Annotated in this window: 61 protein-coding genes; 28 read left to right on the top strand and 33 right to left on the bottom strand. The window is 33.6% G+C overall.

What is annotated here, in order from left to right:
• The coding region (locus tag BD31_RS09255) for a hypothetical protein (protein ID WP_158641244.1) at nt 1-638 on the top strand (638 nt) is incomplete at its 5' end.
• 26 nt (nt 639-664) lie between these two features.
• Here the strand turns inward: BD31_RS09255 and BD31_RS09250 are convergent.
• The gene (locus tag BD31_RS09250) at nt 665-1009 is read right to left on the bottom strand and encodes a hypothetical protein (RefSeq protein WP_008301623.1); all 345 of its coding nucleotides are present in this window, start codon (nt 1007-1009) and stop codon (nt 665-667) included.
• A gap of 164 nt (nt 1010-1173) precedes the next feature.
• Between BD31_RS09250 and BD31_RS10145 the strand changes: the two genes are divergently transcribed.
• The 7 genes from BD31_RS10145 (at nt 1174) to BD31_RS09220 (ending at nt 7848) form a co-directional block, all read left to right on the top strand.
• Complete coding sequence (locus BD31_RS10145) at nt 1174-1341, top strand: hypothetical protein (RefSeq protein WP_008301634.1); 168 nt, start codon at nt 1174-1176, stop codon at nt 1339-1341.
• Nucleotides 1342-1411: 70 nt separating this feature from the next.
• On the top strand, nt 1412-2515 hold the full coding sequence (dndB, locus tag BD31_RS09245; protein WP_048097632.1) for a DNA sulfur modification protein DndB: 1104 nt from the start codon (nt 1412-1414) through the stop codon (nt 2513-2515).
• Complete coding sequence (gene dndC / locus BD31_RS09240) at nt 2512-3471, top strand: DNA phosphorothioation system sulfurtransferase DndC (RefSeq protein WP_008301604.1); 960 nt, start codon at nt 2512-2514, stop codon at nt 3469-3471. Before dndB ends, dndC begins: the two co-directional genes overlap by 4 nt.
• A gap of 107 nt (nt 3472-3578) precedes the next feature.
• A complete protein-coding gene (locus BD31_RS09235; protein WP_008301620.1) occupies nt 3579-4118 on the top strand; it encodes a DNA modification system-associated small protein in 540 nt (179 codons plus the stop codon).
• 2 nt (nt 4119-4120) lie between these two features.
• Entirely contained in the window at nt 4121-6334 is a 2214-nt protein-coding gene (gene dndD, locus BD31_RS09230; RefSeq protein ID WP_008301612.1) for a DNA sulfur modification protein DndD, read from the top strand.
• Nucleotides 6321-6692, top strand: coding sequence for a DNA sulfur modification protein DndE (dndE, locus tag BD31_RS09225; RefSeq protein WP_052319565.1), 372 nt, complete (start codon nt 6321-6323; stop codon nt 6690-6692). The genes dndD and dndE overlap by 14 nt, the downstream gene beginning before the upstream one ends.
• A gap of 1 nt (nt 6693) precedes the next feature.
• Entirely contained in the window at nt 6694-7848 is a 1155-nt protein-coding gene (locus tag BD31_RS09220) for a cysteine desulfurase family protein (RefSeq protein WP_100222208.1), read from the top strand.
• Nucleotides 7849-8166: 318 nt separating this feature from the next.
• Here the strand turns inward: BD31_RS09220 and BD31_RS09720 are convergent, their stop codons facing one another.
• Nucleotides 8167-8766 carry an HNH endonuclease gene (locus BD31_RS09720; protein ID WP_158641243.1) on the bottom strand — a complete coding sequence of 200 codons (600 nt, stop codon included), beginning with the start codon at nt 8764-8766 and terminating at the stop codon, nt 8167-8169.
• Between the two features lie 506 nt (nt 8767-9272).
• Here BD31_RS09720 and BD31_RS09205 point away from each other — a divergent pair.
• The 4 genes from BD31_RS09205 to BD31_RS09190 are packed head-to-tail and all read left to right on the top strand — an operon-like array spanning nt 9273 to nt 12110.
• A complete protein-coding gene (locus tag BD31_RS09205; protein WP_158641242.1) occupies nt 9273-9467 on the top strand; it encodes a hypothetical protein in 195 nt (64 codons plus the stop codon).
• A 2-nt stretch (nt 9468-9469) separates the two neighbouring features.
• Nucleotides 9470-9679, top strand: a complete 210-nt coding sequence (locus BD31_RS09200) for an AAA family ATPase (protein WP_008301615.1) — start codon at nt 9470-9472, stop codon at nt 9677-9679.
• Nucleotides 9625-11688 (top strand): DNA sulfur modification protein DndD, encoded by a 2064-nt coding sequence (locus BD31_RS09715; protein WP_008301598.1) that lies wholly within the window; start codon nt 9625-9627, stop codon nt 11686-11688. The genes BD31_RS09200 and BD31_RS09715 overlap by 55 nt, the downstream gene beginning before the upstream one ends.
• Nucleotides 11685-12110 carry a hypothetical protein gene (locus tag BD31_RS09190; protein ID WP_008301624.1) on the top strand — a complete coding sequence of 142 codons (426 nt, stop codon included), beginning with the start codon at nt 11685-11687 and terminating at the stop codon, nt 12108-12110. Before BD31_RS09715 ends, BD31_RS09190 begins: the two co-directional genes overlap by 4 nt.
• Here BD31_RS09190 and BD31_RS09185 read toward each other — a convergent pair.
• The 4 genes from BD31_RS09185 to BD31_RS09170 are packed head-to-tail and all read right to left on the bottom strand — an operon-like array spanning nt 12107 to nt 17500.
• A complete protein-coding gene (locus tag BD31_RS09185; RefSeq protein WP_008301625.1) occupies nt 12107-14293 on the bottom strand; it encodes a DEAD/DEAH box helicase family protein in 2187 nt (728 codons plus the stop codon). The genes BD31_RS09190 and BD31_RS09185 overlap by 4 nt on opposite strands.
• Nucleotides 14294-14311: 18 nt before the next feature.
• Nucleotides 14312-15733 (bottom strand): single stranded DNA-binding domain-containing protein, encoded by a 1422-nt coding sequence (locus BD31_RS09180; protein ID WP_008301635.1) that lies wholly within the window; start codon nt 15731-15733, stop codon nt 14312-14314.
• Between the two features lies 1 nt (nt 15734).
• The gene (locus tag BD31_RS09175; RefSeq protein ID WP_048097636.1) at nt 15735-16013 is read right to left on the bottom strand and encodes a hypothetical protein; all 279 of its coding nucleotides are present in this window, start codon (nt 16011-16013) and stop codon (nt 15735-15737) included.
• Nucleotides 16014-16015: 2 nt separating this feature from the next.
• On the bottom strand, nt 16016-17500 hold the full coding sequence (locus BD31_RS09170) for an MBL fold metallo-hydrolase (protein WP_008301631.1): 1485 nt from the start codon (nt 17498-17500) through the stop codon (nt 16016-16018).
• Nucleotides 17501-17565: 65 nt separating this feature from the next.
• Here BD31_RS09170 and BD31_RS09165 point away from each other — a divergent pair, with 65 nt between their 5' ends.
• Complete coding sequence (locus tag BD31_RS09165) at nt 17566-18303, top strand: PD-(D/E)XK nuclease family protein (RefSeq protein ID WP_008301554.1); 738 nt, start codon at nt 17566-17568, stop codon at nt 18301-18303.
• A 16-nt stretch (nt 18304-18319) separates the two neighbouring features.
• Here the strand turns inward: BD31_RS09165 and BD31_RS09160 are convergent, their stop codons facing one another.
• The 8 genes from BD31_RS09160 to BD31_RS09125 all read right to left on the bottom strand — a co-directional run bounded on the left by BD31_RS09160 (nt 18320) and on the right by BD31_RS09125 (nt 21181).
• Nucleotides 18320-19063 (bottom strand): DUF5615 family PIN-like protein, encoded by a 744-nt coding sequence (locus tag BD31_RS09160; RefSeq protein WP_008301562.1) that lies wholly within the window; start codon nt 19061-19063, stop codon nt 18320-18322.
• Nucleotides 19064-19073: 10 nt separating this feature from the next.
• Nucleotides 19074-19394 carry a hypothetical protein gene (locus BD31_RS09155; protein WP_008301580.1) on the bottom strand — a complete coding sequence of 107 codons (321 nt, stop codon included), beginning with the start codon at nt 19392-19394 and terminating at the stop codon, nt 19074-19076.
• A 5-nt stretch (nt 19395-19399) separates the two neighbouring features.
• Entirely contained in the window at nt 19400-19708 is a 309-nt protein-coding gene (locus BD31_RS09150; protein ID WP_008301559.1) for a DUF7220 family protein, read from the bottom strand.
• 3 nt (nt 19709-19711) lie between these two features.
• Nucleotides 19712-20080 (bottom strand): hypothetical protein, encoded by a 369-nt coding sequence (locus BD31_RS09145; protein WP_008301550.1) that lies wholly within the window; start codon nt 20078-20080, stop codon nt 19712-19714.
• On the bottom strand, nt 20080-20271 hold the full coding sequence (locus BD31_RS09140; RefSeq protein ID WP_008301616.1) for a hypothetical protein: 192 nt from the start codon (nt 20269-20271) through the stop codon (nt 20080-20082). The genes BD31_RS09145 and BD31_RS09140 overlap by 1 nt, the downstream gene beginning before the upstream one ends.
• A complete protein-coding gene (locus BD31_RS09135) occupies nt 20268-20579 on the bottom strand; it encodes a hypothetical protein (protein ID WP_238536117.1) in 312 nt (103 codons plus the stop codon). Before BD31_RS09135 ends, BD31_RS09140 begins: the two co-directional genes overlap by 4 nt.
• 108 nt (nt 20580-20687) lie before the next feature.
• On the bottom strand, nt 20688-21017 hold the full coding sequence (locus BD31_RS09130) for a hypothetical protein (protein WP_008301595.1): 330 nt from the start codon (nt 21015-21017) through the stop codon (nt 20688-20690).
• Nucleotides 21008-21181, bottom strand: coding sequence for a hypothetical protein (locus BD31_RS09125; RefSeq protein WP_008301627.1), 174 nt, complete (start codon nt 21179-21181; stop codon nt 21008-21010). The genes BD31_RS09130 and BD31_RS09125 overlap by 10 nt, the downstream gene beginning before the upstream one ends.
• Nucleotides 21182-21373: 192 nt before the next feature.
• On the opposite strand from BD31_RS09125, the gene BD31_RS09120 reads away from it, so the two are divergent.
• The 6 genes from BD31_RS09120 (at nt 21374) to BD31_RS09105 (ending at nt 24639) form a co-directional block, all read left to right on the top strand.
• The gene (locus BD31_RS09120; protein ID WP_100222207.1) at nt 21374-22117 is read left to right on the top strand and encodes an HFX_2341 family transcriptional regulator domain-containing protein; all 744 of its coding nucleotides are present in this window, start codon (nt 21374-21376) and stop codon (nt 22115-22117) included.
• Between the two features lie 234 nt (nt 22118-22351).
• Nucleotides 22352-22549, top strand: coding sequence for a hypothetical protein (locus BD31_RS09115; protein WP_008301592.1), 198 nt, complete (start codon nt 22352-22354; stop codon nt 22547-22549).
• 154 nt (nt 22550-22703) lie between these two features.
• Complete coding sequence (locus tag BD31_RS09710) at nt 22704-23249, top strand: SRA domain-containing endonuclease (RefSeq protein WP_008301584.1); 546 nt, start codon at nt 22704-22706, stop codon at nt 23247-23249.
• A 404-nt stretch (nt 23250-23653) separates the two neighbouring features.
• Nucleotides 23654-23797, top strand: coding sequence for a hypothetical protein (locus BD31_RS10140; protein WP_008301610.1), 144 nt, complete (start codon nt 23654-23656; stop codon nt 23795-23797).
• Nucleotides 23798-23844: 47 nt separating this feature from the next.
• The gene (locus BD31_RS10135) at nt 23845-23991 is read left to right on the top strand and encodes a hypothetical protein (protein WP_008301589.1); all 147 of its coding nucleotides are present in this window, start codon (nt 23845-23847) and stop codon (nt 23989-23991) included.
• A gap of 225 nt (nt 23992-24216) precedes the next feature.
• Complete coding sequence (locus tag BD31_RS09105) at nt 24217-24639, top strand: universal stress protein (RefSeq protein WP_008301568.1); 423 nt, start codon at nt 24217-24219, stop codon at nt 24637-24639.
• 80 nt (nt 24640-24719) lie between these two features.
• On the opposite strand, the gene BD31_RS09100 is transcribed toward BD31_RS09105, so the two are convergent.
• Nucleotides 24720-26009: a plastocyanin/azurin family copper-binding protein gene (locus BD31_RS09100; protein WP_193353397.1), complete on the bottom strand. Its 1290-nt coding sequence runs from the start codon at nt 26007-26009 to the stop codon at nt 24720-24722.
• Between the two features lies 1 nt (nt 26010).
• Complete coding sequence (locus tag BD31_RS09095) at nt 26011-26499, bottom strand: HEAT repeat domain-containing protein (protein ID WP_008301560.1); 489 nt, start codon at nt 26497-26499, stop codon at nt 26011-26013.
• A 99-nt stretch (nt 26500-26598) separates the two neighbouring features.
• On the opposite strand from BD31_RS09095, the gene BD31_RS09090 reads away from it, so the two are divergent.
• On the top strand, nt 26599-27261 hold the full coding sequence (locus tag BD31_RS09090) for a peroxiredoxin family protein (RefSeq protein WP_008301609.1): 663 nt from the start codon (nt 26599-26601) through the stop codon (nt 27259-27261).
• 1 nt (nt 27262) lies between these two features.
• Here the strand turns inward: BD31_RS09090 and BD31_RS09085 are convergent, their stop codons facing one another.
• From BD31_RS09085 to BD31_RS09910, 6 genes are all read right to left on the bottom strand, one after another.
• Nucleotides 27263-27481 (bottom strand): hypothetical protein, encoded by a 219-nt coding sequence (locus BD31_RS09085; RefSeq protein ID WP_048097629.1) that lies wholly within the window; start codon nt 27479-27481, stop codon nt 27263-27265.
• 93 nt (nt 27482-27574) lie between these two features.
• Nucleotides 27575-28078 carry a hypothetical protein gene (locus BD31_RS09080; protein ID WP_238536116.1) on the bottom strand — a complete coding sequence of 168 codons (504 nt, stop codon included), beginning with the start codon at nt 28076-28078 and terminating at the stop codon, nt 27575-27577.
• 40 nt (nt 28079-28118) lie between these two features.
• On the bottom strand, nt 28119-28574 hold the full coding sequence (locus tag BD31_RS09075) for a 50S ribosomal protein L15e (RefSeq protein ID WP_008301618.1): 456 nt from the start codon (nt 28572-28574) through the stop codon (nt 28119-28121).
• 177 nt (nt 28575-28751) lie between these two features.
• Nucleotides 28752-29780, bottom strand: a complete 1029-nt coding sequence (locus BD31_RS09070; RefSeq protein WP_008301594.1) for a hypothetical protein — start codon at nt 29778-29780, stop codon at nt 28752-28754.
• Between the two features lie 21 nt (nt 29781-29801).
• Nucleotides 29802-29948 carry a hypothetical protein gene (locus BD31_RS10430; RefSeq protein ID WP_008301576.1) on the bottom strand — a complete coding sequence of 49 codons (147 nt, stop codon included), beginning with the start codon at nt 29946-29948 and terminating at the stop codon, nt 29802-29804.
• Nucleotides 29949-30022: 74 nt separating this feature from the next.
• Complete coding sequence (locus BD31_RS09910; protein ID WP_081583240.1) at nt 30023-30232, bottom strand: hypothetical protein; 210 nt, start codon at nt 30230-30232, stop codon at nt 30023-30025.
• A 262-nt stretch (nt 30233-30494) separates the two neighbouring features.
• Between BD31_RS09910 and BD31_RS09065 the strand changes: the two genes are divergently transcribed.
• Complete coding sequence (locus tag BD31_RS09065) at nt 30495-31142, top strand: hypothetical protein (RefSeq protein WP_008301633.1); 648 nt, start codon at nt 30495-30497, stop codon at nt 31140-31142.
• Entirely contained in the window at nt 31139-31654 is a 516-nt protein-coding gene (locus BD31_RS09060) for a hypothetical protein (protein WP_008301596.1), read from the top strand. Before BD31_RS09065 ends, BD31_RS09060 begins: the two co-directional genes overlap by 4 nt.
• Here BD31_RS09060 and BD31_RS09055 read toward each other — a convergent pair.
• The 4 genes from BD31_RS09055 to BD31_RS09045 all read right to left on the bottom strand — a co-directional run bounded on the left by BD31_RS09055 (nt 31651) and on the right by BD31_RS09045 (nt 35005).
• Nucleotides 31651-32493 carry a ribonuclease E domain-containing protein gene (locus tag BD31_RS09055; RefSeq protein WP_008301563.1) on the bottom strand — a complete coding sequence of 281 codons (843 nt, stop codon included), beginning with the start codon at nt 32491-32493 and terminating at the stop codon, nt 31651-31653. The genes BD31_RS09060 and BD31_RS09055 overlap by 4 nt on opposite strands.
• A gap of 113 nt (nt 32494-32606) precedes the next feature.
• Entirely contained in the window at nt 32607-33239 is a 633-nt protein-coding gene (locus BD31_RS09050) for an NAD(P)-dependent oxidoreductase (RefSeq protein ID WP_008301587.1), read from the bottom strand.
• 20 nt (nt 33240-33259) lie between these two features.
• The gene (locus tag BD31_RS10850) at nt 33260-33538 is read right to left on the bottom strand and encodes a Rossmann-fold NAD(P)-binding domain-containing protein (RefSeq protein ID WP_008301549.1); all 279 of its coding nucleotides are present in this window, start codon (nt 33536-33538) and stop codon (nt 33260-33262) included.
• A 72-nt stretch (nt 33539-33610) separates the two neighbouring features.
• On the bottom strand, nt 33611-35005 hold the full coding sequence (locus tag BD31_RS09045; protein WP_008301593.1) for a multicopper oxidase domain-containing protein: 1395 nt from the start codon (nt 35003-35005) through the stop codon (nt 33611-33613).
• A 128-nt stretch (nt 35006-35133) separates the two neighbouring features.
• Here BD31_RS09045 and BD31_RS09040 point away from each other — a divergent pair, with 128 nt between their 5' ends.
• From BD31_RS09040 to BD31_RS09030, 3 genes are all read left to right on the top strand, one after another.
• A complete protein-coding gene (locus BD31_RS09040; protein WP_008301632.1) occupies nt 35134-36495 on the top strand; it encodes an aspartate ammonia-lyase in 1362 nt (453 codons plus the stop codon).
• 3 nt (nt 36496-36498) lie between these two features.
• Nucleotides 36499-37767, top strand: coding sequence for a tRNA (N(6)-L-threonylcarbamoyladenosine(37)-C(2))-methylthiotransferase (locus BD31_RS09035; protein WP_008301546.1), 1269 nt, complete (start codon nt 36499-36501; stop codon nt 37765-37767).
• A gap of 73 nt (nt 37768-37840) precedes the next feature.
• Nucleotides 37841-38791 (top strand): FtsZ/tubulin family protein, encoded by a 951-nt coding sequence (locus BD31_RS09030; RefSeq protein WP_008301599.1) that lies wholly within the window; start codon nt 37841-37843, stop codon nt 38789-38791.
• 35 nt (nt 38792-38826) lie between these two features.
• Here BD31_RS09030 and BD31_RS11910 read toward each other — a convergent pair whose 3' ends face one another.
• The 3 genes from BD31_RS11910 to BD31_RS09015 are packed head-to-tail and all read right to left on the bottom strand — an operon-like array spanning nt 38827 to nt 40072.
• Nucleotides 38827-39327, bottom strand: a complete 501-nt coding sequence (locus BD31_RS11910; RefSeq protein WP_008301556.1) for a 50S ribosomal protein L31e — start codon at nt 39325-39327, stop codon at nt 38827-38829.
• Nucleotides 39328-39486, bottom strand: a complete 159-nt coding sequence (locus tag BD31_RS09020; RefSeq protein ID WP_008301622.1) for a hypothetical protein — start codon at nt 39484-39486, stop codon at nt 39328-39330.
• 37 nt (nt 39487-39523) lie between these two features.
• Nucleotides 39524-40072 carry an NUDIX hydrolase gene (locus BD31_RS09015; RefSeq protein ID WP_008301567.1) on the bottom strand — a complete coding sequence of 183 codons (549 nt, stop codon included), beginning with the start codon at nt 40070-40072 and terminating at the stop codon, nt 39524-39526.
• Between the two features lie 74 nt (nt 40073-40146).
• Here BD31_RS09015 and BD31_RS09010 point away from each other — a divergent pair, with 74 nt between their 5' ends.
• Nucleotides 40147-40884 carry a 5,10-methenyltetrahydrofolate synthetase gene (locus BD31_RS09010; RefSeq protein ID WP_008301606.1) on the top strand — a complete coding sequence of 246 codons (738 nt, stop codon included), beginning with the start codon at nt 40147-40149 and terminating at the stop codon, nt 40882-40884.
• Between the two features lie 43 nt (nt 40885-40927).
• Complete coding sequence (locus BD31_RS10130) at nt 40928-41065, top strand: hypothetical protein (protein WP_008301552.1); 138 nt, start codon at nt 40928-40930, stop codon at nt 41063-41065.
• A 30-nt stretch (nt 41066-41095) separates the two neighbouring features.
• Here BD31_RS10130 and BD31_RS09005 read toward each other — a convergent pair whose 3' ends face one another.
• Both BD31_RS09005 and BD31_RS09000 read right to left on the bottom strand, forming a co-directional pair.
• Nucleotides 41096-43594, bottom strand: coding sequence for a methionine synthase (locus tag BD31_RS09005; protein WP_008301613.1), 2499 nt, complete (start codon nt 43592-43594; stop codon nt 41096-41098).
• 31 nt (nt 43595-43625) lie between these two features.
• A complete protein-coding gene (locus tag BD31_RS09000) occupies nt 43626-44588 on the bottom strand; it encodes a homocysteine S-methyltransferase family protein (protein ID WP_008301561.1) in 963 nt (320 codons plus the stop codon).
• Between the two features lie 112 nt (nt 44589-44700).
• Here BD31_RS09000 and BD31_RS08995 point away from each other — a divergent pair, with 112 nt between their 5' ends.
• Nucleotides 44701-45825, top strand: coding sequence for an MFS transporter (locus BD31_RS08995; RefSeq protein ID WP_008301582.1), 1125 nt, complete (start codon nt 44701-44703; stop codon nt 45823-45825).
• Nucleotides 45826-45834: 9 nt separating this feature from the next.
• On the opposite strand, the gene BD31_RS08990 is transcribed toward BD31_RS08995, so the two are convergent.
• Both BD31_RS08990 and BD31_RS08985 read right to left on the bottom strand, forming a co-directional pair.
• Complete coding sequence (locus BD31_RS08990; RefSeq protein WP_008301591.1) at nt 45835-46593, bottom strand: ABC transporter permease; 759 nt, start codon at nt 46591-46593, stop codon at nt 45835-45837.
• 8 nt (nt 46594-46601) lie between these two features.
• Nucleotides 46602-47053, bottom strand: a 452-nt coding sequence (locus BD31_RS08985; protein WP_008301570.1) for an ABC transporter ATP-binding protein, incomplete at its 5' end; no start/stop codon positions are given.

The raw sequence follows: 47053 nt of genomic DNA, 5'->3' as shown, positions 1-47053 counted from the left end.
ATGGTTATGCATGGTATTATGAAAAACCTTACGAATCAGTGATGCTTAAAGAAACCCAAATCTTTGATGAGAAAGATTCAATCAACCAAGACATTTTCAACAATATACCAATCAAAGAAATTGTTTTATCATGGATTCTTGATCAAATTCTCTCTAAAACAATTAGTTATATGAAAAAACCTCAAAATATAACTAATCTGAAAAGCCATATCAAAAATTATGATTATGAGGCAGACAGTGTAATAAAATTAATGAATTCAAATTATGCCAAAGCAAATTGTTTAGCAACAATGCATTATTTTCTAAAAAAGAACATAAAACATGATGAAATTATAGATGGGATTATTAAAATGATGTTAAAAACAAATTATCAAAGATTCCCAGATGAATATGAGCACATTAGGCCAATTTTTCTTTGTATTATGCAATATTTTGATACACATTTTCGAGATAAATATTTTGATAATGAAAATCTCGCAAATATTGATGCAAAAGAGATCAAAACAAAATTTGAAAATAAAATGACATATTCTGAAATTTTAAACAAAATTATTTCAAATGATAAAACTTTAGATGGTAAAATCACAGATACAATAAATGAATATTTTGAAAATATCATAACTGAATCACAAAAATAGCACATAATTTTTCAAGATATTTTCCATTAATAAAAAATTTGATTAATTTCGGCAAAGGTAAGATAAGAGGTTACAACATCTAAAGTTTGAAGATGTTCTACAAAATCATCACTACAGTACCATTTTAATTCAGGATCATGACTAAATTTGTAATTCCAAATACATTCTTGTCTGAAATGATTCAAGATTCCAAGAATTTCCCTAATATCACGTTTCGTTAAATCACAATTGTAATAGAATTCACTTTCGTAAATTTCAAATCCATCTAAAAAATGGGAAATTAATAGATGGCTTCTTTGGCCTTTCTGAATAATTCTATCTCTTTTCTGGATCCATTTACCAAATTTTTCATACCATTTTGGATAAATCAATAATTAAAATTAATAAAGTATGAATTTAAACATATGAAAAATAAATATCATTTTTAGAGATTTGAACCAAAAAGAAATGACTCTTCAAGAGAACTGATTTTCTTTAAATTTTCCTAAATTCATGAATTCAATAACTCTATAAACAATAATCCTATACCCCAATTATGGCAAAAGACGAAATTGGCGGCAGACCCGTTACTATTACAAAAGAAGATGGTAAAATTAAGGTAGTATTTCATCCTGCTGCAAGTGGTGCAAAACATCCAGATGCAAGAATGTTTCAAATCACCTTGGGAAAAGCAGATTTAGAAAAGCTCAAAAAAGCATTCTGATCGCAATACACTTCCATTTGGTGATTGTAGACTTCCAAAGCCTTTTATCAAACTTCCAAGTTAATTAGGCATGTCCCAAGCCCGGATTGATGAGCAATCAGTGGGCAGTGATGTATATGGATTTGATGCAATCAGAGGGATTCAGGCTGGACGTGAATTTTATGTTGCAATGTGTCCGCTCAAAATTATCCCAAAAATATTCGTCTTCAATGATTTTGATATTCCCCCAGAATTAAGGGCTCAGAGAACACTTCGAGAGACTAGAATTCCTGCCATCAAAAATTACATTTTGAATAATCCTAATGATTACACCTTTTCTTCATTGACTGCATCAGTTGATGGAAAAATGAAATTTACTCCAGCTGCCTCTCTTGATAAGGATGGCAAACTAGGACGTCTTTACATCAACATGGATTCCAGATTTTTAATTAATGACGGGCAACACAGAAGAAAAGCAATTGAAGAAGCATTAAAAGAAAAACCAGAACTAGGACATGAAATGATTTCAGTTGTTTTTTTTAGAGATGACGGACTGAAACGAAGTCAGCAAATGTTTTCGGATTTAAATAAAAATGCTGTAAAACCAACAAAGTCACTTAATATCTTATATGATCATCGAAATGACTTTTCAAAATTTATTGTAAATTTGGTAAATACCATAGACATTTTCAAAGGAAGGGTAGAGTTGGAGAAAACAACGATCTCTAATCGCTCAACTAAAACATTTACTCTTAATGGAATTTCTGATGCATCCATGAAATTACTTGGCTCATCAAAAGGAAACAAAATATCAAAAAAAGAAGAAGAGTTTCTCCAAGAATTTTGGGAGATAGTATCTAAAAATATGCCCGAATGGCAATTGCTTTTAGAAAATGACGTTGCTCCTGCAGTACTAAGAAAAGATTTTGTCAGTACAAATACTAATCTGCTTAATGCATTAGGTATTGCAGGAAAAATAATCATCGATGAATTTCCAAAGACATGGAAAGACAAATTAAAGAATCTCAAAAAAATTGACTGGTCAAGAAACAATCCTGAATGGGATGGACGATTACTACGTAATGGCCAAATGACAAAACTTGCAATAGGAATTGATCTTGCAGCCAATGTCATTATACAAAAGTGTGGTGGAACCCTTTCTGAATCACGGCAAAAAATAGAGGCAAAACTATGAGTGAGCCTGTTTTAAAAAAAAGATCACTTCACGAGGTAATCGAAGAAATCAAAACTGTGTATCTTGACGATAATCGGCCTTGGATTATTGGATTTAGTGGTGGTAAGGATTCCACATGTATGGTACAGTTGGTATGGACTGCACTATCTATGCTACCTGCAGATAAATTGCAGAAAAAAATCTATGTCATATCTTCCAACACTCTAGTTGAAGCCCCTCAAATTGCAGAAAGAATAATCAGAAATCTTGAAAAAATGGAGAAATATGCAAAAAAAGCCAATCTTCCACTTGAAACTAATCTGCTACGACCTCCAATTTCAGATACATTTTGGGTCAGGCTTTTGGGTTTAGGATATCCTGCTCCCACTAATTGGTTTAGGTGGTGTACAGACATGCTAAAAATTTCAAATGCTGATAGATTCATTCAAGAAACTGTTTCAAAACACGGTGAGGCAATAGTCCTTTTGGGAATGAGAAAAAATGAAAGCAAAGCTAGGAGTCAAGTAATGGAATTATACAAGATTGAAAACAGCAAACTTTCCCGTCATTCCAAATTTGATCTAACCTATGTCTACACTCCAATTGAGGACTTTTCTGCAGAAGATGTATGGAATTACTTGCTTGAAAACAAGAACCCGTGGGGTGAGGAAAATCGTGACTTGCTTGCAATGTATCAAGATGCAAATGCCAGTGAATGTCCTTTGGTAATTGATACTAGTACTGCATCATGTGGTGGCGGTAGATTTGGTTGTTGGACTTGTACTGTAGTTGATAATCAAAGTTATCTTTCAAATCTGATTGACAATGATGAAAAAAATGAATGGATGGAAGTACTAGCTGAACTCCGTGAAGAACTAAAAAATACGCAGCCTGAATTTAGATATTTTTGCAAAAAATGTGAAAATGAGTTCATCTATGACAAAGAAAAAAACATTATGCATGTACTTGTGATCTGATTTTCAAAACCCTAGAAGATGCTGAAAAAAATGACAATGTTGACAAAATAGATAATTGGAATGATTTTCGAGAGCGAAGAAGAAGAGACGGAACTGTAACTCTAAAAATGCATTCTCTGGAAGGATACACACCAGGACCATATAGGATGGAATTTAGAAAAGAGTATTTAGAAAAATTACTCAAAGGCCAACTAAAAGTCCAAAAATTGAAAAATGATCCTGACATGGAACTAATTTCAGAAGAAGAAATCCATAAAATTCAGCAAATTTGGAGACAGGAACAAGGTGATTGGAAAAATTCGGCATATGAAATTTATCAAAGAATTACTGGAAAGAATCTTCAACTTAGGAAAAATGAAATGGGACATTTTGAACAAACTGAACAAGAAATTCTTGAGAAAACTTGTTCATCACACAATGTTCCTTTTAGACTAGTCAGTAATCTTCTTAGTTTGGAGCTTGAAGCTCAGGGTGCAAATAGACATTCTAAAATTCACAGTAAAATAAAATCAGAATTATCAAAAGAATGGAGAAACGTTGATGATGATGATGAATTTAAGAAAATTCTTGATGATTTGAATGAAAAGAAAGAACTGCAATCCAAGATTAAAATAACTTCTAGCGGCTCAATTGAAAATTCTGAGTAAAAATGATTATCAATAAAATCACCATTACTGATTTTGGAGTATATGGAGGAAAAAATGAATTTGATTTTAAAACCACTCCTGAAAAAACAGTGATCCTCTGTGGCGGTAAAAATGGTGCAGGAAAAACCACACTCTTTGAATCTATAATGCTGTGTTTTTACGGTAAGGATTTTGATGATTCTGGTCGTGAGAAGGAGTATAATGATAAAATTTTACGATCATTTCATAGAAATTTGTCTGAGCATACTGTCTGCGAAGAATCTTCAATTTCAATTGAATTTGACATCTCTTTTGATGGCAAAATTCAGGAATACCAAATCACTAGAACTTGGCAAAACAATGAGGGTAAAATCGATGAATTTCTATCTGTAAAAAAATCTGATGCTAAATCAAATAATTTTCAAGAATTAGACGTATCTATTCCGAATGCAAAAAGTTGGAAAGACCAACACAGATTTGAAGAAATGGATTCAATTGACAAATCCGACTGGCAACAATTCATCAACCAATTAATCCCACGAGGAATTGCAAAACTATTCTTTTTTGACGGTGAGAAAATTCAAAGTATTGCAGATGATAATAATGAAAACAAGTACATTCAATCTTCATTTGACACTTTACTTGGTTTAGATATTGTTCATCAATTGCAAAAAGATCTTGGACATTTTCTTTCTACAATTTCCAAAACTCAAATAAAATCTTCACCGACTCCAAAACAAAAAGGCAGGAATAGTACTTTGGAACAACTTTTGAATAACGCTCCAAATGAACTTGATGCCTATCTGAAATTTTACACTCGTGATCAACTATTAAGTGAATTATCTATCGAGGATTTAGAACCACTGTTATCAACACATGAAAAATTAGAAAAAGATATTCAAGAAAAAGACACTATTTGCAAAAAACTAAAGATGACACTGACAAATGTTCAAAATGAACTACTATTAACAAAAGAAAAATTCCAAAAAATTGGTGGAGGGTACTATAAAAAACATGAAGACATGGAACAAACTAAAGAAAATATCTCCTCAAAGATTGCAGTCACTGAAAAAGAAATCAGAGATTTGTGCTCTACAGAGTTACCATTTTGTTTAATTTCAAAACAAATGCAAGAAATTAAAAATCAACTAGAATCTGATCAAAAAATTATTCATTTAAATTATGAGCAAGAAATTATTGAAAAACAATGCAATAAAATCTCGTCTGTTTTAAATTCTGAATCCTTTTTGCCTGAAATCTCACAAGATTTTAAAAAATCCATAGATGCAGAATTGGTTAAAATTCTAAAAAATGAATTAAAAAACAATGATTCCATTCAATCCACATTCTTTAATCTCTCTCAATTGCAAATGGAGCAAATCCTAACATTAATTGAAAATGCAAAAACATCGACCATTGATAGAATACATGAATTGACCAATTCCTACAATGTTCAAAAAAATGCCTTGGAAAAAATTGATTTGGTGCGTAAAATCAGGCCTGATGTAGATGAAATCAAGTCCATTATGGATGAAATGGAAAATACCACGACAAAAAAAGGAAAACTTGAAACAGAACTTGATGAGTTGGAACTGAAATTATCTCAAAGAAAAACTCAACTAGGCATATTGAATGCAAGAATTCGATCTTGTCTGAATCTGAAAAAGGATCATGATAAATCTACATCCAGTGAAAAAATTGCCTATTCTGTATTGGAGGTGTTAGATGACTATTCACAATTACTACGTAAGGAAAAAATTACAACCTTGGAGGAAAATGTTTTGAAGGGTCTTGGAATATTATTGCACAAAAAAGACTTTGTTCATAAGGTGACCATTGATAAGTATACTTTTGAAGTTACTTTGTACAATGCAAAAGGTGATGAGATTACCAAGAACATGTTATCTAAAGGTGAACTTCAAATTTATGCAACAGCTCTAGTTTGGGGATTGGCAAAAACTTCTGGAAGAACACTTCCATTTATGATAGACACACCTCTTGCAAGACTAGATGTTGAACATCGAGAAAAACTAGTAGAGTCGTTTTTCCCAAGAACCTCACAGCAAACAATTATTCTTTCCACAAACTCTGAAATTGATTTTGAATATTATAAAAAATTAGAACCATTTATTTCAAAATCATATGTAATAGAATATGATGATTCTAAAGGTAAAACTAGAATTCGTGATGGTTATTTTGGTAAAAATGAAGGGGAGATGGCAGTTGAAGTTCTCTAGTGTAAAGACCAGTGCAAAGAGTCAAAATCTTTTAGGTCGATTAAAAGCTAAAACTGGATTGACTCCCAATCTAATGGCAAGATTTGCTATTTGTCTATCTATTAAAGAAAAATCCATTCCGCATTCTGAAGAATATGATAAAGATGGTTCTGTACTAGAGCCGGCTATTTTGTTTGGTGAATATGAACAACTCTATTTGGGGTTGATGAGAAATAGACTAAAACATGATGGACTTGCAGAAACGGAATTAAATGAGATGACTCGTTGTCATTTGAATCGTGGAGTGATTGCGCTTTCAGCAAGAATAGATGATTTAGGGGATTTTTATGATTTAGTTGTAGAGGAGCGAAATGTCTGAGATGAAATTTCCAATTTATCTCGATTCGCATGCTACCACGCCTGTAGACCCACGTGTATTTGATGAAATGAAGCCATATTTCACAGAAAAATTTGGAAATGCATCCAGTCTTGATCACTCCTATGGGTATGATGCATCAATTGCAGTTCAACAATCTCGTGAAACAATTGCAAAAGCCATTGGCGCAAATATGGATGAGATTATTTTTACTTCAGGTGCTACAGAGTCGGATAATCTTGCGTTGGTTGGCGTAATGGAGAGAAACAAAAACAAGGGAAATCATTTGATTACGTGTGTAACAGAACACAAAGCAATTTTAGATACTGCTCGACATCTTGAAAGTATCGGTTACAACGTAACTTATCTACCTGTAGATGAATTTGGTCAGGTTAATCCTGAGGAATTAAAATCTGTAATTACTAATGATACGGTTTTGATTTCAATAATGTTTGCAAACAATGAGATTGGAACTATTGCAAATATATCAGAAATAGGGCGAATTGCACATGAGAATGATGTGTTGTTTCACACAGATGCTGCACAAGCTCTGGGACACATTCCAATTGATGTTAAAAAATTGAATATTGATTTGATGTCTATATCTTCTCATAAAATCTATGGGCCTAAAGGAATAGGCGCACTGTATATTCGCAGTATCTTACCACGTGTAAAAATTAATTCAATTGTTTATGGTGGCGGACAAGAAAGAAACATTCGTTCAGGAACTTTGAATGTTCCAGGAATTGTAGGATTCGCAAAGGCAGTTGAAATTGCATACAAAGAAATGGATTCAGAGAATATCAAATTTAAAAAATGGACTGATATGATGTTTGAAAAATTATCTGCTGTAGGTGCAAAATTAAATGGTCATCCAATAAACAAGTTGGCTCATAATTTGAATATTCGATTTGATGGGGTTCAAAGCAAATCCATAATTAACACAGTATCTAAAAAATTGGCAATCTCTGCAGGTTCTGCATGTACTACTCAAATGGTAGAACCATCTCATGTTCTTTTAGCCTTGGGATTGACTGAAGATCAGGCTCATAATGCTATTAGAATTGGATGTGGCAGGTTCAACACTGATGAAGAGATTCAGATTGCAACTGATGAGATTTTAAATGCTCTAAAATCATTGGCAAAGATTAGAATTTGATAAAAGTTAAATGATCTTCATAATTTATGCTAATAGATGTCTGTTCGAGAAAGCACAAAAACTGAATTACTTGACCTGAAGAATTAAACACCAAAATCTCTACTCCAGGTTATATTCCAAATCCATTTGATCGACCTATTGTATTTGATGTGATGAGAATTTTGAAATTACGAGATCCTATAATTAGAAATATCATGATGAATACACGAATGGGATTATTGAATCAAGGGAACACAGATCCTGTAAAAAAAGTTTCGCTCTCTATTTCTACCAATCCTGATATCTAAATTTTTTGTAGATTTTTTAACAATGTTCCGATTAAAGGATTTTTTTTAAAACAACATATCCCTGCATCATTGCATTCTCAAAATGATCATGAATGACTTTTTCAAAATTCATACCTAGTAATGTTAATGACTTTTCCAACATTGAGATTTTATCACGATAGTTTTTGTTTCTCTCAATTAATTTAACAATATATTTTTCAGGTGGTAATGAGCCAGACTTTACACAATTGCATTTCTGACATGCCAGTGTAAAATTCCAAATGCTATCTTCAGCAATGTAATCAAATGGAATAACATGATCTACGTGAATTTCTTTTTGGAGTAAATGTTTTTCACAGTAAAAGCAGTTTTTAAAATATGGTTCTAATGCTTTTCTGTATTTCCCCAATGCAGTTCTAGGAATTAACTCGCCCTCTGTTTTTTGAATTAGTCTTGGAACTCCAAGATTTAGTTTTTCAAGAAATTTTGCCCATTCTAAATTAACAGCTTTTTTCAATACGATATTATATTTTTTAAAAAACTGCATTGCTTTTGGATTGATATCGATCCCTGCATTCAAATCTATGTATTTTTTATTGCTATGCTTTTCTCTTGTTATTTTATAATCAAAGAAAATTTTCTTTTCTTTCACACCCATTCCTGTTTTGAGTCTTTGAAATCTCCATGTTACATTATGAAACCCAAATTTGACTATTTTTTCAATACATTGTTGAACTTTTTTAGATTCTTCTTTGCATATTTTGTCAAATGTTTGAGGATAATATGGTTTGTCAAACTCTTTTTGAATTATCTTAATAATTTCAGGTTTTTTTTCAACTTGTGGTGCTTGTTTTAGTTTTGATTTACATTCTTGTAGTCAATAATATTTAAAAAAATATTCTGCAACGGTTGAAAACTCCACATGGGTTTTTGCGTGTTCATTACAATAATCAAGCAAAAATCGCATAAATGCGAATTTGTATGTATTATCTTTGCTAGAAAGATCTAAAATATTCATAAGTGTTCTTTGGAATTCATTATCTTGTATTTCTGGAAAATCCACAATTTTTTTTCTAGTCTAAATATTAAAGATTTTCAGATCTCTTATATTATGAAAATCACCCTAAGTCTTTTTTATTAGATAATCTGTTGTCTCCTGTGGAAGATAATTCTCAAATAAATTCTAAAATCCTCGAAAAACTTGAAAAATTCTCGAAAGATAAAACTGAATACAAATTCTGTGAATCTTTACTTTTAAAGGAACTACTATGGAATGATATTGAAGATCCTCCTTTCAAGCGTGAATTTCCATTATCTCTGAATCGATTTTTCCCTTTTGATGAGGAGTCTTAAAATTGTCAGAAAAAATAAAAATTATTTCAATAAAACTTGAAAATTATAGACAGTATATGGGAGTACAAACTGTTGATTTTCCAAGTAGAGATGATGGATTTGCAGCAATTATCGGAGAAAACGGAGCTGGAAAATCAAACTTGCTTAATTCGATTAATTGGTGTTTTTACAAAAAAGAGCCCCATACAAAAAAAATGAAGGATATAGTATAATTAATCAAAAATATCTAGATTCATTAGATCCTGAATCTATTGCAAGCATGTCGGTTCAAATAGATCTTCAAAAAGGTGAAACAGCGTATAGAATATCCAGAGTTCTCAAAGTAATAAAAAATGAGTATCATTATGATCTAATTGATTCAAGTACAAAAATACTGAGAATGACTGATGCACAAGGTTATGTTTTGCCATGGGGTTGTGAAGTAATAGAAAGTCAATCTACATTTGAAATTTTAAAAAGACTAAAACATGAACAAAGTTTTCATGCTGATAAAAAAACATCTCCCGAAAGTATCATGAATGAGATACTCCCTGAAAGTTTATCTTCATATTTTATTCTTGATGGGGAATTTCTTGAAAAGTTCTGGACAGGAATTAAAAAAGTACAGATAGGAATTGAAAGAATATCTCAACTGCATTTATTAAAAACCACTTTAGATCACTTGGATTTATTAAAAAAATCAGTTCCTCAAATAGGAAAAAAAGACATAGACAATCTCACATTAAAAATTAAGGTAAATGATTTTTATGAATTATCCAAAGATTCTCAAGGTAATGAATACTTTAGCAGTGAACTAAGATTTGCCTATGATCCTGAAACAGATGATAATGAGTACTATCATGCAACTGGAAAGCCTAGAATTGCCGAATTAAATCAAGATATTGAAAAAATGAATCACGGATTATTAGATATTGCTGAACAATTTGGTGCGTCAAGTGTTGAGGCTGTAAAAAATCTAAATAAACAGTTTGAAGAGGTACAACACGCCTACAACACTTCTTTTCAGGCGGAACAGCAAGCTGAAAAAGAATATTTTTCAAGTTTTATAGAGAATTTACCCACATTCTTTTTAAAACCAGCTATAGAGTATTCTGTAAATATTGTAGATGAATTACGCAAAAAAGGAGATTTGCCATATGAAGCAAAAAAAATCTTTACAAATGATTTGTTAGAACTTGGAAAATGCATATGTCACACAAATCTTCAATCTCATATTAAAGATGGCAAGGAAACAAACGAAGCTCGTCTAAATGTAATGAATGTTCGTGATAGTATGGCAGAAGATCAAGGATTAGATGGAAGTGTGAACATGAAATTTTATTTTGAAGAGAAATTACTAGGTGATTTCAACAAATTTACTTTAGAATCATTTGACAAACCTAGAATAAATTTATCTAAAGCCAAGACAGAGTCTCTGAAATACAATAACAAAATAAAACAAATTAAAATTGATTTACAAAATTTGGGCCAAGTTGATATTGATCAACTAGTAAAAGATCATGATCATTTGTTAAATAAAATTAAAGAAACCACATCTGAAATAAAAGATATTGAATTCAAACTAAAACAAAATGAATTACAAAATAAAGAATATCGATTAGACCGTAAAAAACTGATGAGTAGGGATAATAAAGCTAAAAAAATATATCATGAACAAGCAATTTGGGAATCAATCACTGAAATTTTTGAAAAAACTTATTCTGAATTAAAACATGAAATTCGTGAACAAGTACAATCAAAAACCATGGAAATTTTTCTACAAACAATGTATAAACAAAATAAATTCAAAAGTTTTATTATAAAATCTGATTACTCTGTAGAACTAATTGATCAAAAAGATGTCTCTATGCTAGGCTCTTTGTCTGCTGGGGAAAGCCTGTTTTTGGCACTTTCTTTTATTAGTGCAATCAGAGATGTTACTGGATACAAATTTCCGCTAATAATTGATACTCCTTTGGGTAGAGTTTCTGGCACTCCTAGATATCTGCTCAGTCAAGCTCTTCCAAAATATCTTCCTGATGAACAAATAATTTTTCTAGCTACTGATACTGAATTTTTAAATCCTGACACAAATGTTCATCAAGCAGAAGGAAGGCCAGAATCTCCCTTTGGTGAATTGTTAGAGGAACAAATCAATGTAAAATACTCTCTGATTACAGGAATGGAAAAGGATGTGGCAATAATTGTGGATTACGTTCCAAAATGGAGGAAAGATAAATGAGTGAAGAAGACATTAAATTCCCTGATGTAAATTATGGTGAAAATAATAAAGAACAATATAATGAATTAACGATTTCTGAATGGTCTCCATTTTTTGGACATAATTTTTGGGAAATTTTCATCTTTTCTATGGCATATGGATTTACAAAAAATCTTGAACCTTCAGAACCTACAGGAAAGGGGACTCTTAATGCAAAAATGTTCTCTCCTCCTGTAAGACATTTGATGAGAGCATTGGCAATCAAACATTTTGGGGATATTAATGTGATCAAAGATTCCAACAAAGTTGTAAAAATTTGTGAAAAATATGCAAATGCAGGTTTTCAAGAAGTTTATGCTAAAATAAAAAACAGACCCTCAGAGAAACCATTGGAAGGTATTTTCACAGATATGATTAATGAGGTAGTTCGTAATTCAAATTAGTTGAAATCTTGAATGTATTCTTCATCTAGGGATTCAAAATCTATTTTGTATTTTGTAGCCACTTTTCTTATTGTTTCAATTGCTTCGTTATGATTTAATGCAATTGATGCAAATTCTTTATGCCTCAGTAATTCTTTTGCAACCAACTTTCGTTCTCTTTTACTAATATCTAATCCTTCATCTGGCAATGGTGGTTTTACTAAAATATCATAAATTACAGCTTTGGTTTTACCTGTTTTTTTACTTTGACGCAGAACTCTTCCCCTTCTTTGGATGTATTGTTTAGGGTTTCCTGAACTTGCCATGATTATTGCGGTTTCAACTGATGGGATATCCACCCCTTCGTCAAGACATCTCACTGCAGTAATGCAATCATAATGCCCAACAGCTAATTTTTGTAGAATCAAGCTTCTATCTTTGGTAGGATTTCTAAATGTAACTGATGTGCTAACAATATTTTTTTCTACTAAAATTTTTTCTACTTTATCTAATTGTGTTGGAGTTCCAAATGGAACTGCGGGTGAAGGGTTAGATGTACAATAAATTAAAGTCTGTTTAATATTATGAATTGAATTTAAAATTTCTTCAAGGATTCCTAGTTTGTTCTCTGCATTTGCAATTAAATTTGCACGTTTGATTTCTGGATCATTTTGATCATCCTCATCTGTTGGATGTTTTGACTTTCTGGAATATTTTTCCGCAATTTTTATTGTAAGTGCATCATAGACATCCATCTCATCATGATTAAGCTCTGCATAATATGGAAAATAGTCATAACTGCAAAGATACCCTTCATCTATTGCTTGTTTTAATGATAAGTCAAATACAATGTTGTTGAAAAACTGCATTAGTGCAGATGTTCCTTCGGGATCATAATGTCTAATGGGGGTTGCGCTTAGGCCTAATCTGCATTCATATTCTTCAAGTAATGCTGGTTGTGATAATTCAGAGCCAATATTGTGAACTTCATCTACAATTAGTAATTTTTTACCATTTCTTATGGATAATATGTAATCTTTGAATTTCTTTGAATTCAATGTTTTATGTGTAACATAAATCACAAAATTTTGAATTAATGCCTCACCACTAAACAGTTTTTCATTAAAATCTAGCAAAATTGATTCTAGTTCTGTTTGCCAACGTGGGTTATCACTATAACATGTTACTTCTCTTTCTAATGATATTTGATCATCGGGAGGTACTGATGAGTTGTATGTCCTGCTTTCTCTCCTCCATTGATCTACCAAATGTGTCTGCGGGCATGCAATGACAGTTACAGTTTGTCCTTCTGATTGTTGAAATTTGCTCATACATCCAAACGCTGTAAATGTTTTTCCAGTCCCTGTAGCCATAGAAAAAATTCCTCTGAAATTATTGTCTAGCCATTTTTCTCTAGCTTCTTTTTGATATCCTCTTAATCCTTCTTTTTCTTTTTCCAATTCTTCGGGCTCAATTGATAATGCTTTACAAACTCTATCAAAAATCTCTTTGAATTCTTCATCTGATTTTGGTCTAGTTTCTAATAATTTCTCTTTTACAGCTTGAGGTAAATCATATATTCTAACTTTAGTTTCATTACCTTCCCATAAATCATTAAATGAAGATATGTCATCGTCAACTGCTTGTTTATCTGTGTCTCCTCTCCAATTACAAAATACTTTAAAATTCTCAATGTTTCTATTCCATGCATAATTTGTTTCATTCACTGAACCTGAAAATGTGATGATGTCATTATTTGTATAATATATGATTCCTAATTTCTCATGAAATATTCCTTGTCCATCTTCAGTAAGTGCAATTTTTATTTCAAGTTGTGGATGCCCTTCTATTTCATTTACAAGCATGTATGCCATTAATTTTCTAAAATCATTCTTAGTTTGATCTTGATCATCAAATAACCCCTTAAGGCACAATTCTGAAATCATTGTGTCTTTATCTTCAACACTTTTTTGAAAAATTTCGATATCAGTTGATGATAGTTTTGGGCTAGTGATTAATTGTATTCTGCCTTTTTTTTCTATAATTGAAATTACCTCATTTGTAATATCCATAAACGACGTTGATGAAAAAAATCCTGCTTTTCTTTGATATAATTTGGCATTTTTTAATGCAGGACGATAAAATTCTTGAATCAGATTGTCTTTTAATGAACTCCAGCTTAATTTAGGCTCAAATCTTTCCATTTTTTCTCATTTACCTGCCTATCCTTCATCCTTAATTTTGTAAATTTTCTCATATCCGTCATTTGAATTTCTTAAAATGCCATTTTTGATATATGCGCCAACTAATTCTAATACATCTCCATTTTTAATTTCATTGACAATATCTCCCCAAATTTTTAATTTTATTTCACCACTTTCATCTGATAAAATAGCATTTGTTGAATAAGTTTTTCCATATCTTGTAACTGAGGGCATTATTGTGCCTTTATTTTTAATAATCCCTACAATATGTAAATGAAATGCTTTTTCTAATTGTTTTATCTGATTGATGGTTTTTAGTGTATTTGTATTACTTATTATAGATAATGTAATTTTCTTTCGTATTTTTTCAAGATCAAAATCTGGAGTCTCTTCAAATTTCTGCAATTCACTAATTTCATCTTCTGTTAGTTCAAAAGGTTTTAAAACAATATTATCACAAATAATTTTATTACCTATTTGAATTTCAATCTCATAACAATCAATTAGGTGCTCTTTAATTTCTAAAATTGTTTGCTCGAAAATGGGTTGTATTTTTTTTTCTATTTTTGTTTCATCTATATTCATCTGTGATTTACTTTCACATATTGAAAGTTGATATGTATTCCATAAATTACAGGAATTCTGCAATAGTTTTCTAGTTTTTGATTTCCAGGGTAAATAGAGAATAACATATTTGTTTTCTGATACCCCCCTAACAAAACTATTCAAGTGATATGCAAATCCCCCATTTAATAATGAACGTAAAAATCCAAAAAAGATGTTTATCCCATTTAGATAAATTGAATTTAATATTTTATCTTCTATTAACTTTATTGATTTTCTAAATTTATAGAATTTTTCAGACCTGTATAACACTAAAAAACTTACATCTTTTCTCCCCCATTTTGATTGACTTACTACCCCTTTAGTCACCCACACATCCCCTCCGAATTCAGGAGTCATGGATTCTTGAATCTCTTTAGCAAATACACGCATAGATTCTTCATCTGATCTCTGAAAATAAACTGCTTCTTTACTTTCTTTTAATCCACATGAGCCAAGATATGATACACCCATAACTGAAAATGGTGATTTTTCTAAAAATTCTAAAGTGTGGTCATCTTGATACTCTTTAAATTTTTCAAGATGTTTTGAATCTACAAATGATAATTTGTCTCCCACATTTACTTTATTTAGATCAATAAACTTTTCATTGGTTTGAATTTTATATGTTGGAATTACTGTAGAAATATTATTTTTAGTTAATAGAGTGATTACTTTCATCGGTTCTGGTTCTTCCAAATCTTCCATAATTGGAGACAGTACGAATTTATTGTTTGGATCAATTGTAAAAATCTCCGTCCCATATGTGAGATCTTTTGGAAAACAAACCCCCTTAGTTGACCACAGCAACGTATTTTCAGGAATCAAAATTTTCATTTTATTCTATTTCCATTCTTGCCTTGAATTTTTCCTTGTAGAGTCTGTTTCTTGGTTTTTGTCTAATTCTAAAATTGCAACATATACACCACCATCCTAACGAATCTTCCGTTGCTTGTGAACCGTCTTTTAATCGGGCTCCTTTATGATCTAACCATACATCGCATGTTTGGCATCGACCCTGGCCTGAATCATATCGTCCACCAGATGACGGTTTGAAAGCTTTAAATTTTTTACAAATACCTTTACACGTTCTTTTTTGAATATCTTTATCAGTCATTTTCATAAATCTACCAAATCATGTTGTTTTACTGAATGAACATTTACATGCCATTTCTTATGATATTCCTCATTCTGAGTGTGAATTGGAATTAATTTTTTAGCATTAGATCCATCAATTACTTTTTTAATTTGCATTCCATCTCCATGACCAGATACATGAATTTGATGCCAATCTCGCTCTTTAGTTAATAATCCAAAGTGTTCAAACCAATTTTTTATCTGTTCTTCTTTTAGTTCCATTTCATCATCAAATGGCTCTGTTAATGAGCGAATATAAGAAGAACCCTCTTTAGGTTTGATATCAATTAATTCCTGTAATTTGTAATCACTACAGTAAAATATGAAATTGTTTTGGTTTTTGAGAACATCTCTATAATCTACAGCGTTTGGATAATCCAAAAAGTCCTTTTGCCATGAATCATAATCCATTGGTAACTGACGCTCCGAAAATTTTGTAATGTCTTTGTCAATTAACCCCCATTTCCCTCTTGGAATGTATATCTTCAAGTGTGAATCAGTAGGTGAGGGGTATTTTCCTTTAAGCATTGATGATAAATCAAATAGTTTGAGCAAATATGCCTGCTTCAAATCTACTACTAAATACCGCCCAGTATTTTTTGCTGCATTGTAAAATGATAACAATCTATCCAAATCTCTTACCGGGTATCCGCAAATTACTAGGTTTTTTGTATTTTTTATAATTTCTTGAGTCTGTGACTCTACATCATATTCAGTCATTGACGATGTTTTGTCAACTCTGGTTCCTTCACATAATAAAACATCAATATCTGAAGTACCACACTTGTCTACAAAATTCTGTGTATCATCTGCACGTCTTCCATGAAATCGTAAATCTGCAGTATTTGCAATAGTGCCTGAACTTGTACTGAGAATAAATGCATGAACACCTGGAATGGAATGATCAACTGGTAATGGTTCTACTCCAACAGAGTCAATTGAAAATTTTTTACCACTTTCAAATACGTTGATTTGTCTTGGTACTGTAACTTTGTCCCCACTGGCGCGACTAATCTCGCCTTTTTTGTTTGTGTATACTTGAAATCTTTCTTTGAGTGTGAGATATTGACTAGTGTCAGAAGTCTCATCAAAGTTTTGCATGATTAATTTTGATTCTTCAGAGCAGTAAATTGGAATGTCTTCTCGTAAATATGGGATGTATGCACAATGGTCAACGTGTGCATGTGTTAATAGTACAGCACTAATTTCAGTATCTTCATCTCCACCAAAACCCATATGTCTTGCATAGTCTCGTCTGTAGAGCCCCTTGATTTTTGGTAGCAATCCCATCTCAAACATGTCATTAAGACTGTTTGACGTTCTTGGTTGTACAAATTGAGAAAAATACTTGTTTGCAGCGCTAAAACTCATACCAAAATCCATGAAAATTTTAGTTCCTTTGTCATTAACTAGGAATTTATTTCCTCCAATGTCATTTACCCCGCCATGAAATGTAATGTCTGTCATTGAATCCCTTAGATAGTAGAGTTAATCAATAATATTTTAAGAGTTTAGGTAATTAGTGATCATTCATGATTAAAATTAATCGCGAAAATGACATTACCTTACTTTCTGCATCAGTCACTGATTTTGCAGATTCTTTAGGATATTGTGAATATAAAATTCCCTTGTCAATCCAAGGAGTAAAACCTAAACCTTCACAGTCTTTAATTCAGGGAACAAAAGCTCATCATGAGGAAGAACGGTATGAACAAGAATACGTTGAATTAGAACCAATATCAATTGAACAAATCAAAGATAAAGAAGAAGATATCGAATTTGCACGAGAAAATATTCATTCTACATTAATGGTTCCATTTGAGTTTCGATCTGAGAATGTTCTGGTATCTCTTTCAGGTAGAATTGATAAAATTATGAGGATTAATGAGACTCTGATAGTTCAAGACGATAAATTTGCAGGAAAACCACAAATTTATGATTTGAAAACACAGCCATACCCGAGTCAATTGTTACAAGTATTAGCATATTTGAATTCAAGTTATGCTGCAAAGAGACATGCAAATCATGAAGATTACTTTGAAATGCCACACACAAAAAAGAAATGGCAGATTAGAATTTGTGATAGAAAAACTAGGGAGCCATACAAAATATTTTCAGGCTTTCAGGATGCATTTTCATTACATTATTTGCATACATCATTGGAAAAATTTACAACAATTTCTTTAGGCATTACAAATCCAGAACATCATAACAGCATAAACAAATGTAATGCATGTAATTTAAAATCACTTTGTGATCAAAGACTTTAAAAAGTTACTACATATTTCAAATATCTTGTTTAAACTCGAATTTTTTCATATGTTTTTGAATTATTCCTACATTCTCTAAAATATTCTCGGTATTCCTACCTATGAAAATCGGGTCATATGTTAATTTATTTTTCAATACAGAATGATGAAATTCTTTATCCTCAGTAACAAGTATTGCATGTTGTTCTTCTACAATCTCATGTATTTCATAATCAGATAACCCACGTCCTAAATATTCAATATGATACCCACACTCTTGAATTTTTTCTAATAGTTTCATACTTGCAACACACTCATCTAAAATAATTTTTGGAATTATGTTATCTAATATTTCTGATTTTTCTTTCAATCCCGTCACATTAGTATTTGTAACCAGTTTATTTACAAAACAGCGATTAAATATATTATTTCTTTGAATTAAACTTCCTTTTAATAAAAGTGGTTTTGGTGGTGCGGTGTATTTTCGTGGATCTGAATGGTGTTCTGCAGGACCATGTTTTTTTAATTCATGGGGTAGAAATTTGAATTTGTAGTGTTCAAATGTTTGTTTTATTTTTTTCTGATTGTGACAGTGATCACAAAAATAAACTATTTCTGTATGATCTTCTACTTCGTGATGTTTTATCCATACATGATCACATACTTTCTTCGCATAATCTTTTTTTAACACTATATTCTTTTTTGTCTCTTTTTTCATAGATTTTGCAATTGCTGCAACCCTTCTCCGTAAATTTTCTTCTCTTTTTTTCCTCTTAGACAACGTTACAATCTCATTCTGAACTAGATTCCAAAATTATTTTCAACAAAGTAACAATATATGAGGAATTTTGAGTATCATTTGTATAACTTGAGGGTTTTAGGAATTGGTCTTTTGGTAATTTTCTTGCTAATCGCCATATTTTTATAAATTCATCATATTTGATTACTCTTTTGTTTCTAGTAGATTCAGGAGTCACCACAACTGCTTGAATGGCATTTCTAGCATCAAATTTTTTATTTTGATCAATTGTTTCAAAATCATGTTTTTCTAAGAGAAGTTTTGATAGTTGATTCCAAAAATCTTCAAATTTTAATTTATCAAAATTTTGCATGATAGTTACTTCCCTCTAAGAGTTTTAATCATTTTCATAACTCCTTTTTTTCCTAATCTAATAAAATTATCATCAATTCCAAATTTCTCAAATATTCTTCTTAAAAAATAACTTCTAGCAAACGAAACTGTTGCATAAACAAATGTTATTAGCAGATTTGCAACTAGTGGGTCTTCTTGAATCCAACCCATAGATAGAGGTAAAATTACAATTCCTAGCCCATATCCTATTGGATATCCTCCAAATGAGTTGACGAAGGCCTCAGATAGGCTCTTTTTGTGTGAATCCCGTTGAGTTTCTTTAATCGTAGACATGAATTAGACTCCAAATCCATTGATTTCATATGGAAAAAAGAATAGTGTACTTCGATCAAACCACTTTGGATACCATCCTCTGTCTTCAAGCCAGGTATGAATTTCTCTATAAACTCCATTTACATACACAGTTTTTACTTGCATTTTCTGCAACATTGGATTTGTCTCTCCTACATCAGACATTGGAATATTGCCATACTTTTCTGATTCGTAATCAAATACTGGAAGTCCCTTGTAGAACCACGCAGTTCTTTGATAAGTCCAGATGCCTCCTTTTCTACCAAGAAATTTTTCGGACTTTTTCATAAAATCAATATCTGGAATCATTTCTTGCAGTCCTTTCATGATTTGTTTTCTATTCCATTGAATCATTATTTCATTTCCTCCAGTACATCTTCAGGAAATGAATTCATTGTAAATGATTCATCTTTACATGGCAGGCATATTTCATGTACTATTCCAGGCAGATAATACAAAAATATCAACCCAAAAGTAATCAATGGATTAACAAATCCTATTCCAACTGCAAATAGCCAAAATAGAATTTTACCTAAAAGATTCATTGGTCATAAACTTCCTCTATATTGAATCCTTGATCATAATCAAAAGAATTTATTTTAGATTCATCATTGTGTACTGTATATCCCCATCGATGATGACAAACATTGCATTCCCATTCTGCATCATGATCAGTCACAAAAGAACCGCCTAAGACAGTTTTTCTATTCCTCAAGTCCTGCTTACTTTCATTTGTGATATCAGGACAATGCCCCCATAAGATCCAAGCAACATTTTCACTATCACATATTGGGCAAATTAGAAATTTTTCAGACATTGTTTTTCCTCCAATATTCTCCCAGATTGTTTCCATTCCAGGAAAACAAATCAAGAAATTGACCGCAGAGTCTGCAAACCTGACTTTCTAACCACAAATCATATTTTTGGGGATTTTTATGAGATCTGTCACAAATATTACATCTCATTTCAAATTACACCTCATTCGTGGTATGTGTCCTAACTGATGTCTAATTTTTCCTCTGATTGAATTAATTTCTAATTCCATTTTCCATACCTCTATTGGAGATTGGATCATAAAATTCTCCAATTCATCTAGATGTCTAAGAGTTTCATTAAACATATTTTCTATTTTGTCAACATCTGTATTCAAATTATCATTTCTACGACATTGACGTCGTTTGTAATTTTGAACTTTCTTTAGAATCACCATGCCAAGTATTCCTAAAGAAATAATTCCTAAAATTCTAAAAATAATAAAAAATATTGATGGAAATTCTGTAATTACTTCCATTTTTGTCCACTCAATCTTTCTAGTTCTTCTCTTCCTTCTGCAACTCTATTTTCAAAAACTCTGACCATTCCTCTATAATATGCAAGTTGAATTTCAGCTCGTCTTAGGTCCTCTTCTTGATATGACTTTGCAAGAAATTTTGGTAAGATTTTAGTAATTTTCATTTCATTATCCCCAAAACATTGGTTCATCGTCATCATCAAACTCTCGAATTATTCTTGGAAAAAAAGAGGATTTTATGGGCTCTTCCCCCACTTGATGGCTTTTGTGCAATAGTGTAATTGATTTCATAGAATAACTAGTCGGCCAGAATTATTATATAGCATGTCAATAGTATGCATACTGTAGATACTATTATGGCTAAAATTGCAAAATTACGCGTCCACATTGCCCCTGTAGGTTATGAGATTGACAGAGTGGTCATGCCAGCAAAACAAGAGCGAGCAGACAGGGTATGGCTATTAGTTCATGAGAATAAGAGTGATGACAAGGCAATTCCGTTTGTTGCCAAAATCATAAAACAATTAGAAAAATTACGAATCGAGACAATTGAGGAATCTCATGACAGACAAGACCTATTCAAGATAATTCGTGCAGTGAAGAACATACTGGAAAAAGAAAAAGGAAATGAAATCTATGTGAATTTAGCATCAGGAAGTAAAATTCAGGCAATTGGAACAATGATGGCATGTATGATGTTTAATGATGATTCCAATGTTCATCCATTTTATGTCGAAGCTGCAAACTATCCTGGATTTGATGCAAAGCAGTCATTATCTACAGGAATTAAAGAGATAGTAGATGTTCCACCATACTCAATTAAAACACCTGATCAAAAATTAATTGATGCCTTACAAATCATTGTACAGCACAAAGGGAAACTAACAAAAAAAGAAATGGCAGTTTTATCTGAGAATAAAGAATTAATTATAATTAATGCAAAAGAGAAAAATCATTCCATGGCAAGATTTGCAAGCTTGGATAAAAATATCATACAGCCACTAGAAGAATGGGGATTCATCAGTGTGGAAAAAGTAGGAAGAAATAGAGTGATAAAAATCACTCCAGAAGGAAGTAATGCTGCTGAGTTTTTAATATGAGGAGAATCACATGAACAAAATTGTTACTGAACATAAATTACTTTTTTAACAATGACAAAAAAATTTCTTAAAATTAATCCTCAGACCAAAAGATAATCACATGATCAATAAACATCTAAAGACATAGAATATCATTTAGAAATAGTAAGTACATCCAAATGTCACCAATTATACACCCAAAAATAGGCATAAAATATCTAAAAGATTTATCTTCATGATTATTTCAGATATTTCATGAGTGTCAGAGCTGGGGCATGTGGAATTTGTGGAAAACAAAAAACAGAACTTGAAGAACATCATGTTGTAGAGTATCTAGATAATCAAGATAGAACTCCAAAAATTTACATCTGTCCAGAATGCCATACTCAGCAAGAAAAATATAAAAATTATCTAAAAAATGTTTGTGGATTTGATATTGATAGGAGAAAATGATGTTTTTAGCCAATAATTTCTAAACAGACGGGAATTGCTAACCAAAAGAGATTTGAATTTAATTTTCACACTTTTCAAGTATTACTAAACAACTCGTCCTGTAAACCAAATTTGTCAATATGCTTAAGTTCATAGAATCCTCATTAATTCATTAATGGAGTTTTGTGACATTTGTAAATCAAAGAAAATTAAAACTTTTGAGGGTTTCAAATGCCAAAACTGTGACGATTACAACCCTAATACAAAAAATCCAACAAAAAAGCCTGTTTATTCTGAAAATGAATCATTCCCATACATCAAAGATGAGTATTATGTACAAAAAGAGATTCGAAAAAAATTAGGATTAGGACTGATGAGTGGAATTAATCCAAATAGAGAACTGAGAATAATTGTTTTATTTAGAAATGCACATGTGTTAAAACCAAATCAAACTAATGTCTATTTGGACAAATACGATAAAGAAACTGGAATCTACAGGTATGTTGGAAAAGGGTTAATCGGGGACCAAACTCTTGATGGCGACAATGGTTTACTAAAAAACGCTGCGCAAAATAATTACAAAGTTCATCTTTTCTGGCAACACAATGCCAACAGTAACCATCAATATGTAGGAGAAGTAAATGTAAAAGATGTGATTCCAGATAGTCAACCAGACAAGAATGGAAAAAATAGAAAAGTCTTTGTATTTTTATTAAAATAGAAAAAGGGTGAATTGGAATAACTATTAACGATTTAGCAGATTTAATTTCAAAAAGAAATGCAATAGACTCTGAAATTTCACAAATTATTGACAGACCTGCTGAAAAAGGACATCTAGGAGAATACATTGCATCTAAAATTTTCGATATTGAATTAAGGAACTCTGCAACAAATAAAGGAAGTGACGGTTTTTTTCGAACAGGAAATTTATCCAATAAGCATGTTAATGTAAAATTTTATGGAAAATGTGAAGGAATTCTAGATATAAACACCACAGCGTCTCCTCCAGATTATTATCTTGTTCTTACTGGCCCTCATTCACCTGCATCATCTTCTAGAGGTACTTCACGTCCATGGATAATAGACTCTGTTTTTCTTTTTGATCATAAAAAATTAGTTGAAATTTTGAAAAACAAGAGACTGCGAATTGGAGTTGCAACTAGTGTGTCAAAGGAACACTGGCAAAAGGCTGAACTTTATCCCAACAACACAAATAATTCTATACTATTATCGGATGAACAAAAATCAAAATTAGCACTTTTTCATTAAAACTAGCAAAAAGAACTTTTTTTATCATTGTAATTGTAAATCAAAATATGGGAACTGATGAAATTCCACACATTGATAATGTCAATGACACATTGAAAATCATTCTCGAAGAAGTTCGACTATTGCATGCTACCATGAAAGGAATTAGTGAAAAATTAGATAAAATTTCAAATGATACACATCGTATTCCATAAATTCTATGTATAATCGAAACTCCTTTTGAGACAACTTTAGGCTTTTCCAGTCGAACAGTACAAAATCTTTGAAGATTCAACTGTAGAACAGATTTACAAATTTGAATCTAGTCCAGAAGGTAGTAAAGTCATGATATTATAAGAAACATCTATTTCGATTACAATTTAATTTTCAATTTTGGAAATTAATGGGCTTTTTATATTAGAAATATTATGAATTAACATATGGCAAAATTCAATAAAATTCTGGTCCCTCTGGATGGATCAACAAATTCTATGAGAGGATTAGATAGGGCAATTGAGATTGCAAAAAAAAGTAATGCTGAAATTACTGGATTTTACGTATTTCATTTACCAATTACTGCCGGAATAAAATACACACAAAAAATGAAAGATGATGCACAAACAAAAGCAGTCAAAGCTATTGGTCCTGCAATGAATAAAGCTCAAAAAGCTGGTGCTACTTTCAAATACAAAACAGGTGGAGGAAATACTGGTTCTGAAGTTGTTAAATTTGCACAACAAGGAAAATTTGACATGATCGTAATTGGTGCAAGAGGAGTTGGTGGCGCAAAAGAAGCATTTCTTGGAAGCACATCAAACTATGTCATGCACAAAACAAAGATTCCAGTACTAGTAGTCAAATAGTTCAATCAGAACTAGTCCATATTTTTATACTGCTACTGAACTTTTTACATATTCTTGATTTCTGTACAAGTTCAAGAATACTAATTTACAATAACTTTACCGCTCATCCAAGGATGAACCATGCAGAAATAGTCATAGGTTCCTGCCTCATCAAATGTATGCTCAAAAGTAGATCCAGACATAAACAATCCAGAGTCAAACACCCCAGTCAATCCAGCACTAGCACTTCCACTAGTTACTGTATGAGCTGCTGAATCATCATTCATCCAAGTAACTTTGTCACCAGCAGATACTGTAACTTCGTAAGGAGAATAACAAGAATGATCATCTTCGCATCCAGGAACTGCAACACCTGGTGGTACTGAAACTATGACTTGAGTCATTATTTCAAGGTCAGAAAGTGGTTCTTTAGTTACAGGTTCTTCCATTACTGGTTCTTCCATTGCTGGTTCAGATTCTGGAGCCATCATGTCTTTGACTTCATTAACAATAATCTTGCCAGTCATCCAAGGATGAACCATGCAGAAATAGTCATAGGTTCCTGCCTCATCAAATGTAAATTCAAAAGTGGTTCCTGCCATAAACAAACTTGAATCAAACACACCATCTGTACCCCCTATACTTCCACTAGTTACTGTGTGAGCTGCTGAATCATCATTGCTCCAAGATACAGTGTCACCAACTCTAATCTCCAAAGATGATGGAACATAACAAGAGTCAGTCTCATCACATCCTGGAGTACTAGAGCCTTGTGGAATGGATACAGTGTGAGTCTCAGGAGCTACGACCATTCCAGAAACCACTGGAACTTCTGCTGCTTGAGGAGTAACAGTCATCATAGTTTCAATTCCTTTGGGTCCTGTGATATCTTCACCATGGCCTAAACCTTGAACAATTACTTTGATTTCAACATCAGAGTCACCCAACACTGCAGTTTCATGGATAGGATGTTTTCCTGGATGTCTGTGAGCGCCAGGCTCTGATAGAATTGTTTTCCCATCTTGTGTAGCAAAAATATCATAATTTACATGGTCTACAACATTGCCATCATCGTCTCTGAATTCAACTTCAATTAGTAAAACATCTCCAACTGTTGCCATACCCGGCATAATACTAGAGTGAACAGAAATTTCTTTTACCACACATTCACCTGAATGATCTAATTTTACATTTGCAGCATCTAGCATACATGAATTACCATAAGTCACACCATCAACACCACACATTGGTGCCCATTCCAAAGTACATGCAACTGGTTTTGCTTCAACAACACGTGGTTCAATGATAAAATTAGGATCCATTGCGATAAACCCAATAGAGATTGCAGCTAAAACACCAACAATTGCAATTACACCATATGCGAAATTCATCTCATCCACCTGTTAACTTTGCAAACTGTTCATTCTTACTTAACTTTTCCATAAATTCAATATTAGATAATGCTACAACAGCAGACTCTACGACTGGCAAGTCTGGATCGCTTAATGCCTGTTGCAGAGCAGCTTTTGCCTCTTTATTTCCAACAACACCCAAAGCAATTGCAGCCTCATGTCTTACAAACATGCTCGGATCATGAAGCGTTGCATCAGTAAGCGGTGGAATTGCACTAGAATAAGACATCTGACCTAATGCAAAGGCAGCCTCATGTCGTACCAATTCATTTTTATCATTTTTTAAAACTTTGGCAATGTAAGGCACTTTATCTTCGCCTCCAAAATCTACCAAAATACAAGCAACTCTTGTCCTTACCACGTAATCAGGATGTTCCAAAAGTGAAACAAAATATGCAGTATCTTTTTGTTCATATTTTGATTCCATTTCTGCGAAAAGTGCTAATCGTTCATCAGTTACTGCTTGCAATTTGTTTTTGAGTTTTCTGTGTCCTATATTAGGCTACTTGAGAAAAAATCTGAAATTAGCAGAGTTATGTATTTAATGGAAAAAAAATAATGATACACAATGAGTGCAATAATTGGTGAAAAGGCACCGAATTTTGGAGTTTCAGAATGGGTGCAAGGTGCTCCAACAAATTTTGATCAAGAAAAAGATCATATTGTACTAGTCGAAGTCTTTCAGGTAAATTGTCCTGGATGTTTCATGCATGCAATTCCAGAAGCAATCAACATCTACAACAAATACAAAGATGAGGGAGTACGAGTTTTAGGAATTGCAACTGCTTTTGAAGATTTTGATAAAAACACATTAGAAAATTTGAAGATGCTTGTGGAGACTGGCGAAGTAGTTGGCGAAACAAAAGAGGCACTTTCAATGTATGGTCAATTAAAAGATGGTAAATTACCATTTAAGATCCCATTTCCATTAGGGATGGACAACCTAACAAAGACATCAGGAGAAATTAGTCAAGAAAAGATTTTGCAGTTTATCTATCCTCAAATTCCTGAATTTGATTCACAACCAGAAGAATACAAAAAACAGATCATCGAGAGAGTAAAGAGTTACATGAAATCAAAAGAGTATTCAGCTGAGACTTTTGAAAAATTTGCCCTGCAAGGAACGCCATCAACAATACTGGTAGACAGAAAGGGAATACTCAGAGATGTCTCGTTTGGACAAGCAGGTCATGTTGAGGCATTGATTCAAAAATTACTAAAAGAAGACTAAATCACACAGTCAAAACGTACTGATTTGCCAAAATTTTTGTCACATCGTCAAGATATTGTTTTTTAGTGGTTCCAACAAATCTCCAACGAATACTCATTTGCTCTTCTAGTATTTTGTATACTTGTGAAACATCCTTACCTAATTCCAGTTCTTTTCTCGCAATAATCATCAATTCCTGTAAGCGTAGTTTCTTTCTCCAAGTATGAGCACAGTCTGCCATTAATTGTATTTTACATCAATGAACTAAAAGTATCACTATCAAGTTGTAAGGGAGACTAATCCAGAATAAAATTTTGTGGAAACAGAAGATATCTTATTTACTCAAGGGTTTCTTTCTTTTCTTCATCACTATGAGCCCTGAGACACACAGTGAACCTGCCAGTATCAACAACCAGGAGTAATCATCTTCGATGTCTTCTTGTATAGGAATTATTTCCTGTTGTTCCATCTCAGTCAAACCAGAAAGATATGTGCTTCCATAGATATCCAGTTTGTTATTGCCAGTTCCTGTAAAGTTTAATGTTACAAAAGAAATTTTTTCATTTGATTTTATTTTTGGAAAATATTGCTGGTCATTGAGATTAAATGTGAGATTGCCTCCCAAAAATCCTTTAGGAATTTGCATCTCACCTAAATTATTTTTCAAACCACTATTGATGTGTATAGTTAGTCTCTTCTCATCTACATCAAATTCAAAATCAGGAATTTCAAAATTTGAAACGACTTCAACTTCAAAGTTGTGTCCACCTGTTTCCACATCTAGTCGATTTACCAATCCAGTTGCATCAGATAACTGACCATAAGCAGGAATTAACATAGATAGAAATACAATTGAAATTAAAAATAGAATTTTCAACTTATGCAGTGTGAGATATTCGTTTGTTTATTTCTTTATCCTGAATAATTCTTGGGTGTGATGGATCTGCCAAGATAACTTCAAACCAATAATGTTTTCCGTCTTTATAGATAAAGTAAGAACCTAAAAATTTCATGTTCGGATATCTTTGGATAACCCTTCTATTTGCAACAGTTTTCATATTGTCATCAGCCTTTATTCTTGTAACACCAAGATGTTTTGGTCGTCTACCACCAGTAGGTCTTTGTTTTCTCATACCACCTGTGCCAACTCTCATTCTAACAACGATGATTCCTTGTTTTGCTTTGTAGCCTAATCTTCTAGCTCTTTGTAATCTACTAGGTTTGTCAATACGGGTGACTGCAGCTTGTTTACGCCATGCAACTACACGGTCACGTATTTCAGGACTATTTTCCTTCCAAAGTCTGATCCAACTTTGGTCTTGAATACTAGGCATAACGGGATTGATGAAATCCCCATTAATAACTGTAAAACCATCATTGTACTCCCTTTAACACATCGATTTAGAGAAAAAATGTAAGAGTTATGAATAATTTTTTGTTCATAGAGATTGTTTTTTACATAAAAAGAGAATTGGGATGAGTAATCAAATAATTAATGAGAAAAAAAGGGGTTATTTTGTAAGCACTAGTGAGTAGCTTACAGTGAATGGTGTGTCTTTCATGGTATGAAGTGCAACTGCATTACCCGAGAAAGCAACAGAGCCAGAAGATTTTGCTGGAACTAGTACCAATGCATAGTATGTTTTGCCATCAGGAGTCCAGCTTGGGACTGCTTTAAGATCTGTTTTTGGTATTGGACCTATGAGAGTTACAACCTGAACTGGTTCAGATGCATCAAAAGTCACATATCCTGCATATGGTGAATCGCTTGGAGCAAGCAATACTGCAAGCTGATGTGATTCATGTCCAATTCCTGGATCTTGTGCAGATGTCATTGTTCCTTTGATAATTCGTGTACTATCTTTTGCAATCTCATTATAGGTTACAGAGTAGGTTACCGTAAATGGTTCAGCATTCTTTGTATGAACTGCTATTGCATTTCCTGAAAACTGCCATACTCCAGCAGAGTTTTCATTATCCACAAATGTAAGACCGAACTTTGTTTTACCATCAACAGTCCAAATTGGCTGTCCTTTGTCCATACCTGTTTTTAGAGGACCATGCAATGCCACAAGCTGAACTTTTTCAGATGCAGTGTATGTCAGATAACCTCTGTAGGTATTTTCGCTAGGTGGTAAAATGATTGCTAATTGATGTCCTTCGTGTCCTTGACCAGGATCTTGCACAGATGTAATTGTGCCAGTTATGGTTTTTGGAACTTTTAATGAAGCTTGTTCTTTAGCCATCATCATTGTTTCTTCTTTAGTATCTTTTTTTGGAACGTCTTTAGCTTTTTCAGCAGCTTCTGTTTTCTTTTCTTGTTTTACTTCTTCTTTCTTTTTCTCAGGAGATTTTATTTCTGTTGATTTTTCAGAACATAATCTATCACCACAGACTTTTTTTGAATTAATGGCACTAGCTGAAGTACCTTTACTTTTTAGGGCGTCAGCTGATTGAACTAATCCAATAGGTCCTGCAATTGTTCCTGTTAAAAGAACAGTAACTGCAAAAATTGCTATAATTGTTGTTTTGTTTGTCATTGTTTTTCTCTTGAGAACATATTACTTAAGGTCATCATCTTGTAAAATCCAAGTTAATCCAACCATATCCAATGCAGTAATTCTAGTTGAATCGGGGTTTTTGGCCTCACGTTCAACCAGAGAGGTTGCTGGAGTCGGGTCATGTTTGTACTGAAGTACAGTGGACATGAAATACAATGTATAGAGAATTATATCTCAATACCACTTGATTTGTGGTATGCCTTTATCCAGAGGATCATAAATTATTTGGATTCTATGAAGATAGTATTTACCAAATCACCATTACTTCGTTTAGTCACGGTATCACGAGAAGCATTGTGGTGATTTTGAAGATGTGCTTTTCTAGTTTTAATCCCATAGTTTCTACATAATCTACAAAAATAGGTCACTTGCCTATCTGCTCTAGGAAGGACATGAAATGACTGAGTATCTAAAACAGATTCTTGCTTCACGGTATGACATCCAGTGAAAATGATATTTTAATGTTGTCATAAATATGACAACTTGTAATTATATTATCATAAAAGTAAAACAAGATTCACGTATCAGTAATGCTAGATAGTTAAAATTCTCTTGAGTGGGGTTTCACAGTCCACGCACTCGAAGAGTTTGCTTCCGCAGAAAACTCGATAATTCAAGTATGCCCGAGTTATTAAAAAGGATTCCTCAGTATTGATTGGAGATTTTTATTGAAGATTTAGGACAAAAATGACGATGAAAACATTTGGATTATTTTTTGCACTTTGTGTTATAGTGTTTTTACCCCAAGTGTATGCAGAACAAAATGTCTCAATCAACATAGAAAAGACAACATACACTTATTGTGAAAAATTATTTTACACAATCAAAGTTTCAGAAGTTACAGGAGACCCTGCAATTATTCACATCAGAGACGAGACAGGAAAAGGTAGCAGTGCAATTCCAATTCAGATCACAGATTTAGAAAATCCAATTCCATCATTGATTCCATTTGAAAAAGACGTATTCCCATTGGGAAAATATTTCATAGATGTAGAGTATGACGGTAGTAGTGTAACAGCTGAGTTTGAATTAATTGATTCAGACAATATTTGCATTCCAGAGTTGATGAAACCAATAATGGGTAATTGGCTTTCCGGAAATATATCAGATGGATTTCTAATGGATGCATTTGAAAAATATGTAGATAGTAAACTAGTCAACATACCTTTTGAAATCAATGAAAGTAATGTATATGATATCAAGATACCAGAATGGGTAAAAAATATAGTATATTGGTGGATACAAGAGGCAATAACAGATGACGAACTTGGCAAAGCCATGAACTATTTAGTAAATCACAACATCATTGGATTTCCAATAAAGACGGAAAATGAAATATGAATAAACATTCCATTATCACCACGATAGCAATCACAGTAATCATCATACCTTTTGCAGTTTCTGGGTGGAATATTTTTGGAATGCAGCAGATGGAATATAGGTGGAACGGTCCTGGATTATTTTCATTTTTTGCACTATCCAATTCAGGGAATGTTGAATTTTGCAATGCAATGCCATTTTGGACAAGTTTTGAAAAATTTGAAGTGCAAACATTCTACGAAGAAAAATACATCGGAACATTTACAGTAAAACCATTAACAGTGAATCCACTCTCATCAACTATACAGGAAGGAGTCTTTTCATCAGAGCAGATTGCTTCGGCTCAACACATTTTCATGTCAATGGATTTTGAATTTGATGGTGGAGATATCAGACTAGATCCTAACAATCTCGTCGTTGTAATACATACTGAAACCCCCATAATAGGAATAATTCCATACTCGTCTACAACTCAGATGTCAGGATTTGATTTTGACAAGATGATGAATGCAGAAGATCTTTCGTGTGATTAGCTGCTCTTACTTGCTTTAGACATAATTCCTAAAATCAATCCAACAGTTCCAGCAACTACAAATGCTGCAACCACTCCCATTACCAATTCTTTACCCATTCCTTTTACAGAAGTCTGAGTTGGTTTTGGTGTTGAATCAAGTACACAGACACCGTCTTTGAGAACTGTTCCAGGACCACAACTTTGATCAAGTACACATGCTCCGTCTTTGAGAACTGTTCCAGGACCACATTGAACTTTAGGTGGTGTTACAACTGGTTTCTCTTCAACTTTAGGTGGTGTTACAACTGGTTCTTCAACTGCTGGTTCTTCAACTGCTGGTTCTTCAACTGCTGGTTCTTCAACTGCTGGTTCTTCAACTGCTGGTTCTTCAACTGCTGGACTTCCAAATACTGAACCAATAATTTCTATTTCTTCAGTTCCCGAAGGCAATTCAATACTTAGTGTTCGACTTTGAGAAGTGTTTTCAGTTTCTGTAAAACTTGGCTCATCGCCATCAACTAGAACAATAAAATCATCATCAAATCCATCAAAAGTAGAATCAAAGAAAGCTCGGTCTAGTGTGATATCAAGTGTACCAGATGAATCAGTGACATCTACTGTTAGAATCAAAGAGACAAAGTCCAGGTCAGCCTCAATGGAAGACACAGTCATTCCAGTTGCAGTATACTCTACATCATATGTAGTTCCATCAACATCGACCGGAATAGTTTCTGCATATACTAGTGCAAAAGAAATTATTGTAAACAGTATCAAGCCTAAAGAAATTTTTAAAAGAGTATCAACATTAGGAAAAGCAATTCTTTCAGAGGTTAGTTTCTCTATAGCATAGTTATTCATTACAGTATTTTTCCCTCCAAATGGACGTTAAAAACAATGAGAGTATAATTAATCACGCAAAAGTCAACTTTTTTACTTATTTTTATAATTCGCGCATAAATTACATGGGAGTATTAGATTACACCACGTAAAATCTGAATGATTTTTTCACCAATTACATTTGCAGCCAGAGATTGAGCCTCTTTTGTTTGAGCTCCAATATGCGGTGTTAAAATGACATTATCAAGTTCTGCTAATTTGTTTCCAAGTGCAGGTTCTTTTTCAAACACATCCAAAGCAGCACCACCCAAAGTTCCATTCTTAATAGCATCATAAAGTGCATCTTCATCTACCACACCACCTCGTGAAGTATTGATAATTTTGGCAGTCTTTTTCATTGTAGACATTTTTTGTGCATCCAAAAGATGGTACGTTGAATCTAAAAGTGGGACATGAATTGAGACATAATCAGAACTTTGTAAAAGAGTAGCCAAATCAGCTTTCATCAAACCAACTTCTTTGGAGAACTCTTCATCAATTGGAACAACATCATAACCAATGATGTTCATGTTTAGTCCGCGAGCTAGTCTGCCCAATCTTTTTCCAATGTTTCCTAAACCAATAATTCCAAGGTATTTTCCACGTAGTTCTGTTCCCTTGAGTTCTTTTTTGAGCCATTGTCCATTTCTGATTGCCCTATCACCTCGCGAAGTTTGTCTTGCAAGAGACAGCATCAAACCTAGGACTAGTTCTGCGACAGCATTCATTGCTCCCTCCACTGCGTTAATTACTCGAATGTTTTTTCTTTAGCTGCATTTTGATCCACATTATCTAATCCAACTCCAACTCTTGCAATGATCTTACAATTATCTGCCTTGTAGATCATCTCTTTTGTTATTGTAGTTCTGCTTCTAACAATTATAATATTGAAGTTTGAGATCTTTTCTAAAATTTGTTGAGCAGTAATTTCAGGTTCATATGAAACCTTTAAGCCATTATCTTCCAAAATTTTGTTCAAAATAGGATCTACTTCATCACAAATCAGTACGGACTCACTAAATCCCATGACATTAGAAAAAAACTATAGAATATAATTCATTGTAAGAAAAAATAGAAAAAGATTGAGTTTAGTACCTATCTAAGGTACTGGTGGTAATGTTGGTATTACTTCCCATAAAGGAATCATACCAGCTGCTTTCTTTTCAGAAGCTACTTCATCAGTGTATAGACCATGAATGTTTACTGCTGGGTGTGCAATACTGTTCTTTCCCATTGGTGGGACAGCATCACTAGGGTTGCCCAATGCATATGCATATGATGGTACTGGTGCTGGAATTATTCCTGCATCAACCAATCTTGGGTTTAATCCGAATGGATCACCTGCTACAAAGACTGTAGCTGCGCCAGTGTAAATTGCTGCATAGTCGTGGTTAACTAATGCGTATGCACCTGGTTCATCAAATACAATATCTACAATCATGTTTTGTGAGCCGCCAAGTAACCATGTTTCAGTTCCTGCGGATTGTACTCTATTGCCTTGTGTAACTCTGTCCAAGATTTCTCCAACGATGTGGAAGAAGACTGGTTCGTTACCAGCGTTTTCGGCAAAGATTCTCACGTGTTGATCATTTTCAACAAACAAGAGTTGTGATTGGTATTGCTTTAATTCAATTCCATTCCATGGTTGTGCAACAAAGATGTTCTTGTTTGCATCTCCCTTAACGAGGATGTTGTGGAGCATGTTTGGTACATAACCGAATTGCATTCCATTAACAACTGTTGCAGTGTTATGATGTTGGAACATTGCTCCTGCATCATAGTTACCTTCAGGTGTTAGGTACAATTGGTTGTATTGGATTTGGAATTCTAATGCATCTGCATCATAGAACTTTCTGTCTAATGATACTTTGCCGTTGCTAACTTTTGTTTTCTCTACCATTAATTTCTTGTATCCATCGATAGGATCAACGATTGCAATTCCGTACATTCCGGAAAGAACATGTTGGTCCATGCCAATTAATTTGACACCAGAGCAATGGTATTTGAAGACACCAGCTACTTGAGCAATGTAACAATACTGACTTGTTTCGCCAGGATTGACAGATTCAAAAGCTCCTGCAGTGATTTGTGATGCGTGCATGTCGTTACCGTGACCAGTGACTTCATCTGCTGGAATTGATAGTGTCATTTTTACAACATCACCTTGTGTAACTCTTAGTGTAGGTCCTGGGACTTGTCCACTAAAGGTCATGGCGTTGTAAGTTTTTCCTCCCATGATTGGAAGTTTAACACTTTCACCAGTCAAATTGAACTCAACTACTTTACGTCCAGTTTGTGACAGTACACCACAATCAGTTTCTGCGAATGCTTGAGGCATTACAAGCTGTAAACCGCCCATTTGATGGATTTGTTCAATTACATCGGCATCCATTTTAGTGATGTCTAGTGATTGTCCAGCAATCTGGGTTTGTGTGTATGTGCTTCCGAATAAGGTTGCTCCCATCACAGCTACTGCTGCAATAGTAAAGAGCATACTAACGCGCTTATTCATAAGCACGGTGACTAGTGAATCCTATATAATAATTCCCATTAGTGGTCTTATGAAATTATGAAATTATCTGAAAAAGAATGAATAATAGGAAATAATTGAGTAAAGTCATCATGAAATTTAGAGAAGATCAAGATTCTTTAGGCAAAGTCAAAATTCCTGCGGATGCATATTATGGTGCATTTACAGGCAGGGCAATCAAGCAATATCACGTTACAGGAAACAAAAGTCATGAGAATCTGATCAAGTCTTTTGTAATGATAAAACGCTCAGCGGCAGTTGCAAATATGAAGACAAAGGCCATCGACATTAAACGTGGCAAAGCCATAGTAGCAGCATGTGATAAGATTTTGTCTGGAAAACATGTAGATCAATTTGTTGTAGATATGATAAACTCTGGTGCAGGTACAGCATTTAACATGAATTCTAATGAGGTAATTGCAAATGTAGCTCTAGAAATTTTACACAAAAAGAAAGGTCAAAATGAATTTCTTCATCCAAATGACCATGTCAACATGTCGCAGTCAAGTAATGACACATATCCAACTGCAATGCATGTTGCAATTTTGATGAATCTAAAAGAAACAATTCCAGCTATAGATATTTTGATAAAGTCACTATCTAAAAAAGCAAAAGAATTTTCATCGTATAAAAAAATAGGCAGAACTCATTTGATGGATGCATTACCAGTGACATTAGGAAGTGAGTTTGCAGCTTATGCAACATCAATCACTAAAGCAAGAGATGCGATCATTGCATCACAGAAAGAATTACAAAATGTTGCACTTGGTGGAACTGCAGTAGGTACTGGTGCAAACACACCAAAAGGTTATAGAAAAATTGCTATTGCAGAACTTGGAAAAATTTCAAAACTTTCACTAAAGCCTGAAACAGACATGCAACATGGTTTGCAAAGTAAATTTGCAGTTGCAAACTTGTCAGGGGCTCTACGAAACTTGGCATTAGAGATTGGAAAGATTGCCAATGATATCAGACTAATGGCATCAGGACCAATTGCAGGATTGGCAGAGATTGGAATTCCAGCAGTGCATGCAGGTTCATCAATTATGCCAGGAAAAGTCAATCCATCTTTGGCAGAATGCATGAACATGGTGTGCTTTAACATCATTGGAAATGATACTGCAGTATCTTATGCAGTACAAGGTGGACAATTTGAGCTAAATGTCATGTTACCTGGAATGCTAAAGTGCATGCTAGAATCAACTGACATGTTAAAGAATTTCTTACCAATATTTTCTGCAAATCTAATTGACGGATTAACTGCAAACAAAGAAAAATTACGTGCAGACATTGAGAACAGCCCGGTAATCGTAACATTGCTAACTCCAAAAATAGGATATCTAAAATCAGCGGAACTTTTCAAAGAATCGCTAAAAACAGGAAAGACCATCAGAGAACTTGTTGTTTCTAAGAAACTAATGAATAACAAAGAGATCGATTCTCTGTTTGGATAAGTTATGGCAAAGATCTTCGTAGAAGCTTACGGATGTTCCGCTAGCTTTGCAGATTCAGAGATGATTTCAGGGTTAATTCAAAATGGAGGTCACTCTTTAGTGGATAATTCATCAGACTCTGATCTAAATATTGTAGTAACATGTTCTGTAAAAGATTCAACTGCAAACAAGATGATGCATCGAATAAAATCATTAAAATCAAAACCACTAATTGTTGCAGGATGTCTTCCTAAAGCAGAGAAAGACACTGTTGAAAAATTTTCAAAAAAAGCAAGTCTTTTAGGACCTAATTCACTAGGTAAAACACTTCAGGTTATCAATACAACATTAGATGGAAGAAGACAAATAGCATTAGAAGACTCTGATTTATCAAAAGTTGGACTGCCAAAAGTTAGACTAAATCCAGCAGTTGGAATTGTAGAGATTGCTAGCGGTTGTATGAGTGAATGTACATTTTGCCAGACTAAATTATCCAAAGGAGACCTTTCAAGTTATAGATTAGGAGACATTGTAAGACAAATCCAAACAGAAATCAAAGAAGGATGTAAAGAAATTTGGTTAACATCTACAGATAATGGGTGTTATGGATTTGATATTGGAACAGACTTACCATCATTGGTAAACGCAGTTGTGGAAATTCCTGAAAATTTCATGGTAAGAGTTGGTATGATGAATCCGATGTATATGCCAAGAATCAAAGAGAGATTAATCGAATCTTTTGATAATGACAAAGTCTTCAAGTTTCTACATATTCCAGTACAGTGTGGAAGCAACAAAGTTCTCCACGATATGAAACGTGGTCATACAGAAGGGACATTTAGAGAGATTGTGAAAAAAGCAAGAGATAGATTTGAACAATTCACTATTTCAACAGATATCATTGTAGGATTCCCTTCAGAGACCGAGGAAGATTTTCAAAAAACAATTGCTTTGCTTGATGAAACAAAGCCAGACGTAGTAAATCTATCAAAGTATAGTGCAAGACCAGGTACAGATGCTGCTGAATGGAAACAATTGGATGCTACAGAAATTAAACGAAGAAGTAAGGTAATTTTTGAGCAGATCAGTAAACTGTCAATAGAGAGTAACAAAAAATGGATCGGCTGGAAAGGCAAAGTGTTGTTTGACGAAATGACAGATGAAGGTATCAAAGGTAGAAACTATGCTTACAAGCCTATAGCAGTAGAGGATAAAGTAAGCATGGGTGAATCACATACAGTTGAAATCACAGATGTCACAGTAAAGAGACTGATCGGCAAGATCGTAAGCTAAATTTTTTCGATCTATAATTTGATTAAAAAAACGTAAGAAGGTTTTTTATCCAAATCAGAAAATAAGATCAGAAATGAGTTTTCAAGTCAAAGAACCAGTTTTGGTCATAGGTTTGGGAGGCGCAGGCTCAAAATTAGCAATTAAAGCAAAAGACACCCTAAATTCTGATTGTCTAATAATTAGTAATGATGTAAAGGATTGTTCAACAGAGAATCCATCCATCCACGTTTCAACAGATTCAGTAATCAATCCATCTGTACAGTTAATCAGAGGCTCAACTTACAATGTTACCAATGAAATAAAATCAAAGATTTCATGCTATTCAACAATTATCTTAATGAGTAACTTAGCAGGAAAAGCAGGCTCAGCCATGGCCCCCGTAGTCTCAGAGATATGTAAAGAAGCAGATATTGGATTAGTTTCATTTGCAATAATGCCTTTCAAATATGAAAAAGACCGAATTTTTAATTCAGGAATATCACTAAAAAGAATTAGAGAAAACTCTCAATGCACAGTTGTATTGGATAATGATTCATTATTAGAAAGCAATCCAGATTTGAGCCCAAAGGCATGTTATGACATTGCAAACTCTGCAATTATGCATGTAGTAGAATCACTAGGTTCATCAGAGATGGCAAACGAGACAAACATCCTCACAACAAGCAAAGAAGGACAAAATATTGAGGATTCACTAAGAGATTCTCTAAAAATGCTATATGGAAACACATCACCAAATTCAGTTAAACGTTCAATGTTGTATGTAGTTGGAGGAAACAATATTCCAGTAGGAATCTTAAATTCCATTACTAATCTTACAGCAGGAATACTAAACGAAAGCAATTCACAGATAGATATGTCATCAACTACTGATGAATCCAAAGTTGTCATGTTGTCATCAATTCAAGGAATGACAAAATTCGATAGATATGATCCACTTGGAATGATTCCACAGGAAAACACACTTGATTGGTCTACACCAGATTGTAGCATAGATTGCAAACTAGATTTATACCAATTAGAATAAAATTATTTTTTAAAATTAAAATTTTTTGAGGATAGTTAATCTTTCTTTGGTGCTTCTTTAGCTGGTTCTTCTTTCTTTGGTGCTTCTTTAGCTGGTTCTTCTTTCTTTGGTGCTTCTTTAGCTGGTTCTTCTTTCTTTGGTGCTTCTTTAGCTGGTTCTTCTTTCTTTGGTGCTTCTTTAGCTGGTTCTTCTTTCTTTGGTGCTTCTTTAGCTGGCTTTTTCACTTTATCTGAAACTTTTTTAGATTCTTTTTCAGGAGTCACTACAGATTCTGCTGTTTCATCATATCGTGAAACAAGAATGTAACCATCATCAGTTTTACTCATTCTCACTCTAACTTTTCTTGGAGGACTTCGTACTCCTTTTGACCAGATTAAGTGGGCTAATTCTTCTTCGATTTTAATAGTTTCAACTTTCATGTGATGACGAGCAAATTCTTTAATCATATTGATTGCTCTAACTGCTCTATGTTGAGATTGTGAAAGTAAAGCTTTACCGAGATTAATTGTATAGACTCTTTCTAATTCTTGAGACATCTATCCTACCTCCACATCAGTTGATCTCCAAGCCCTACGTTTTGGATTTGTTCTAACATTTCTCTTTGTCTTGAGAATAATCCAAGCTGGTACTGCCGAAGTTTGTCTAGTCTTTTTCAATAGACGAATCTTTCTTGGTGAGGACTTGCGAGCAGCCATAGATTTTCAGGCACGAAAAGCTCTTTTTAAATGAATCTCAGGTTTCTAGGCAATTTTGAATCTGTTTAAGGATTCTAGCAGAAGCCCCCCAAACAATTTGATTTTGGTATTCAAAGACATACATTTCTTGAATAATATTATGAGTTGGATCAGGATCTTGTGTTCCAGTTTTCAAAAAGGATTCCAAAGGAATACGAAAAATTTTTTCAACCTCACAGTTTGCAGAAAGAGTGGGAATTTTATCAACAATAGATACAAAAGGTAAAATTAGAAAACCAGAATTTAGAGTAACAACAGGTTCTAGCTGACCTACTACTTGATCTCTCGTAATAGTTAATCCAATTTCTTCACTTGTTTCTCGTAATGCAGTTTCTAAAAGATCTGAATCACTTACATCTAATTTTCCACCAGGAAATGATATTTCACCAGCATGGAATTTCATGTCTTGTGGTTTTTTAGTCATTATAACAAATGGACCATCACCATAAATTATCACTAGAACAGAAGCTAATCGATACTTTCCATTTGTTTGAACATTAGGATTAATTGGAGTTGAAAGTATTGTCTTTAATTCACTTAAGTGCATTTTGGTTCTTCCCTACTATTCCATATGGGTTTTAGTATTCAAAGGTTTTAACCAAGGATGAAAGAAATGAAAATATGACAATCAGGTATGAAGCAAATCCACCTAAGATCCTACCTGATGTGAATATTGATGAATCCATTCAAAAATTTGTAGAAAAAATAAAAATTATTTCAAAAAAATGTGATGCAATTCATCTTACTGAAAATGTATTGGGGTATCAAAGAGTATCTCCAATTAACGTAGGAAAAATAATTAAAAAAGAAATTCCAGAGTTACCAATTACTGTTAGTCTAAGAGTCCGAGATAAAACTGATGAGGAAGTTTTAGAATTTGTAAAAAATTGTGTCGAAATTGGCTTTTCAGGAATCCTAGTGCTGATGGGGGATCCATCACAAACAGGAAAGCAAGATTCAGGATTGGTTCCAAGCGCAGTGGTAGGAAAATTGAGAGAGAAAGGATTTGATTCAAAAATTGATTTGTACCTTTCAATGTCAAACAAGCCTAATTTTTCAAAGATTGGAAAGAAAATTGATGCCAGACCGAAGGGATTCATGACTCAAGTAGTACAAAATATCGAGCAAGTTCAAAATCTGTCAGAGAATCTCAAAGGGTTTTCAGTAATTCCAATCATTTTGTTTCCATCTGAGAAAAATGAAAAATCTGCAAAATTTTTGAATTTGGATTTGGCAGTGTACAGTAAAGGGTTTGATGAATTTGTAAAAAAAATACATGCAATCACAGGAGATGTTCTAATAACATCTCCAAGTGATTTTAGTGGATTAAACGAATTTTTAGAAAAAATCAAAAATTAGAAAATAAAAAAGTAAAAATATTACATATACTTATTCTGCAAAAATGGCAGAAGGCAATGGTTGCATAGCATGCACTTTAGAGCATGACGGAGATTTTTACAGATTTTGTAAATGTTCATGTCATGATAAAGTAACTAGAAACATTGTAGACCAAGGAGATGTTGAAAGATATGCTCAGTAAGAGCATATCTATTTTTATCAAAATACAATATCACAATACAAAGTATTTTGCTTTTGGATGATGAATCACGATTGCAGCAGTTGACTGTTCGGGAACTATTTGACCAGATTCAGTTAGAGTCATTCCAGATTTTTCAGGCTGCAATAGTTTCCAGACCAAATGATGTTGTGAAACATCAGGGCAACTAGGAAATCCCCAGCTATACCTCAAACCCCCTTCACTCAAATTTAATTCAGATTTTATTTTTCTATTAACCCATTCTGCCAATGCCTCTGCAACTTCAACTGCTAATCCGTGAAGATAGTACGCATCAGTGTACTTGTCTTCTTTGTTCCATTGTTCTATTATTTCAGACACTTTGTTTCCAACCGTAACAGATTGAAATGCCACAATGTCATCTTTGCCAAAATAATCAGTAAGACACAGATGATCAGGTTTTGTAGAGCGTGGAAATTCTAATTCTACGTCATCTCCGCCAGGATTCTCAACAAGTAATTTTCGACCATTGTTATGACATTTGAAATAACCATAGACAATCTCAGGCTCAAATAGTTTTTCTCTGATGATACGAATCTTCCATTCAGTAAATAATTGCTCATGTTCGGATTCAGATTCTGCACCAGATTTTCCTCTCAAACCCCAAGATAGTTTGAAAAGAGATTTTTTATCAATCATAGTCCAAACTTCAGCCATATTGATTTGATCTAACTTTAGACGTATTGGTTCTCCAATAATTTTAGGAGTGGGAGGTGTAACTGGTTGAATCTCACTCTTTGGAAGAGCATCTTGGTCTACTGTTTCAGTTGATTTTTCTTTCCAGTTTTCCAACTTTACTTTCCAATCAGCTAAGAGTTTCGATTTTCCATCAGAAATTAAAACATCCATCGTTTTAAGACCCTCAAACATGGTGTTGCAGTAAAATACACCTGGTTCATAAATCCCATCTTCTTTTGCAATTCGATTAATGTAATTACTGTTAATTGCAGCGCCACCACAAAGAATTGGAATAGTCATGTTGTTTTTTCTTGCATGTTCAACAAAAAATTTCATCTGTTTTGATGTTGAAACAAGTAATGCAGAAAGACCAACGGCATCAGGTTTTACTTCCTCAATTGTTTCCAGGAATTTTTGTAATGGGACTTGTTTTCCTAAATCATATACAGAGTAACCATTATTTTGAAAAATTGTTTTTACAAGATTCTTTCCAATGTCATGAACATCTCCATAGACTGTTCCCAAGACAAGTTTGCCTTTACTTGTTCCTTCTTCTTTAACCAGATATTTTTCTAGTTCGCCAACTGCTGCCTTCATGCATTCAGCAGATTTGAGGACAAAAGGCAAGATCAATTCCCCTGCACCAAATTTGTCACCCACCTCCTTCATTGCAGGAAGCAAGTCTTCATTGAGAGTCCTAATTGCACCATCATGTGTTACTGCCTGTTCAGCATCCAAAGAAAGAACACCATCAGTGTCTTTGATTAATTCATTTTTGCCAAGCTTGTCTGCAATTGCAGAGACAACATCATTTTGAATTCCATCTTTTAGCCTATTGATAATTCTGAAATTGGCACGTTTTCCAGAAGGCCAGGAAGGGTCAACATCAACTTTTTTTGAGGCAGTACCGCTTTGAGGGCCTGTTTTTTCAAAGTATGAAATTAAATCAGAAAGGGCATTTGGTTGGGCATTAAAGATTAGATCTTCTGCAAGTTTTTTCTCCTTTGGATCAATCTCACCATAAGGAATGATCTCTTTTGCATTAACAATTGCAGTATCAAGTCCAACTTTAACTGCATGATATAAAAATACAGAATTTAGAATTTTTCTAGCATATGGTGTTAAACCAAAACTGATGTTGCTAAGACCCAAAGTGGTAAACGCATTTGGGAATTTTTCCTTGACAAGGCGAATTCCTTCAAGAGTATTTTTTCCTGCATCAAGAAATTCATCCTCACCAGTTGCCAGTGTAAATGTAAGAACATCAAAGATGAATTGTTCGATTTTTAAACCGTATTTTTTTCCTGTCTCAAAAAGCAATTCAGCAGTCTCCAGTTTTTCTTGAGGAGTCTTTGCCATACCTTTGGGTCCAATGCACAACGCAATAGCAGGTAATCCATATTTTGCCATCACAGGAGCTAACTTTTCAAATCGGCTTCCATCACCTTCAAGATTAATTGAATTAATTATCGGTCTGCCAGGAATTTGTGTAACTGCTGCTTCAATTATTTCAGGATCAGTTGAATCAATTACCAATGGCGCATCAATTTCTAAGCTTAATCTTTTGACAAGATTCAACATGAATTCACGTTCATCAGAGCGTTCAGTAGTTGCAACACACACATCAAGACAGTGAGCTCCATCTTCAACCTGAATTCTTCCCAGATCAACTAAACCGTCATAATCATCATTGAGGACCAATTCCTTTGCTTTACGAGAACCTTGAGTATTGATTCTCTCTCCAATGATTAGAGGTGCAGGAATCTGTTTTAGATCAACTGCCTTTAATGCAGAACTTACTCTAGGAATAGTCATTGTGTAAAATCACCACTGTTTTTCTAAATACTTAACCCTCGATAGAGTTGGCTTTTTCGTCAATTACTTTCCTTAGGGCTTTGATGTGCTCAGGATTTGTACCGCAACATCCACCAATAATTCGAACTTTTTTGTATTCATTAAGAAAATCACCTAGAGCCTCACCCATTTTTTGAGGAGTCATCTTGTAAACTGCCTTTCCTCCAACATTCTCAGGCATTCCTGCGTTTGGAACGACAAGTACACTGTGCTGATTTTGCTCATCAAGCCATTGAATACTAGGAGTCATCTCAATTGGACCAGTTGAGCAATTCAATCCAAATACATCAATTCCCATATCAGAGACAGTAGTGTATGCTGCTTGAATGTTTGTTCCAAGTAACATCTTACCATATTGGTCCAATGTTGTATTACAAATGATTGGGACTTTTTTATCAACCTTTTTCATTGCAATGTGAGATGCTTCAATAACTAATTTTACTTCCAAAATATCTTGACTTGTTTCAATAAGTAACGCATCAACTCCACCAAGAATCAACCCTTCTGCTTGAAGCTCAAATGCTTTACGTATTTCATCAAGAGGTTTTTGACCTAAATCAGGATCATTAGAACTTGGAAGATAACCAGTAGGACCCATAGAACCAATCACATAACGTTGCTTGTCAGAGTATTCATCACATACTTCTCGTGCAAGTGTTGCAATTTTTTTATTAAACTCAACTGTCTGATCACCAAATCCATATTCGTCTAGTTTAATTTTGTTTGAACCAAAAGAATTGGTTTCGATACAATCAGCACCTGCATCCAAATAATTTCTGTGAATCTGTTTAATCCATTCAGGATGTGTCAATACTAATCCATCATTGAATCCATCTTGTTTGTTTGGAAAGTCTTCTGGTTTTGGATCATATTTTTGAATCTCAGTTCCCATTGCTCCATCAAAAAGCAATACTCTGTTTTTTATTGCATCCAAGAATGGTTCTTTTTCGGACAATTTAATTTCAAAAAGGCTGTGTACAGTTTAACTCTTTTCAGAAAAACCCACAAAGACAGGTGGGATTGAGACGTATGTTGAAATTAGGTGAAAAATAATTTGATATACATTTATGTTAAATCTTCAAGTCAACAATCTAGTTCGTAGTGCAACTTTTTTTCAGCATGCAGGAATCTCAATTATTTTTGTATTCATGCCTATTATTGCCAAAGGCGTCACAAATTCGGTCTTTGAGATAGGATTGCTTGTTGCATCATTTAGTTTTGCCCAGATTCTCTCCGAAATTTATTTTGGCAGACATTCGGACAAGAAAGGAACCAGACTCAAATTCATTAGAGTTGGCTTTATTGGATGTGCCATAGCATTTGGACTGCATTATTTTGCAGATGACCTTACAATGTTTTTTCTGGTAAGAATTGCTGCAGGAATTGCAAGCGGGATAATGATTCCTGCAATGATTGCTTATTCCTATGAGGCAAATATTGACAAAAAAAGAGCAGCGACAGTAATTTCATTTCATGCGTTAGGATGGCTTGCAGGAATTGCTGCAGCAGGATTTGCAAATGATCTGAAATTGATTTTCTTGATTAGTTCAGCTTCATTTGTCATAGGACTTCTCTTTACAATCAAACTGCCAAATCCAGAGCAAGTGAAAGAACTAACACCAGGTACTATGAAAAAAGTTATTTCAAAGAATAAATTTCTATTCACGTCATTATTGCTAAGACATATCGGTGCAACAGCTGTATGGACAATTTTTCCAATAATATTAATGGAGAAATGGGGAGCTGAACTTTATCAAATATCGATTGTATATGTTGCAAACACACTGACAGCATTTGTTTTGATGAATGTAATGGCTAGCAAAATAAATTTCTCAAATGTAACTAAATTCAAAATTGGAATTGGTTGTACCACATTTGTATTTGTAGGATTGTTGTTTGTTACAGAATGGTGGATGGCAATGCCATTTATGGCACTTGTTGGTGGCACATGGGCATTTTTGTTTATTGGCGGAAACTTTCATTTAATGGAGAACAATCCACGTTCCACATCAACTGGAATATTTAGCTCTACAATATCCATTGCTACAGTTGTAGGTCCAGTAATTGCAGGAGGCATTGCATTTGTATTTGATTATTTTTCAGTAATGTATTTTGCAATTGTAATAATCATTTGTGCATTTGTAGTATCACTAAAGATTGGAAAAGAAAAAGAGATCACTAATAATATTTAGAATAAAACATTATCTTAATCCCCATCTAGACATTACCTTGTTTTCTAATTTTTTGAAAACTAGTCCATCTATTGCCAAACCAATTCCCATAATTACAATCATTATTGCAATTACCTGAGATACATCAGTTAAAGATCGTCCGGCATTAAGCAAAAATCCCAATCCCAAGTACGAAAACAGTAATTCAGCGCCGATTACGCCCCTCCATGCAAATGCCCAGCCTTGTTTAAAGCCAGAAATCATGTATGGAAATGCCGCAGGAATCAATACTGCTGTGATCAACTGAGTTCCCTTTGCACCCATGTTTCTTGCAGCCTCAATGAAATGCGGATTGATGTTCTTCACGCCAGTATAGGTGTTGATGGTAACTGCAAAGATTGCACCAATTGCTGTGACAAAAATAATTCCGCCATCAGTTAATCCAAACCAAAGTATTGCAAGAGGAACCCAAGCAACTGAAGGAATTGATTGTAATCCTAAAACCAATGAACCTACAGTTTGGTTCACCATTTCAACTCTTGCCATAAAAATTCCAAGTACAATACCGCCAGCTATCGCAATTGCCAAACCAAACAGTAATCTCCACATACTAGTTACAATACCATAAAACAGACTCCCATCTGCTGCACCATATGCCAAATCTTCAGCTACTTCGTATGGGGATGGAAAAATATTATCAGGCCAAATTCCCCCCATTGAAACAAGCTGCCAAACTACAACTATCCCAATATAAAATGCAATTCTGTAAGGTGTGAAATTTTTTGCCATAGTTATCACTACTTGCTCTTCTTTACCTCAGGTCTGAGTTCTGCCAAAATATCTTGTTGAAGTTTAACTAAAGATTCATCTTCAGTAACTCTAGGTCTCGGAAAATCATTGTCAACCTCTTTTTTAATTACAGATGGACGATTACTAAAAATTGCAATTTTGGTTCCAAGTACTGCAGCTTCTGAAACACTGTGAGTTACAAACAAAATTGTTTTCTTTGTCTTCTCCCAAATCAACTGCATCTCAACTAGCAGTAAATCACGAGTCTGTGCATCAAGTGCTGCAAATGGTTCGTCCATCAACAACACATCAGGATCCATTACAAGTGCTCTAGCAATAGCTACTCTCTGTTTCATTCCAGTTGAAAGTTGAAAAGTGTAAGAATCTGCAAAGGGCGTCAGTTGCATCATATCCAAATATCTATGCGATATCTTTGTTCGCTCTTCTTTTGGAATACCCG

This window comes from Candidatus Nitrosopumilus salarius BD31 (assembly GCF_000242875.2).
Classification (GTDB): domain Archaea; phylum Thermoproteota; class Nitrososphaeria; order Nitrososphaerales; family Nitrosopumilaceae; genus Nitrosopumilus; species Nitrosopumilus salarius.
This window is presented reverse-complemented; position numbering and strand designations above follow the sequence as displayed.

Excerpts from the sequence above, each read along its gene's own strand:
- BD31_RS10145 (WP_008301634.1), top strand. The coding sequence starts at position 1,174 with ATGGCAAAAGACGAAATTGGCGGCAGACCCGTTACTATTACAAAAGAA.
- dndB (WP_048097632.1), top strand. The coding sequence starts at position 1,412 with ATGTCCCAAGCCCGGATTGATGAGCAATCAGTGGGCAGTGATGTATAT.
- dndC (WP_008301604.1), top strand. The coding sequence starts at position 2,512 with ATGAGTGAGCCTGTTTTAAAAAAAAGATCACTTCACGAGGTAATCGAA.
- BD31_RS09235 (WP_008301620.1), top strand. The coding sequence starts at position 3,579 with ATGCATTCTCTGGAAGGATACACACCAGGACCATATAGGATGGAATTT.
- dndD (WP_008301612.1), top strand. The coding sequence starts at position 4,121 with ATGATTATCAATAAAATCACCATTACTGATTTTGGAGTATATGGAGGA.
- BD31_RS09220 (WP_100222208.1), top strand. The coding sequence starts at position 6,694 with ATGAAATTTCCAATTTATCTCGATTCGCATGCTACCACGCCTGTAGAC.
- BD31_RS09190 (WP_008301624.1), top strand. The coding sequence starts at position 11,685 with ATGAGTGAAGAAGACATTAAATTCCCTGATGTAAATTATGGTGAAAAT.
- BD31_RS09185 (WP_008301625.1), bottom strand. The coding sequence starts at position 14,293 with ATGGAAAGATTTGAGCCTAAATTAAGCTGGAGTTCATTAAAAGACAAT.
- BD31_RS09180 (WP_008301635.1), bottom strand. The coding sequence starts at position 15,733 with ATGAAAATTTTGATTCCTGAAAATACGTTGCTGTGGTCAACTAAGGGG.
- BD31_RS09175 (WP_048097636.1), bottom strand. The coding sequence starts at position 16,013 with ATGACTGATAAAGATATTCAAAAAAGAACGTGTAAAGGTATTTGTAAA.
- BD31_RS09170 (WP_008301631.1), bottom strand. The coding sequence starts at position 17,500 with ATGACAGACATTACATTTCATGGCGGGGTAAATGACATTGGAGGAAAT.
- BD31_RS09165 (WP_008301554.1), top strand. The coding sequence starts at position 17,566 with ATGATTAAAATTAATCGCGAAAATGACATTACCTTACTTTCTGCATCA.
- BD31_RS09155 (WP_008301580.1), bottom strand. The coding sequence starts at position 19,394 with ATGCAAAATTTTGATAAATTAAAATTTGAAGATTTTTGGAATCAACTA.
- BD31_RS09150 (WP_008301559.1), bottom strand. The coding sequence starts at position 19,708 with ATGTCTACGATTAAAGAAACTCAACGGGATTCACACAAAAAGAGCCTA.
- BD31_RS09145 (WP_008301550.1), bottom strand. The coding sequence starts at position 20,080 with ATGATTCAATGGAATAGAAAACAAATCATGAAAGGACTGCAAGAAATG.
- BD31_RS09140 (WP_008301616.1), bottom strand. The coding sequence starts at position 20,271 with ATGAATCTTTTAGGTAAAATTCTATTTTGGCTATTTGCAGTTGGAATA.
- BD31_RS09135 (WP_238536117.1), bottom strand. The coding sequence starts at position 20,579 with ATGGAAACAATCTGGGAGAATATTGGAGGAAAAACAATGTCTGAAAAA.
- BD31_RS09130 (WP_008301595.1), bottom strand. The coding sequence starts at position 21,017 with ATGGAAGTAATTACAGAATTTCCATCAATATTTTTTATTATTTTTAGA.
- BD31_RS09125 (WP_008301627.1), bottom strand. The coding sequence starts at position 21,181 with ATGAAAATTACTAAAATCTTACCAAAATTTCTTGCAAAGTCATATCAA.
- BD31_RS09120 (WP_100222207.1), top strand. The coding sequence starts at position 21,374 with ATGGCTAAAATTGCAAAATTACGCGTCCACATTGCCCCTGTAGGTTAT.
- BD31_RS09115 (WP_008301592.1), top strand. The coding sequence starts at position 22,352 with ATGAGTGTCAGAGCTGGGGCATGTGGAATTTGTGGAAAACAAAAAACA.
- BD31_RS09710 (WP_008301584.1), top strand. The coding sequence starts at position 22,704 with ATGGAGTTTTGTGACATTTGTAAATCAAAGAAAATTAAAACTTTTGAG.
- BD31_RS10135 (WP_008301589.1), top strand. The coding sequence starts at position 23,845 with ATGGGAACTGATGAAATTCCACACATTGATAATGTCAATGACACATTG.
- BD31_RS09105 (WP_008301568.1), top strand. The coding sequence starts at position 24,217 with ATGGCAAAATTCAATAAAATTCTGGTCCCTCTGGATGGATCAACAAAT.
- BD31_RS09100 (WP_193353397.1), bottom strand. The coding sequence starts at position 26,009 with ATGAATTTCGCATATGGTGTAATTGCAATTGTTGGTGTTTTAGCTGCA.
- BD31_RS09090 (WP_008301609.1), top strand. The coding sequence starts at position 26,599 with ATGAGTGCAATAATTGGTGAAAAGGCACCGAATTTTGGAGTTTCAGAA.
- BD31_RS09085 (WP_048097629.1), bottom strand. The coding sequence starts at position 27,481 with ATGGCAGACTGTGCTCATACTTGGAGAAAGAAACTACGCTTACAGGAA.
- BD31_RS09080 (WP_238536116.1), bottom strand. The coding sequence starts at position 28,078 with ATGTTAATTCCTGCTTATGGTCAGTTATCTGATGCAACTGGATTGGTA.
- BD31_RS09075 (WP_008301618.1), bottom strand. The coding sequence starts at position 28,574 with ATGCCTAGTATTCAAGACCAAAGTTGGATCAGACTTTGGAAGGAAAAT.
- BD31_RS09070 (WP_008301594.1), bottom strand. The coding sequence starts at position 29,780 with ATGACAAACAAAACAACAATTATAGCAATTTTTGCAGTTACTGTTCTT.
- BD31_RS10430 (WP_008301576.1), bottom strand. The coding sequence starts at position 29,948 with ATGTCCACTGTACTTCAGTACAAACATGACCCGACTCCAGCAACCTCT.
- BD31_RS09065 (WP_008301633.1), top strand. The coding sequence starts at position 30,495 with ATGAAAACATTTGGATTATTTTTTGCACTTTGTGTTATAGTGTTTTTA.
- BD31_RS09060 (WP_008301596.1), top strand. The coding sequence starts at position 31,139 with ATGAATAAACATTCCATTATCACCACGATAGCAATCACAGTAATCATC.
- BD31_RS09055 (WP_008301563.1), bottom strand. The coding sequence starts at position 32,493 with ATGAATAACTATGCTATAGAGAAACTAACCTCTGAAAGAATTGCTTTT.
- BD31_RS09050 (WP_008301587.1), bottom strand. The coding sequence starts at position 33,239 with ATGAATGCTGTCGCAGAACTAGTCCTAGGTTTGATGCTGTCTCTTGCA.
- BD31_RS10850 (WP_008301549.1), bottom strand. The coding sequence starts at position 33,538 with ATGGGATTTAGTGAGTCCGTACTGATTTGTGATGAAGTAGATCCTATT.
- BD31_RS09045 (WP_008301593.1), bottom strand. The coding sequence starts at position 35,005 with ATGCTCTTTACTATTGCAGCAGTAGCTGTGATGGGAGCAACCTTATTC.
- BD31_RS09040 (WP_008301632.1), top strand. The coding sequence starts at position 35,134 with ATGAAATTTAGAGAAGATCAAGATTCTTTAGGCAAAGTCAAAATTCCT.
- BD31_RS09035 (WP_008301546.1), top strand. The coding sequence starts at position 36,499 with ATGGCAAAGATCTTCGTAGAAGCTTACGGATGTTCCGCTAGCTTTGCA.
- BD31_RS09030 (WP_008301599.1), top strand. The coding sequence starts at position 37,841 with ATGAGTTTTCAAGTCAAAGAACCAGTTTTGGTCATAGGTTTGGGAGGC.
- BD31_RS11910 (WP_008301556.1), bottom strand. The coding sequence starts at position 39,327 with ATGTCTCAAGAATTAGAAAGAGTCTATACAATTAATCTCGGTAAAGCT.
- BD31_RS09020 (WP_008301622.1), bottom strand. The coding sequence starts at position 39,486 with ATGGCTGCTCGCAAGTCCTCACCAAGAAAGATTCGTCTATTGAAAAAG.
- BD31_RS09015 (WP_008301567.1), bottom strand. The coding sequence starts at position 40,072 with ATGCACTTAAGTGAATTAAAGACAATACTTTCAACTCCAATTAATCCT.
- BD31_RS09010 (WP_008301606.1), top strand. The coding sequence starts at position 40,147 with ATGACAATCAGGTATGAAGCAAATCCACCTAAGATCCTACCTGATGTG.
- BD31_RS10130 (WP_008301552.1), top strand. The coding sequence starts at position 40,928 with ATGGCAGAAGGCAATGGTTGCATAGCATGCACTTTAGAGCATGACGGA.
- BD31_RS09005 (WP_008301613.1), bottom strand. The coding sequence starts at position 43,594 with ATGACTATTCCTAGAGTAAGTTCTGCATTAAAGGCAGTTGATCTAAAA.
- BD31_RS08995 (WP_008301582.1), top strand. The coding sequence starts at position 44,701 with ATGTTAAATCTTCAAGTCAACAATCTAGTTCGTAGTGCAACTTTTTTT.
- BD31_RS08990 (WP_008301591.1), bottom strand. The coding sequence starts at position 46,593 with ATGGCAAAAAATTTCACACCTTACAGAATTGCATTTTATATTGGGATA.